Annotated in this window: 52 protein-coding genes and 1 riboswitch; of the genes, 25 read left to right on the plus strand and 27 right to left on the minus strand. The window is 70.8% G+C overall.

The features are described 5' to 3' along the window. Positions 1-38 precede the first annotated feature (38 nt). Both NZH93_RS32495 and gcvH read right to left on the minus strand, forming a co-directional pair. Positions 39-1,412, minus strand: coding sequence for an L-serine ammonia-lyase (locus NZH93_RS32495; RefSeq protein WP_259627087.1), 1,374 nt, complete (start codon positions 1,410-1,412; stop codon positions 39-41). Further along, on the minus strand, positions 1,412-1,792 hold the full coding sequence (gcvH, locus tag NZH93_RS32500; RefSeq protein ID WP_259627088.1) for a glycine cleavage system protein GcvH: 381 nt from the start codon (positions 1,790-1,792) through the stop codon (positions 1,412-1,414). Before gcvH ends, NZH93_RS32495 begins: the two co-directional genes overlap by 1 nt. Positions 1,793-1,945: 153 nt before the next feature. After that, positions 1,946-2,038: riboswitch (glycine riboswitch) on the minus strand. 231 nt (positions 2,039-2,269) lie between these two features. Here gcvH and ald point away from each other — a divergent pair. After that, positions 2,270-3,382, plus strand: coding sequence for an alanine dehydrogenase (gene ald, locus NZH93_RS32505; protein ID WP_259627089.1), 1,113 nt, complete (start codon positions 2,270-2,272; stop codon positions 3,380-3,382). Between the two features lie 23 nt (positions 3,383-3,405). Here the strand turns inward: ald and NZH93_RS32510 are convergent, their stop codons facing one another. Beyond that, complete coding sequence (locus NZH93_RS32510; RefSeq protein WP_259627090.1) at positions 3,406-4,122, minus strand: TetR/AcrR family transcriptional regulator; 717 nt, start codon at positions 4,120-4,122, stop codon at positions 3,406-3,408. 10 nt (positions 4,123-4,132) lie between these two features. Further along, on the minus strand, positions 4,133-5,605 hold the full coding sequence (locus NZH93_RS32515; RefSeq protein ID WP_259627091.1) for an MFS transporter: 1,473 nt from the start codon (positions 5,603-5,605) through the stop codon (positions 4,133-4,135). Between the two features lie 393 nt (positions 5,606-5,998). Here NZH93_RS32515 and NZH93_RS32520 point away from each other — a divergent pair, with 393 nt between their 5' ends. The 7 genes from NZH93_RS32520 to NZH93_RS32550 all read left to right on the plus strand — a co-directional run bounded on the left by NZH93_RS32520 (position 5,999) and on the right by NZH93_RS32550 (position 17,531). Then, complete coding sequence (locus NZH93_RS32520; RefSeq protein WP_259627092.1) at positions 5,999-6,199, plus strand: hypothetical protein; 201 nt, start codon at positions 5,999-6,001, stop codon at positions 6,197-6,199. A 6-nt stretch (positions 6,200-6,205) separates the two neighbouring features. Beyond that, complete coding sequence (locus tag NZH93_RS32525; RefSeq protein ID WP_259627093.1) at positions 6,206-6,694, plus strand: hypothetical protein; 489 nt, start codon at positions 6,206-6,208, stop codon at positions 6,692-6,694. Positions 6,695-6,776: 82 nt separating this feature from the next. Continuing rightward, entirely contained in the window at positions 6,777-7,964 is a 1,188-nt protein-coding gene (locus NZH93_RS32530; RefSeq protein WP_259627094.1) for an ABC transporter ATP-binding protein, read from the plus strand. Then, positions 7,964-8,839 (plus strand): ABC-2 transporter permease, encoded by an 876-nt coding sequence (locus NZH93_RS32535; protein ID WP_259627095.1) that lies wholly within the window; start codon positions 7,964-7,966, stop codon positions 8,837-8,839. The genes NZH93_RS32530 and NZH93_RS32535 overlap by 1 nt, the downstream gene beginning before the upstream one ends. A gap of 87 nt (positions 8,840-8,926) precedes the next feature. Beyond that, positions 8,927-12,670, plus strand: coding sequence for an ABC transporter ATP-binding protein (locus tag NZH93_RS32540; RefSeq protein ID WP_259627096.1), 3,744 nt, complete (start codon positions 8,927-8,929; stop codon positions 12,668-12,670). Between the two features lie 910 nt (positions 12,671-13,580). Next, complete coding sequence (locus NZH93_RS32545; RefSeq protein WP_259627097.1) at positions 13,581-17,282, plus strand: multifunctional oxoglutarate decarboxylase/oxoglutarate dehydrogenase thiamine pyrophosphate-binding subunit/dihydrolipoyllysine-residue succinyltransferase subunit; 3,702 nt, start codon at positions 13,581-13,583, stop codon at positions 17,280-17,282. Between the two features lie 72 nt (positions 17,283-17,354). After that, on the plus strand, positions 17,355-17,531 hold the full coding sequence (locus tag NZH93_RS32550; RefSeq protein WP_259627098.1) for a DUF6104 family protein: 177 nt from the start codon (positions 17,355-17,357) through the stop codon (positions 17,529-17,531). A gap of 31 nt (positions 17,532-17,562) precedes the next feature. Here NZH93_RS32550 and NZH93_RS32555 read toward each other — a convergent pair whose 3' ends face one another. Beyond that, positions 17,563-18,555: an aldo/keto reductase gene (locus NZH93_RS32555; protein ID WP_259627099.1), complete on the minus strand. Its 993-nt coding sequence runs from the start codon at positions 18,553-18,555 to the stop codon at positions 17,563-17,565. A 496-nt stretch (positions 18,556-19,051) separates the two neighbouring features. Here NZH93_RS32555 and NZH93_RS32560 point away from each other — a divergent pair, with 496 nt between their 5' ends. From NZH93_RS32560 to NZH93_RS32575, 4 genes are all read left to right on the plus strand, one after another. Further along, on the plus strand, positions 19,052-20,086 hold the full coding sequence (locus NZH93_RS32560) for a hypothetical protein (RefSeq protein ID WP_259627100.1): 1,035 nt from the start codon (positions 19,052-19,054) through the stop codon (positions 20,084-20,086). Positions 20,087-20,106: 20 nt separating this feature from the next. Next, positions 20,107-21,303, plus strand: a complete 1,197-nt coding sequence (locus NZH93_RS32565) for a cytochrome P450 (protein WP_259627101.1) — start codon at positions 20,107-20,109, stop codon at positions 21,301-21,303. After that, positions 21,249-22,535 carry an MFS transporter gene (locus NZH93_RS32570; RefSeq protein WP_308214259.1) on the plus strand — a complete coding sequence of 429 codons (1,287 nt, stop codon included), beginning with the start codon at positions 21,249-21,251 and terminating at the stop codon, positions 22,533-22,535. The genes NZH93_RS32565 and NZH93_RS32570 overlap by 55 nt, the downstream gene beginning before the upstream one ends. Positions 22,536-22,628: 93 nt before the next feature. After that, positions 22,629-24,143 carry a S8 family peptidase gene (locus tag NZH93_RS32575; protein WP_259627102.1) on the plus strand — a complete coding sequence of 505 codons (1,515 nt, stop codon included), beginning with the start codon at positions 22,629-22,631 and terminating at the stop codon, positions 24,141-24,143. Between the two features lie 21 nt (positions 24,144-24,164). On the opposite strand, the gene NZH93_RS32580 is transcribed toward NZH93_RS32575, so the two are convergent. Next, positions 24,165-25,055: a helix-turn-helix domain-containing protein gene (locus NZH93_RS32580; RefSeq protein ID WP_259627103.1), complete on the minus strand. Its 891-nt coding sequence runs from the start codon at positions 25,053-25,055 to the stop codon at positions 24,165-24,167. 111 nt (positions 25,056-25,166) lie between these two features. Here NZH93_RS32580 and NZH93_RS32585 point away from each other — a divergent pair, with 111 nt between their 5' ends. Continuing rightward, entirely contained in the window at positions 25,167-25,997 is an 831-nt protein-coding gene (locus NZH93_RS32585) for a hypothetical protein (RefSeq protein ID WP_259627104.1), read from the plus strand. Between the two features lie 16 nt (positions 25,998-26,013). Here the strand turns inward: NZH93_RS32585 and hutI are convergent, their stop codons facing one another. From hutI to NZH93_RS32630, 9 genes are all read right to left on the minus strand, one after another. After that, positions 26,014-27,150 carry an imidazolonepropionase gene (gene hutI, locus NZH93_RS32590; protein ID WP_259627105.1) on the minus strand — a complete coding sequence of 379 codons (1,137 nt, stop codon included), beginning with the start codon at positions 27,148-27,150 and terminating at the stop codon, positions 26,014-26,016. Then, positions 27,147-27,323: a DUF397 domain-containing protein gene (locus tag NZH93_RS32595; RefSeq protein ID WP_259627106.1), complete on the minus strand. Its 177-nt coding sequence runs from the start codon at positions 27,321-27,323 to the stop codon at positions 27,147-27,149. Before NZH93_RS32595 ends, hutI begins: the two co-directional genes overlap by 4 nt. Continuing rightward, entirely contained in the window at positions 27,320-28,213 is an 894-nt protein-coding gene (locus NZH93_RS32600) for a helix-turn-helix domain-containing protein (RefSeq protein WP_372506944.1), read from the minus strand. Before NZH93_RS32600 ends, NZH93_RS32595 begins: the two co-directional genes overlap by 4 nt. After that, complete coding sequence (locus tag NZH93_RS32605; protein WP_259627108.1) at positions 28,191-29,423, minus strand: formimidoylglutamate deiminase; 1,233 nt, start codon at positions 29,421-29,423, stop codon at positions 28,191-28,193. The genes NZH93_RS32600 and NZH93_RS32605 overlap by 23 nt, the downstream gene beginning before the upstream one ends. Beyond that, positions 29,420-30,598 (minus strand): allantoate amidohydrolase, encoded by a 1,179-nt coding sequence (locus tag NZH93_RS32610; protein ID WP_259627109.1) that lies wholly within the window; start codon positions 30,596-30,598, stop codon positions 29,420-29,422. Before NZH93_RS32610 ends, NZH93_RS32605 begins: the two co-directional genes overlap by 4 nt. Beyond that, positions 30,591-32,231, minus strand: coding sequence for a urocanate hydratase (gene hutU, locus NZH93_RS32615; RefSeq protein WP_372506947.1), 1,641 nt, complete (start codon positions 32,229-32,231; stop codon positions 30,591-30,593). The genes NZH93_RS32610 and hutU overlap by 8 nt, the downstream gene beginning before the upstream one ends. 5 nt (positions 32,232-32,236) lie before the next feature. After that, positions 32,237-33,745, minus strand: a complete 1,509-nt coding sequence (gene hutH, locus NZH93_RS32620) for a histidine ammonia-lyase (RefSeq protein WP_276024513.1) — start codon at positions 33,743-33,745, stop codon at positions 32,237-32,239. 84 nt (positions 33,746-33,829) lie between these two features. Then, positions 33,830-34,756 (minus strand): hypothetical protein, encoded by a 927-nt coding sequence (locus NZH93_RS32625; RefSeq protein ID WP_259627111.1) that lies wholly within the window; start codon positions 34,754-34,756, stop codon positions 33,830-33,832. Continuing rightward, the gene (locus tag NZH93_RS32630) at positions 34,753-35,250 is read right to left on the minus strand and encodes an RNA polymerase sigma factor (RefSeq protein ID WP_259627112.1); all 498 of its coding nucleotides are present in this window, start codon (positions 35,248-35,250) and stop codon (positions 34,753-34,755) included. Before NZH93_RS32630 ends, NZH93_RS32625 begins: the two co-directional genes overlap by 4 nt. A gap of 73 nt (positions 35,251-35,323) precedes the next feature. Here NZH93_RS32630 and NZH93_RS32635 point away from each other — a divergent pair, with 73 nt between their 5' ends. From NZH93_RS32635 to NZH93_RS32655, 5 genes are all read left to right on the plus strand, one after another. Continuing rightward, positions 35,324-35,716: a hypothetical protein gene (locus NZH93_RS32635; protein WP_259627113.1), complete on the plus strand. Its 393-nt coding sequence runs from the start codon at positions 35,324-35,326 to the stop codon at positions 35,714-35,716. Next, the gene (locus NZH93_RS32640) at positions 35,716-36,090 is read left to right on the plus strand and encodes a hypothetical protein (RefSeq protein ID WP_259627114.1); all 375 of its coding nucleotides are present in this window, start codon (positions 35,716-35,718) and stop codon (positions 36,088-36,090) included. Before NZH93_RS32635 ends, NZH93_RS32640 begins: the two co-directional genes overlap by 1 nt. 457 nt (positions 36,091-36,547) lie before the next feature. Next, positions 36,548-38,137: a DUF4132 domain-containing protein gene (locus tag NZH93_RS32645; protein WP_259627218.1), complete on the plus strand. Its 1,590-nt coding sequence runs from the start codon at positions 36,548-36,550 to the stop codon at positions 38,135-38,137. A 19-nt stretch (positions 38,138-38,156) separates the two neighbouring features. Then, complete coding sequence (locus NZH93_RS32650; RefSeq protein WP_259627115.1) at positions 38,157-39,071, plus strand: NAD-dependent epimerase/dehydratase family protein; 915 nt, start codon at positions 38,157-38,159, stop codon at positions 39,069-39,071. A gap of 62 nt (positions 39,072-39,133) precedes the next feature. Then, positions 39,134-39,916: an IclR family transcriptional regulator gene (locus NZH93_RS32655; RefSeq protein ID WP_259627116.1), complete on the plus strand. Its 783-nt coding sequence runs from the start codon at positions 39,134-39,136 to the stop codon at positions 39,914-39,916. 42 nt (positions 39,917-39,958) lie between these two features. Here the strand turns inward: NZH93_RS32655 and NZH93_RS32660 are convergent, their stop codons facing one another. The 4 genes from NZH93_RS32660 to NZH93_RS32675 are packed head-to-tail and all read right to left on the minus strand — an operon-like array spanning position 39,959 to position 43,342. Continuing rightward, complete coding sequence (locus NZH93_RS32660; RefSeq protein WP_259627117.1) at positions 39,959-40,846, minus strand: ABC transporter substrate-binding protein; 888 nt, start codon at positions 40,844-40,846, stop codon at positions 39,959-39,961. Beyond that, positions 40,843-41,589, minus strand: coding sequence for an ABC transporter permease (locus NZH93_RS32665; RefSeq protein WP_372506948.1), 747 nt, complete (start codon positions 41,587-41,589; stop codon positions 40,843-40,845). Before NZH93_RS32665 ends, NZH93_RS32660 begins: the two co-directional genes overlap by 4 nt. Further along, the gene (locus tag NZH93_RS32670; RefSeq protein WP_276024532.1) at positions 41,589-42,197 is read right to left on the minus strand and encodes an ABC transporter permease; all 609 of its coding nucleotides are present in this window, start codon (positions 42,195-42,197) and stop codon (positions 41,589-41,591) included. Before NZH93_RS32670 ends, NZH93_RS32665 begins: the two co-directional genes overlap by 1 nt. Positions 42,198-42,256: 59 nt before the next feature. Then, positions 42,257-43,342, minus strand: coding sequence for an ABC transporter ATP-binding protein (locus NZH93_RS32675; RefSeq protein ID WP_259627120.1), 1,086 nt, complete (start codon positions 43,340-43,342; stop codon positions 42,257-42,259). 174 nt (positions 43,343-43,516) lie between these two features. Between NZH93_RS32675 and NZH93_RS32680 the strand changes: the two genes are divergently transcribed. After that, positions 43,517-45,094 carry a bis-aminopropyl spermidine synthase family protein gene (locus tag NZH93_RS32680; RefSeq protein WP_259627121.1) on the plus strand — a complete coding sequence of 526 codons (1,578 nt, stop codon included), beginning with the start codon at positions 43,517-43,519 and terminating at the stop codon, positions 45,092-45,094. Here the strand turns inward: NZH93_RS32680 and NZH93_RS32685 are convergent. Continuing rightward, positions 45,091-48,270 carry an EAL domain-containing protein gene (locus NZH93_RS32685; RefSeq protein ID WP_259627122.1) on the minus strand — a complete coding sequence of 1,060 codons (3,180 nt, stop codon included), beginning with the start codon at positions 48,268-48,270 and terminating at the stop codon, positions 45,091-45,093. The two genes, NZH93_RS32680 and NZH93_RS32685, sit on opposite strands and share 4 nt — an antisense overlap. A 250-nt stretch (positions 48,271-48,520) precedes the next feature. Continuing rightward, a complete protein-coding gene (locus tag NZH93_RS32690; protein WP_259627123.1) occupies positions 48,521-49,705 on the minus strand; it encodes an NAD(P)-dependent malic enzyme in 1,185 nt (394 codons plus the stop codon). A gap of 285 nt (positions 49,706-49,990) precedes the next feature. On the opposite strand from NZH93_RS32690, the gene NZH93_RS32695 reads away from it, so the two are divergent. Continuing rightward, positions 49,991-50,593, plus strand: a complete 603-nt coding sequence (locus NZH93_RS32695; RefSeq protein WP_259627124.1) for a dTDP-4-dehydrorhamnose 3,5-epimerase family protein — start codon at positions 49,991-49,993, stop codon at positions 50,591-50,593. On the opposite strand, the gene NZH93_RS32700 is transcribed toward NZH93_RS32695, so the two are convergent. Then, positions 50,586-50,903 (minus strand): S26 family signal peptidase, encoded by a 318-nt coding sequence (locus NZH93_RS32700; RefSeq protein ID WP_259627125.1) that lies wholly within the window; start codon positions 50,901-50,903, stop codon positions 50,586-50,588. The genes NZH93_RS32695 and NZH93_RS32700 overlap by 8 nt on opposite strands. 78 nt (positions 50,904-50,981) lie before the next feature. Between NZH93_RS32700 and sodN the strand changes: the two genes are divergently transcribed. Beyond that, on the plus strand, positions 50,982-51,398 hold the full coding sequence (sodN, locus tag NZH93_RS32705) for a superoxide dismutase, Ni (RefSeq protein ID WP_259627126.1): 417 nt from the start codon (positions 50,982-50,984) through the stop codon (positions 51,396-51,398). An 81-nt stretch (positions 51,399-51,479) separates the two neighbouring features. Here the strand turns inward: sodN and NZH93_RS32710 are convergent, their stop codons facing one another. Then, complete coding sequence (locus tag NZH93_RS32710) at positions 51,480-52,265, minus strand: alpha/beta fold hydrolase (protein ID WP_259627127.1); 786 nt, start codon at positions 52,263-52,265, stop codon at positions 51,480-51,482. Positions 52,266-52,402: 137 nt separating this feature from the next. Between NZH93_RS32710 and NZH93_RS32715 the strand changes: the two genes are divergently transcribed. Continuing rightward, positions 52,403-53,179, plus strand: coding sequence for a TetR/AcrR family transcriptional regulator (locus tag NZH93_RS32715; protein WP_259627219.1), 777 nt, complete (start codon positions 52,403-52,405; stop codon positions 53,177-53,179). A 122-nt stretch (positions 53,180-53,301) separates the two neighbouring features. Here NZH93_RS32715 and NZH93_RS32720 read toward each other — a convergent pair whose 3' ends face one another. Beyond that, a complete protein-coding gene (locus NZH93_RS32720; RefSeq protein WP_259627128.1) occupies positions 53,302-53,457 on the minus strand; it encodes a DUF6131 family protein in 156 nt (51 codons plus the stop codon). Positions 53,458-53,581: 124 nt separating this feature from the next. Between NZH93_RS32720 and NZH93_RS32725 the strand changes: the two genes are divergently transcribed. From NZH93_RS32725 to NZH93_RS32735, 3 genes are all read left to right on the plus strand, one after another. After that, entirely contained in the window at positions 53,582-54,193 is a 612-nt protein-coding gene (locus NZH93_RS32725; RefSeq protein ID WP_259627129.1) for a histidine phosphatase family protein, read from the plus strand. Between the two features lie 38 nt (positions 54,194-54,231). Continuing rightward, positions 54,232-54,669 carry a GNAT family N-acetyltransferase gene (locus NZH93_RS32730; RefSeq protein ID WP_372506949.1) on the plus strand — a complete coding sequence of 146 codons (438 nt, stop codon included), beginning with the start codon at positions 54,232-54,234 and terminating at the stop codon, positions 54,667-54,669. Between the two features lie 158 nt (positions 54,670-54,827). Next, positions 54,828-55,214 carry a DUF5684 domain-containing protein gene (locus NZH93_RS32735; protein ID WP_259627130.1) on the plus strand — a complete coding sequence of 129 codons (387 nt, stop codon included), beginning with the start codon at positions 54,828-54,830 and terminating at the stop codon, positions 55,212-55,214. 55 nt (positions 55,215-55,269) lie between these two features. Here the strand turns inward: NZH93_RS32735 and NZH93_RS32740 are convergent, their stop codons facing one another. From NZH93_RS32740 to NZH93_RS32750, 3 genes are all read right to left on the minus strand, one after another. Then, the gene (locus NZH93_RS32740) at positions 55,270-55,791 is read right to left on the minus strand and encodes a DUF4328 domain-containing protein (protein WP_259627131.1); all 522 of its coding nucleotides are present in this window, start codon (positions 55,789-55,791) and stop codon (positions 55,270-55,272) included. Between the two features lie 81 nt (positions 55,792-55,872). Beyond that, the gene (locus tag NZH93_RS32745) at positions 55,873-56,673 is read right to left on the minus strand and encodes an SAM-dependent methyltransferase (protein WP_259627132.1); all 801 of its coding nucleotides are present in this window, start codon (positions 56,671-56,673) and stop codon (positions 55,873-55,875) included. 174 nt (positions 56,674-56,847) lie between these two features. Continuing rightward, a complete protein-coding gene (locus tag NZH93_RS32750; protein WP_259627133.1) occupies positions 56,848-57,591 on the minus strand; it encodes a S1 family peptidase in 744 nt (247 codons plus the stop codon). Positions 57,592-57,671: the final 80 nt, after the last annotated feature.

Raw genomic sequence — 57,671 nt, forward strand, 5'->3', positions numbered from 1 at the left:
CGCGCGTGGAGCCGTCACCCGGCTCCACGCGCGCCCGGTCAGCACTCGATGACGTTCACGGCGAGCCCGCCGCGAGCCGTTTCCTTGTACTTCACCGACATGTCCTTGCCGGTGTCGCGCATGGTCTTGATGACCTTGTCCAACGACACGAAGTGCGAGCCGTCGCCGCGCAGCGCCATGCGGGCCGCGGTGATCGCCTTGATGGCGGCCAGCGCGTTGCGCTCGATGCACGGGATCTGGACGAGCCCGCCGATCGGGTCGCAGGTGAGGCCCAGGTTGTGCTCCATGGCGATCTCGGCGGCGTTCTCCACCTGTTCCGGTGTGCCGCCGAGGACTTCGGCCAGGCCGCCCGCGGCCATCGAGCAGGCCGAGCCGACCTCGCCCTGGCAGCCGACCTCGGCGCCGGAGATGGACGCGTTCTCCTTGAACAGCACGCCGACCGCGCCCGCGGTGAGCAGGAAGCGGACCACGCCGTCGTCGGAGGCACCCGGCACGAAACGGGTGTAGTAGTGCAGGACGGCGGGCACGATGCCCGCCGCGCCATTGGTCGGCGCGGTGACCACGCGCCCACCCGCGGCGTTCTCCTCGTTGACGGCCAGCGCGAACAGCGTCACCCAGTCCATGACGCGCAGCGGATCGGTGGCGAAGTGCTCGCCCGCCAACGCCCTGCGCATCTCGGCGGCCCGGCGCCGCACCTTCAGCCCGCCGGGCAGGACGCCGGTCTCGGTGCAGCCGCGCTCGACGCACTCCTGCATGACGTGCCAGATGCGCAGGAGTCCGGAGCGGATCTCCTGCTCGCCGCGCCACGACTGCTCGTTCTCCAGCATCACCGAACTGATCGACAGCCCGGTTTCCCTGGTGCGGGCCAACAACTGGTCGCCGGTGAGGAACGGGTGCGCCAGCGGCGTGTCGTCGGCCTTGATCTTGTCCGCGCCGCTGGCGTGCTCGTCCACGACGAACCCGCCGCCGACCGAGTAGTACACGGCGTGGTCGAGGGACCCACCGTCGTCGGCGAACGCCTCGAAGCGCATCCCGTTGGGGTGCACGGGAAGCGACTTGCGGCGGTGCATGACGAGGTGCTTGTCGTGGACGAAGGCGATCTCGTGCCCGCCGCCCAGCCGCAGCCGCCCGGTCCGCTTGATCTCCTCGAACCGCTCGTCGGCCGCCGTCGGGTCGACCTCCTCCGGCCTGCACCCCTCCAGCCCCAGCAGCACCGCCTTCGGGCTGCCGTGGCCGTGGCCGGTCGCGCCGAGCGAACCGAACAGCTCGGCGTGCACGCGCGTCGCGCCGTCCAGCAGGCCGCGCGAGCGCAGCCGGTCGACGAACATCGACGCGGCGCGCATCGGGCCGACCGTGTGCGAGCTGGACGGTCCGATGCCGACGGAGAACAGGTCGAAGACGCTGATCGCCATTAGCTGCCCGTCAGTTCCGCGTACTTCGCGGCGGTGAGGAGGCCCTCGGCGTTCTCGACGCGCACCTTGAACAGCCAGCCCGCCGCGTACGGGTCCGAGTTGATCAGGGCCGGGTCGTCGACGACGCCCTTGTTGACCTCCACGACCTCGCCGCTGACCGGCGCGTACAGGTCGCTCACCGACTTCGTCGACTCCAGCTCGCCGCACACGTCGCCGGACTTGACGCGCTCACCGACCTCCGGGAGCTGCACGAAGACCAGGTCGCCGAGCGACTCGGCGGCGTAGGACGTGATGCCGACCGTGACCGGCTCCTGCGTTCCGGGCGTCCAGTCGACCCATTCGTGTTCTGGGGTGTAGAGCAGGTGTTCGGGGAACTCCACAGCGGCACTCCACGGGCTCACGGCAGGCGCGCGTCGACCACGCCGACCTCGGGGTCGGTCCGACTCCCCCTCTGTCATGGGACCTGAGAGCTTCACCACGCGAACGCGGCTTGCACCGTGGGTGCGCGCACGAAGCGCGCTTTCCAGAGTCGCCTCGCCCGAGCGGTTCTCGTTGCCTGAGAGTGTGCGGGGTACTTGCTCCTTCGGCGCCCCGGCGACTGCCGGGGACTCTCCCGCTCGGGTTGCGGCACCACGCGGGCGCCTCGGCCGTTCTTCAGTTGGCGATCGTGCTGAAAGCTATGTGGCCGCAGATCGGGTGTCAACGCGCGTACGGACCACTACGACGAGCCGCGTTGTGCCGTCGGGACAAACCAACCCCTACCCACTGGTGCCACGAGCACGATGACAGTCACGCGGGCGTGCCGGACCTTTGAACCAACAGTCCAGCTCCCGCTCGCCGATGTCGAAGGAGTCACCGTGCGGATCGCCGTCCCCCGCGAGATCAAGAACCACGAGTACCGCGTCGCCTTGACTCCCGCCGGTGCGCACGAGTTGACCCGTCGCGGTCACGACGTGTTCGTGGAGGCCGGTGCCGGGCTCGGGTCGGCGATCACCGACGCCGAGTACCAGGCGGCGGGGGCGAAGGTCCTCGCCACGGCCGACGAGGTGTGGGCCGAGGGTGAGCTGGTGCTCAAGGTCAAGGAGCCCGTCGCGGCGGAGTACCACCGCCTGCGCGCCGGGCAGGTGCTGTTCACCTACCTGCACCTGGCCGCTGACCTGCCGCTGACCGAGGCGCTGATCGCGTCCGGCACGACGGCCATCGCGTACGAGACGGTGCAGACCGCGAACGGCGCCCTGCCGCTGCTGGCCCCGATGTCCGAGGTCGCGGGCCGCCTGGCCCCGCAGGTCGGCGCGTTCGCGCTGATGAAGCCCTCCGGTGGCCGCGGTGTGCTGCCCGGCGGCGTGCCCGGTGTGGCCCCCGCGCGGGTCGTCGTCATCGGCGGCGGTGTCGCGGGCGTGAACGCCGCGACGATCGCCGTCGGCATGGGCGCCGACGTGGAGATCCTCGACACGAACGTGGACCGCCTGCGGCAGATCGACGCCCAGTTCGGCGGCAAGCTCCGCACGGTCGCGTCCAACAGCTACGCGGTCGAGCAGGCCGTGCTGGAGGCCGACATGGTGATCGGCGCGGTGCTCGTGCCCGGCGCCAAGGCCCCGAAGCTGGTCAGCAACGAACTGGTCGCGCGGATGAAGCCCGGCTCGGTGCTGGTCGACATCGCCATCGACCAGGGCGGCTGCTTCGCCGACTCGCGCCCCACCACGCACGCGGACCCGACGTTCCAGGTCCACGAGTCCGTCTTCTACTGCGTCGCGAACATGCCCGGCGCCGTGCCGCGCACGTCGACGTACGCGCTCACCAACGTGACGCTGCCCTACGCGGTCGCGCTGGCCGACAAGGGCTGGCAGCCCGCGCTGCGCGCCGACCAGTCCCTCGCGCTCGGCCTCAACGTGCACGCGGGCCAGCTCGTCAACCTCCCGGTGGCGGAGGCGCTCGACCTCCCGCACACCCCTCTCGACCAGGTCGTCTGACCACTGCGGGACGGACCGGGCAGCTACCTCCGTGGCTGCCCGGTTCGCGTTTCCACACCCGCGATCACGCAGTCGAGCCCGTAGTCGAACTGCGCGTCGGCCTCCCACAGCTCCGGCAGGTCGAACTGGGCCGTGAACAGCGGGAACCGCTCGCGGTACCGCTCGACCAGCGCGGCGGTCCACTCCTGGTCGGGCCTCCTCGGGGCGGTCGTCTCCTCGGCCCAGCGCACCTCGGACGCCGCGAAGCCGACCACGAAGCTGATCACCGTGCTGCTCGCCCGGCTCACCTCCACGACCGGGAGCCCGGTGCCGCTCAGCACGGTGATCATCGACTCGGCGAGCGCCACCGCGTTCGGTCCGATGTTGGGGTAGCTCCCCAGCACCTGCGGCAGCCAAGGGTGCCGCTGGAACAGCAGGCGCACCTGCCCCATCAGCTTCCGCACCTCGTCGGTCCACGCCCGGTCCAGGTCCGGCGCGCCGATCTCGCCGAACACCTCGTCCATCGCCAGTTCCAGCACCGCGTCCTTGGTGGGCACGTGCCAGTACAGCGACATCGGCGCCACGCCGAGCCTGGTCGCGAGCTTGCGCATCGACAGCGCGGCCAGCCCGTCCACGTCCAGCGCCTCGACGGCGGCGGTCACGATCGCCTCGCGGCTCAGCGGTGACGCCTGCGCCGACGACGGCTTGCGCTCGGCGAGCCACACGCTGTCGAACACCGGGTCCCGCGCCTTGTCCACCACGGAAAAGATCCTAGGCGGGCACCTTTTCGGAGCGGCGCAGCATCAACCCGGACAGGACGCCGCCGAGCAGGGCCGCGCACGCGCCCACGACGAGGCTGACCGACATCCCCGACACGAACGCCTCGCGCACCGCCAGCGTCAGCTCCTCCGAGCCCGCCGCGGCCTGGAGCGCCGACGACATCGACCGCTCCGCGCCCTCGGGGAGCGCGTCCGGCAGGTCGGCGGCGAACCGCGCGGCCAGCAGGCTGCCCAGCACGGCGATGCCGAACGAGTTGCCCAGCTCGGTGAGCGTGCCGTTCAGGCCGGACGCGATGCCCGCCCGTTCCGGCGGGATCGCGCTCATCAGGGCGTTCGCCGCGACCGGCATCGCGATGCCGACGCCGGAGCCGATCAGGACCAGCCCGGCCAGCGTCGCGGAGTAGCCGCCGTCGGCGGTGGAGAACGACAGCGCCAGCAGGCCCGCGGCGACCCCGGACATGCCGAGCACCATCGTGTTCCCGGCGCCGAACCGGGCGCCCAGCCCCGCGCAGAGGTTGCTGACCACCAGCACCGCCACGGCCATCGGCGCGACCCGCACGCCCGCTTCCAGCGGCGAGTAGCCGAGCACCGACTGGAGGTGCTGGGTGAGCAGGAACAGGGAGCCGCCCATGCCGAACGCGGCCAGCACGCCACCCGTGACGGCTCCGGAGAACCGGCGGTCGGCGAAGAAGGCCAGGTCCAGCATGGGTTCCGGGGTGTGCCGCTCCCACCAGCCGAACGCCAGCAGCGCCACCAGGCCGACCCCCAGCGCGGTGAGCACGCGCGCCGAGCCCCACCCGTGCTCCGGCTGCGAGATCACCGCCCAGACGAGCAAGGTCATGGCGATCGTGGACAGCGCCGAGCCCGGCAGGTCGGGCCTGCGGACCGCCGGGTCCTTCGGCTCGGGGACCAGCAGCACGACCGCGGCGACGGCGAACGCGGCCACCGGCACGTTGACCAGGAACACCGAGCCCCACCAGAAGTGGTCGATCAGGAAGCCGCCGATGACCGGGCCGCCTGCCAGGCCGATCGACGAGACCGCGGCCCAGATGGCGATGGCCCTCGGCCGCTCGCGCTCGTCGAAGAGCTGCACGAGCACGGCGAGCGTGCCGGGCATCAGGAACGCGGCGCCCAGCCCCATGAACGCCCGCGCGGCGATGAGCGCCTCCGGGGTGCCCGCGTAGGCGGCGACGGCGGACCCGACGCCGAACACCGCCAGCCCCAACACCAGGGCGCGCTTGCGGCCGAACCGGTCGGACAGCGCGCCCGACGTCAGCAGCAGGCCCGCGAGGACGAGCGAGTAGGCGTTGATCATCCACTGGATGTCCGAGGTGCCCGCCCCGAGTCCGGTCGAGATGGACGGGATGGCGACGTTGAGCACGGTGTTGTCCAGCACCACGACCATCACGGACAGGCAGAGCACCCCGAGCACCAGCCAGCGCTGCGGATGCGCGCGAGTTTCCACGTTCTCCCCCTTACGTCGTACGACTGCCGTACACCGTACGAGAACGCAGGGCGTGGACCAACGACTTAAGCCGACAGGGGAATCCGGGCATGAAAAAGCGACCCGCTCAACCAGCCTGGGGGTCACTGGGAGCGGGCCGCCAGGCACAAGCTTAGACAACAACCGGCCCCCGTGCCCAGTTGCCCCACCGATTCGTGACGGTGAACCTTCGGACCGCTGGACCACTGCCCGTGTCCGCTCCTCAAACAAACGAGTGAATTCCCCCATCAGCAGTACTCCCCGAGGCCCCCGCGACCGATGCACCTAGCAGTGGGCGGCATCGCCACGCAGCGGATTCACCCGCTCCCACCCCGTAACCCCCCGAAGCCCGAGCACACTCCGTTAGGAGCGCACATGGCTGAACCACAGGGCTGGATCGACTGCCACGACCCCTTCGGTAGAGACCGATCGATGACCGTGCTGGTCGAGAACGACCGAGTTCTGCTGGTAGCGCCGCCGGGGGAATCGGCTGTGATGTCCGCCACCCAGACCCGGAGGCTGCACCAACTGCTCGACCGGGCCGCGGCCAGTTCCACAGCTCCCGAGCAGAGGTGACCCGCGGTGGAAGAGGCTCTGCGCAAAGCCGTTCTGCAACGGCTGGCGCTGCTCGACAAGGTGGCTGAACAGGGCGAAGCGGAATCGCTCGTCCCGTTGGCCCGCTCCGAGATCCACCGGCTCGCGGACGGGTGGCGCCTGCTGCTGACCGTGCACCAACCCGACGAGGACAGCCGGTGCCGCGCGTGTCCCGGCTGGCTGCGCCGCCGCAGGTGGCCGTGCCAGATCTGGACGATGGCGCACCAGCACCTCATCGGCGAAGGGGTCGCGCACCGCGACCGGCGCAAGCCGCTGCGGAATCCGTTCACCCGATCGGGGACGGGTGAGGGGGTCGCCGTCGAGCACGGGTTCCCCACGACCGAGCCCGACGTGGACTACGACGAGGTGCCGCCCGAGTCGTGGTCGGAGCGCACCACCGAACTCCCGGTCGTGCCCGCCGCCGGTGTCCACCGGGCCCCCGTGGTGAGCAAGCCGCGCCACGCCCTGCCGGATTGACCGGATCGCCCGAAGCCCGCGTTCCCACTAGGGCAGGATGACCCCGAGCGGGGCCACGACACCCGCACATCGGGAGGGACGCGTGCACGACGGCAGTGGGCGCATCGTGGTGCAAGGCCTGACCAAGCAGTTCGGTCCGGTCACCGCGGTGCAGAACCTGAGCTTCACGGTCGAACCGGGATCGGTGACCGGTTTCCTCGGCCCCAACGGTGCGGGCAAGACGACGACGCTGCGGATGCTGCTCGGCCTCGTCACCCCGACCGCGGGGTCGAGCTTCATCAACGGACGGCCGTTCCACCAGCTCGGCAACCCGGCACGGGTGGTTGGCGCGGTGCTGGAGGCGCAGGGGTTCCACCCCAAGCGCACCGCCCGCAACCACCTGCGGGTGTACGCGGCCGCCATCGGCGTGCCCGACCAGGCCGCCGACCACGTGCTGGACCTCGTCGGCCTCGGCGCGGCGGCCGGGCGCAAGGCGGGCGGCTTCTCGCTGGGCATGAAGCAGCGCCTCGCACTGGCGACCGCGCTGCTCGGCGACCCGCAGGTGCTGGTGCTGGACGAACCCGCGAACGGCCTTGACCCCGAGGGCATCGCGTGGCTGCGGACGTTCCTCCAGAGCTACGCGCGCGCCGGCCGCACGGTGCTGATCTCCAGCCACCTGCTGGCCGAGATCGAGCAGACCGTCGACCAGGTGGTGATCGTCAGCCGCGGCCAGACCATGTACTACGGCAGCCTCGACCAGCTCCGCGGGTCGCAGCGCAGCCGGGTGCTGGTGCAGCCGTCGGACGCGGGCGCGCTCGTCGCGGCGCTCCAGGCCGAGGGCGTGACCGGGATCGAGCAGGTGCCGGACGGCAGGCTCGCGGTCAGCGGCATGGACGCCAAGCAGGTCGCGGACGCCGCGCTCAAGGCCGGGGTGTCGGTCTACGGCATCCAGGAGGAGCGGGTCGACCTGGAGCAGCTCTTCTTCCAGCTCACCAACGGCCAGTACACCGCCGCCGGGCCGAACCCGTTCGCCGGGCCGCAGGGGCAGATCCCGCAGGGTCCTCCGGGTCCGCAGCAGAGCGGTTACTACGCGGCGCCGACGCCGTCGGGGCAGTTCCCGCAGCAGGGCTACCCGCCCCAGCAGTACCAGCAGCCGCAGTTCCCGCCGCCGGACTACCAGCAGCAGCAGTACCAGCAGCAGTTCCAGCAGCCGCCGCAGGACAACCAACAGCAACAACCCCCGCCGGGCTACCAGCAGCCGGGTCAGGGTGGATACGGGGGCGGCAACTGATGTTGATGAACCTGGTCAAGGCCGAGTTCCGCAAGACCACCACGACCGGCCTGTGGTGGGGGATCATGATCCCCACGGTGCTCATCGCGCTGGGCTGGGCGCTGGGCACCGGCGCCATCGGCAAGTCCATCATGGACGTGGTCAACAGCTCCGACGCCGAGAACCTGACCGAACTGCTGGGCATCGACTCGTCGCAGTGGCAGGTGTCGGTGTTCGGGATGGCGCGCAGCATCAACATCGCGACCGTGTTCCCGATGATCTTCGGCGGGCTGGCCATCTCGAACGAGATCAGCCGCCGCACGATCACCACCACGTTCCTCACCGCGCCCAACCGGGTCGCCGCGCTGACCGCGAAGCTGCTCGTCTACGTGGCGTGGGGCGCGATCTTCGGCCTGGCCATCGTCGCGGCCGTCAGCATCGGCATCGTGTTCACCTCGGACTCCGCCGCGCTGCCGGACGCCGCCGGGTGGATCGCGATGGCGGGCGTCGGCATCCTGTCGTCGATCCTGATGACCATGTTCGGCGTCGGCGTCGGCGCGCTGATGACCAGCCCGATCGCCACGACCATCGTGCTGATCCTGTACATGCTGATCCTGGAGAACGGCATCCAGCTCGTGCTGGCCGCGCAGGGCGTCCCGTCGATCATCGGGTTCCTGCCGAACGGCGCGGTCAACGGCCTGACGGGATCGGTCGCGGCCAACCTGTTCCTGTCGACGGCGGGCGTGGTGCCGGACGAGCTGAACGAGGTGATCCGCGGCATCGCGGGCGCGCTCGGCGCGTTCGACTGGTGGCTCAGCGGCTTGATCTTCCTGGTGTGGACGGCCGTGTTCTTCCTCGGCGGCTGGGCTGCGACGCAACGCAAAGACATCACCTGATCCAGCTACACCTTTTGTCCTCTCCGGGCCCGTGACGAAGTCGTCGCGGGCCCGGTTCTGTCGGAGGGCGGTCCTAGTGTGGGGACCGTGACTACCTCCGTCCCCGACACATCGGGCTGGATCCGCAAACTGGCCCGCGCCTGCTGGCGGCACCGGTCGCTGGTGCTGCTGTCGCTCGTCGCCGCGGTGCTCGGCGTCGGGTTGCAGGCCGCCGGTCCGCTGCTGGTGAAGCTGGCCGTGGACGACGCGGTGATCGGCCGCACCGAGCGGCTCGCGCTGCTGGTGGCGGTGCTGGTCGGGATGGAGCTGCTGACGTTCGGCACGGCGTTCCTGCGGCGGTACCTGGGTGGGCGGCTGGCGCTGGACGTGCAGCACGACCTGCGGCAGGGCGTGTTCGGCGCGGTGCAGCGGCTCGACGGGGCCAAGCAGGACGTGCTGCGGACCGGGCAGGTGGTGTCGCGGTCGATCACCGACCTCCAGCTCGTGCAGAGCCTCCTGTCGATGGTGCCGCTGGCCGTCGGCACGGTGGTGTTCGCGGCGGCGGCGCTGGTGGCGATGATGTGGCTGTCGCCGCTGCTCACGCTGATCGCGCTGGTGATCGTGCCCGCGGTCGGGTGGATCGCGGCCCGCAGCAGGCTGGTGCTGTTCCCGGCGACCTGGTCGGCGCAGCAGCGCGCGGCCGACCTCGCGCAGCACGTGGAGGAGACGGTCACCGGCGTGCGCGTGGTGAAGGGCTTCGGGCAGGAGGCGCGGGAGGTCACCAGGCTGGAGGGGCAGGCGCGGTCGCTGTTCGCGGAGCGGATGCGCGCGGCCCGGCTGACCGCGCGGCCCGCGGCGACGCTGACGGCGCTGCCCGCCGTGGGGCAGGTGGCGGTGCTCGCGCTCGGCGGGTGGATGGCGTTGGACGGGCAGGTCAGCCTCGGCACGTTCCTCGCGTTCGCGACGTACGTGGCGAACCTGGTCGGGCCGACGCGGTTGATCTCCAGCCTGGTGGTGAACGCCCAGTTGGCGCGGGCCGGGGTCGAGCGGGTGTACGAGCTGATCGACTCCCAGCCGGACGTGGTGGACAAGCCCGGCGCGGTCGCCGTGCCCGCCGGGCCGGTCGGGATCTCGCTGTCGGGGGTGACGTTCGGGTACACGCGCAGCGAGCCGGTGCTGTCGGACGTGGCGCTGGAGGTGCGGCCGGGCGAGACGGTGGCGCTGGTCGGCACGGCCGGGTCGGGGAAGTCGACGGTGTCGCTGCTGCTCCCCCGGTTCTACGACGTGCACGAGGGGTCGATCGCGGTCGGCGGGGTCGACGTGCGGGACCTGCGGCTGTCGTCGTTGCGCGGGACGGTCGGGGTGGTGTTCGAGGAGGCGTTCCTGTTCTCGGACACGCTGCGGGCGAACATCGCGTACGGGCGGCCGGACGCGACGGACGAGCAGGTCGAGGCGGCGGCTCGGGCGGCGGAGGCGCACGAGTTCGTGCTGGCCCTGCCCGCGGGCTACGACACCGTGGTCGGCGAGCGCGGGCTCACGCTGTCCGGCGGGCAGCGGCAGCGCGTGGCGCTGGCGCGGGCGCTGCTGACCGACCCGCGCGTGCTGGTGCTGGACGACGCGACGTCCGCCGTGGACACCGCGACCGAGTCGGCGATCCACCACACGCTCGCGGCCGTGACGGCGGAGCGGACGACGCTGCTGATCGCGCACCGCCGGTCGTCGCTGGCGCTGGCGGACCGGATCGCGGTGCTCGACCGGGGCCGGGTCGTCGACGTGGGCACGCGGGCCGAGTTGGACGAGCGGTGCGCGCTGTTCCGCGAACTGCTGGCCGGGCCCTCGGACGCGATCGAGCAGGTCGCCCCGCGGGCGGACGCCGCGCTGGAACCCGGTCCGGACGGCACGACGCCGTCGCTGTGGCCGTCGGTCGACCCGACGGACCTCTCGCTGCTGGCGTCGGAGAACCGGACGGTCAAGCCCGTCACGCAGGCCGGCCGGGGCAGTTCGACCACGGCGCTGGCGGGCGGGATGCCCGCGACACCGGAGTTGTTGGCGCAGGTCGAGGCGTTGCCGCCCGCCGTGGAACAGCCCCGGCTGGCGGGCGAGGACCCGACGGCGCCCGATCCCGGCTTCCGACTGCGGAACCTGCTGCGGCCCGCGCGGTGGGCGATGACGGCGGTGGGGCTGCTGATCGTGGTGGACGCGGGCCTGGCCATCGGGCTGCCGACGCTGGTCAGGTACGGCATCGACCACGGCGTCCTCGAAGCGTCGACCACGGCGCTGTGGATCGCGTCGGGCCTCGGGCTGCTGCTGGTGGGGCTGAACTGGTTCAGCACCGCGTTGAACACCGTCCTGACCTCGCGCGTCGGTGAGCGGCTGCTGTACGTGCTGCGCGTCCGGAGCTACGCGCACCTCCAGCGGTTGGGGCTCGACTACTACGAGCGCGAGATGGCGGGTCGGATCATGACCCGGATGACGACGGACGTGGACGCGCTGTCCACGTTCCTCCAGACCGGGCTGACGACGGCGGTGATCAGCGTGCTGACCGTCGGCGGCATCGCCATCGCGCTCGCGCTGACCGACTGGGGGCTCGCGGTGGTCGCGCTGACCGTGCTGCCGGTGCTGGTCGTGGCGACGTACTTCTTCCAGCGGCTGTCGTCGGCCGCGTACACCGAGGCGCGCGAGCGGGTCAGCGTCGTCAACGCCGACCTCCAGGAGAACGTGTCCGGGCTGCGGGTGGCGCAGGCGTACACCCGTGAGGGCCGGTCGGCGGAGGCGTTCGCCGAGCGCAGCGACGCGTACCGGGTGTCCCGGCTGCGGGCGCAGCGGTACATCGCGACGTACTTCCCGTTCGTGTCGATGCTGTCCGGGGTGGCGCAGGCGGCGGTGCTGGCGGTCGGGGCGTACCGGGTGGCGGCCGGGACGTTGACGCCCGGTGTGCTGCTGGCGTTCCTGCTGTACCTCGGGCTGTTCTTCGCGCCGCTGATGCAGCTATCGGGCGTGTTCGACGGGTACCAGCAGGCCAGGGTGGGTCTTCGGCGGATAGGCGACCTGCTGGCCACGCCCAGTGCCGTGCCCCCTGCCGCTGATCCGGTGGCGGTGGTGTCGTTGCGGGGTGAGGTCGAACTGCGGGAGGTGTCGTTCCGGTACCAGGGGGTTGAGGAGCCCGCGCTGGACCGGGTGTCGCTGCGGGTGGCGGCCGGGGAGACGGTGGCGCTGGTCGGGGCGACCGGGGCCGGGAAGTCGACGCTGGTGAAGCTGATCGCGCGGTTCTACGACGTGACGTCCGGGGCGCTGCTGGTCGACGGGGTGGACGTGCGGTCGTACGACCTGTCCGCGTTCCGGCAGCGGTTGGGGGTGGTGCCGCAGGAGGCGCACCTGTTCGGCGGGGACGTGGCGGACAACGTCCGGTACGGGCGGGTTACCGCCTCGGACGCGGAGGTGGAGCAGGCGGTCCGGGCCGTGGGGGCGTTGTCGGTCGTGGCGTCGTTGCCGTCGGGGTTCCGGCAGCAGGTCGGGGAGCGCGGGCAGGGGTTGTCGGCCGGGCAGCGGCAGCTCGTGGCGTTGGCTCGGGCGGAGTTGGTGGCGCCTGATCTGTTGCTGCTGGATGAGGCGACCGCTGCGTTGGATCCGGCTACCGAGGCCGTGGTGTTGGCGGCTAGTGATCATTTGGCTGGGAAGAGGACGACGTTCGTGGTGGCTCATCGGTTGGCTACCGCGGCTCGGGCGGATCGGATCGTGGTGTTGGAGGGTGGGCGGATTGTGGAGGTGGGGACGCACGGTGAACTGATGGAGGTGGGTGGTACGTATGCCCGGTTGTGGAGGTTTGGGGAGGTTGGGGGGAGGGCGGCTTGATCCTTTGGGGGGCGGTGGGTGGGACCCCGGTGGCGCGAGTGTGTCGATGCCCGTTTCCGTTTGTCAAGGCGGGAAAGATGCCCTGACAAACGGAAACGGGCATGACTTGCGCTGGATACCGGGGTCGGCCTGGGGGGTGGGGTTGAAGGGCGGTGGGTGGGTGCGGGTCGTTGGGGGTCCGGTGGCGGCCGGGGGCCCGGTAGGTCCGGGGTCGTCGTAGGTCCGGATTGGTGTGGGTCTCGTTGCGGCCGGGGGCCCAGAGGGAAGGTCCAGTGCGCTGTGGGTCCCGTTGCGGCCGGGGGCCCCGGAAAGGTCCGGTGGGTTGTGGGCCCGGTTGCGGCCGGGGGCCCGGTAGGTCACGGAGGGCTGTGGTGCGGTTGCGGCCGGGGGCCCGAGGGAAGGTCCGGTGGGTTGTGGGTCTCGTTGCGGCCGGGGGCCCGGTAAGTCCGGGGACGTCGTGGTCCCGTTGCGGACTTGGCCCCCGCAGGTGTGGGAACCGGGTTTGGTGTGTGGTCGTCGTAGTTGTGTAGTGGTGCTCTGTCTGCCGTCTGGAGGCTTGTGCAGGTCCAGACCACGCAACTTGTGGGGCTGTCGAGTGGGTTTCCACTCCATCGGGTACACACGAAGTGGCGTCCGGTTCGTCCGGATGTGGTTCGGTCATCGTTGCCCCGGCGGTGGCCTGTGGATCGACAGGTGAGGAGGGCTCGGTTCGGGGTTGGTCCAGGTCGGCAGTGACTTCACCTCAAGGAATGCTCAAGTACCTGCAACACTGGCGGGGTCCTGATCGATCCTGTGACTGAGCACTCGTTGGCCGGTGCATCCTCCGTATGAAGTGGCTTACGCGGGGGACTAACCTGGCAGGGAGTTATGTCGACACCAAGAGCGAGATGGATAGAGGCGAGCGGCAGCCGTGTCCAGCAGTAGTCCTGCGTCACAGTTCGGCCCCAATGAGTGGCTTGTCGAGGAGATGTACGAGCAGTTCCTCGCCGACCCGTCGTCCGTAGACCCGGCGTGGCACGATTTCTTCGCCGACTACAAGCCGACGCAGCGGGCAGCCGGCAGCGGGGGCGTCGCGGCGTCCTCGTCCGGTACGACCACGACAACCACCACCACGCGTGCGGTCGAGAACGGGCAGGCGCAGGTGGTCAAGCCGGCTCCCGCTCCGAAGCAGGCGGCGCCTGCCGCCAAGGCGCCCGCCGCCGCTCCGAAGGCAGCGGCAGGCAAGCCCGCGCCGCAGCAGGCCGCGAAGGCCGCGCCGGTGAAGCCCGCCGAAGGCGAGGAGCAGAAGCAGCTCCGGGGCGCCTCGGCCGCCATCGCGAAGAACATGGAGCTGTCGCTCACCGTTCCGACCGCGACGAGCGTGCGGGCGGTGCCCGCGAAGCTGCTGGCCGACAACCGCATCGTCATCAACAACCACCTGAAGCGGACGCGGGGCGGGAAGGTCTCCTTCACGCACCTCATCGGCTACGCGGTCGTCCGGGCGCTCAAGGCGTACCCGAACATGAACCGGCACTACGCGTCGATCGACGCGAAGCCGTTCGTGGTGACGCCCGAGCACGTCAACTTCGGCCTGGCGATCGACCTGCCGGGCAAGGACGGCGCGCGCACCCTCGTGGTGGCCTCGATCAAGGGCTGCGAGGACATGACGTTCACGCAGTTCTGGCAGGCCTACGAGGACCTGATCCGCAAGGCCCGCACCGGCGGGCTCGGTTCCGAGGACTTCGCGGGCACGACGATCTCGTTGACCAACCCCGGCACGATCGGCACGAACCACTCGGTTCCGCGCCTCACCGCGGGCCAGGGCACGATCGTCGGCGTCGGCGCGATGGAGTACCCGGCGCACTTCCAGGGCACCAGCGAGCAGGCCCTGACGGACATGGGCGTCAGCAAGGTCATCACGCTGACCAGCACGTACGACCACCGGATCATCCAGGGCGCCGAGTCGGGCGAGTTCCTGCGGCGCATCCACCAGCTCCTGCTGGGCGAGGACGGCTTCTACGACGACGTGTTCACGTCGCTGCGGCTGCCGTACGAGCCGATCCGCTGGGTCGCGGACATCCCCGAGGGCTCGGTCGACAAGACCGCCCGCGTGATCGAGCTGATCGACGCGTTCCGCACCCGCGGCCACCTGATGGCGGACACGGACCCGCTGAACTACCGCCAGCGCAGCCACCAGGACCTCGACGTCCTGTCGCACGGCCTGACGCTGTGGGACCTGGAGCGCGAGTTCCCGGTCGGCGGGTTCGCGGGCAAGGAGCGGATGAAGCTCCGGGACATCCTGGGCGTGCTGCGCAACTCGTACTGCCGCACCGTCGGCGTCGAGTACATGCACATCCTGGAGCCCGAGGAGCGCAACTGGATCCAGGAGCGCGTCGAGGTCCCGCACGAGAAGCCCCCGGCGACCGTGCAGAAGTACATCCTCAGCAAGCTGAACGCGGCCGAGGCGTTCGAGACGTTCCTCCAGACCAAGTACGTCGGCCAGAAGCGGTTCTCGCTCGAAGGCGGCGAGACGGTCATCCCGCTGCTCGACGCGGTGCTGGACAAGGCCGCCGAGCACGAGCTGGACGAGGTCGTCATCGGCATGCCGCACCGCGGCCGCCTGAACGTGCTGGCGAACATCGTGGGCAAGCCGATCTCGCAGATCTTCCGCGAGTTCGAGGGCAACCTCGACCCCGGTCAGGCGCACGGCTCCGGCGACGTGAAGTACCACCTCGGCGCCGAGGGCAAGTACTTCCGGATGTTCGGCGACGGCGAGACGAAGGTGTCGCTGACGGCGAACCCGTCGCACCTCGAAGCGGTCGACCCGGTGCTCGAGGGCATCGTGCGGGCGAAGCAGGACATCCTCGACAAGGGCGGCGACGGTTTCTCCGTGCTCCCGGTCGCGATGCACGGCGACGCCGCGTTCGCGGGCCAGGGCGTGGTCGCGGAGACGCTGAACCTCGCGCTGGTGCGCGGCTACCGCACCGGCGGCACGGTCCACGTGGTGGTGAACAACCAGGTCGGCTTCACCACGGCACCGGAGAACTCGCGGTCGTCGAAGTACTCCACCGACGTGGCGAAGATGATCGGCGCTCCGGTCTTCCACGTGAACGGCGACGACCCCGAGGCGTGCTACTGGGTCGCGAAGCTGGCCGTGGACTACCGGCAGGCGTTCAACAAGGACGTCGTGATCGACATGGTCTGCTACCGGCGCCGCGGCCACAACGAGGGCGACGACCCCTCGATGACGCAGCCCGCCATGTACGACGTGATCGACACCAAGCGCTCGGTCCGCAAGACCTACACCGAGTCGCTGATCGGCCGCGGCGACATCTCCGTCGAAGAGGCGGAGAAGGCGTTGCAGGACTTCTCCAGCCAGTTGGAGCACGTCTTCAACGAGGTCCGCGAGCTGGAGAAGCACCCGGCCAAGGCCAGCCCGTCGGTCGAGTCCGAGCAGCAGGTGCCCGCGAAGCTCCCCACCGGGGTCAGCCTCGAGGTGCTGGAGAAGATCGCCGACGCGCACGTCAACCTCCCGGAGGGCTTCACGCCGCACGCGCGCGTCAAGCCGGTGCTGGAGCGGCGCGCGAAGATGGCCCGCGAGGGCGGCATCGACTGGGCGTTCGCCGAGCTGCTCGCGTTCGGCTCGCTGACGCTGGAGGGCCGCCTGGTCCGCCTGGCCGGTCAGGACTCGCGGCGCGGCACGTTCGTGCAGCGCCACGCGGTGCTGGTCGACCGCAAGACCGGCGCGGAGTACACGCCGTTGCAGAACCTGTCGGACGACCAGGGCAAGTTCATGGTCTACGACTCGGTGCTGTCGGAGTTCGCCGCGCTCGGCTTCGAGTACGGCTACTCGGTCGCGAACAGCGACGCGCTGGTGCTGTGGGAAGCGCAGTTCGGCGACTTCGTGAACGGCGCCCAGCCGGTCATCGACGAGTTCATCTCGTCGGGTGAGGCCAAGTGGGGCCAGCGTTCCGACGTCGTGCTGCTGCTGCCGCACGGCCACGAGGGCCAGGGTCCTGACCACACGTCCGGTCGCATCGAGCGGTTCCTCCAGCTCTGCGCCGAGGGTTCGATGACGATCGCCGTGCCGTCGACGCCCGCGAACTACTTCCACCTGCTGCGCCGCCACGCCCTCGACGGCGTGAACCGGCCGCTGGTGGTGTTCACGCCCAAGTCGATGCTCCGCCTGAAGGCCGCGACCAGCCCGGTCGAGGACTTCACCGAGGAGCGGTTCCAGTCGGTCATCCCGGACCCGACGAAGCCGGACCCGTCGAAGGTCATCAAGGTCGTGCTGTGCAGCGGCAAGATCTACTACGAGCTCGCCGCCGAGCAGGAGAAGCGCACGGCCAAGGACACCGCGGTGATCCGGGTCGAGCAGCTCTACCCGGTGCCCGCCCGCAAGCTGACCGAGGCGTTGGAGCAGTACCCGAACGCCACCGAGGTCCGCTGGACGCAGGAGGAGCCCGCGAACCAGGGCGCATGGCCGTTCTACGGCCTCGCGCTCCCGGAGCTGCTGCCGGAGCGCTTCCGCGTCGTCCGCGTGTCCCGCCGCCCGATGGCCGCCCCGTCGGCCGGGTCGAGCAAGGTGCACGAGGTCGAGCAGCGCGAGATCATCACGAAGGCGTTCGACTAGGACCTGATCCACACCGAGCCGCCGGAACCGAGCACGTGGGTTCCGGCGGCTCGGCCGTTCACGGAGGACCCGATGTACTTCACCGATCGCGGCATCGAAGAGCTGGAAACCCGTCGGGGCGAGGAGGAGGTCAGCTTCGCCTGGCTGGCCGACCGCCTCCGCGCGTTCGTCGACCTGAACCCCGACTTCGAGGTCCCGGTCGAACGCCTGGCGACGTTCCTGGCGCGCGACGACGAGGACGACGAGTGACGGGCGGGGGCCTGCTCGGGCCCCCTCCGCACTACCAGGCGTACGCCTCCGGAGCGGGCTTGGAGCCGTTCGGGCCGGGGGCCGGGAAGAGTTCGTCGAGCTTGGTGAGGACTTCCGCGTCGAGCTTCAGCTCCGCGGCCCTGAGCGAGCCGTCCAACTGCTCGGTGGTGCGCGGGCCGATGATCGGGGCGGTCACGCCCTCCTGGTGCAGGAGCCATGCGAGGCCAACGTTGGCCGGGTCCTCGCCGAGGTCGGCGCACAGCTTCTCGTAGGACTCGATGGCGTCCTGGTGCTTGGCGAGGCCTTCCTTGGCGCGGCCGGAGTTGCTGCGGGCGCCGCCGCCCTCGCGCTGCTTGCGCAGGGCGCCGCCGAGCAGGCCGCCGTTGAGCGGGGACCACGGGATGACGCCGAGGCCGTAGTGCTTGGCCGCGGGCAGCACCTCCAGCTCCACCCAGCGGTTCAGCAGGTTGTAGATGGACTGCTCGCTGACCAGGCCGAGGAAGTGCCTGGCGCGCGCGGCTTCCTGGGCCTGGGCGAGGTGCCAGCCCGCGAAGTTCGACGACCCGAAGTACAGCACCTTGCCCTGCTGGCGCAGGACGGAGAACGCCTCCCAGATCTCGTCCCACGGCGTCGCGCGGTCGACGTGGTGCATCTGGTAGAGGTCGATGTAGTCGGTCTGCATGCGGCGCAGCGAGTCGTCGCACGCGCGGCGGATGTTCAACGCCGACAACAGGTTGCCGTTCGGCCAGTCGCTCATGCTCCCGTAGAGCTTGGTGGCGATCACGGTCTTCTCGCGGCGGAGGCCACCGGTGGCGAACCACCGGCCGATGATGTTCTCGGTGACGCCCTCCCCCGTCTTCCAGCCGTAGACGTTGGCGGTGTCGAAGAAGTTGATGCCGTGCTCGTGGGCGCGGTCCATGATCGTGAAGCTGTCGGGTTCGGTCGTCTCCGGCCCGAAGTTCATCGTGCCGAGGCACAGGCGGGACACGGAGAGACCGGATCGACCGAGGTTCGTGTACTCCATGCCCCCAGCTAACCCCGTGCGGCACGATGCTGCCACGTGGAGCAACTCCAGGAAGTGGCCCGGACGATCAGCGGGCCAATTCTCGGGTACACCGCATTCCTCGACCAAGAATAACGGCCGAACTGGACGAAATCGGAAAAACCCACGCGGGACGGAATCGGCCGAACGGACCACGTGAACTACGACCGTTCACCACGAGAGGAGGCCGACCCAGGCGGCCGAGCCCCCAGGCCGACCCCTTGACCTGCACCTACTTCTTGCTGGGCTTCTTCACTCGAAATTCCGCTGTCGCGAGATGACGCATGATTACCCTCCAATTCCGCAGCAAAAAAACCCTTACCGAGAGGACGAGGCGGAATTTTAGACTCGGCTTCCGACGAGCGTCAACGCCGATTACCAAAATGAATGACCGGCGTTGACACCGACCAGGTCACCCGGAACGATGCCGAATGGATTGACGATCGCGATTGCGATCACCGGGCCGAGGAGCAGCCGAATGGCCGAACTCACCGTGGTGGAAAACCTTCTCGGTGTTCCGCCCGGCTACCCGCGCTGGCGGGTGGCGGACATGGCGAACCGGGCGGGCCTGCTGCCGACGTGGCTGTCGTCGGTGGTGGCCAGGGGCGGGTCGATCGGCGAGCAGGCCGCCGAGCACCTGTCGAGGGTCCGGCGCCGCGTCGACGCGCTGCACGCGACCGGCGAGCGGTTGGCGCGGGCCCACGGCGTCGAGGTGATCAAGGGTGCCCGCATCGCCGCGCGGATGCCCGCAGGGCTCCTGCGCGATTCCGGTGACACCGACGTGGTCGCGCCCGACGAGGAGTCGCTGTGGCGGTGCGTCCTGGACCTCCGCGAGCGCTTCGACGCCGTGCCGCAGGGCATCAACGTGCTCCAGACCCGCGAGGAGCTGCACGTCGTCGTGGCGATGAAGTGGCCCGCCGAGGAGCCCGAGCTGGACAAGCCGATGGGCGCGGACATCGCCACGTGCGCGTTCTGCGGCAACACGTCCGACGTCCCGGTGCGCGCCGGCCTGCCGGAGGACGACGACGTGCGCTCGCTGTTCGCGGTGGCGGAGGAGTGCTTCCAGCGCCGGTTCAAGCGCAAGGACGTGCTGGACCTGGTCGTGCTGGCCGAGGTGCTGGACGAGCGGTTCGGCGACCGGCTGCCCGACCTCGTCGCGGACACCGCCCGTGAGCTGAACCTGGCGCCGGAACTGCTGAAGCTGCACCGCAGGACCAGCCGGTGGGTGGACCTGCCGGACGGGTGGGCCGCCGTGCAGGCGGCGCTCGTCCCCGTGGCAGCGGACGAGAAGGCGCGGCGGCGGTCGGGCACCGCCGCGATCCCCCGGCTGCGCTTCGGCTTCCCGCTGGACGACAAGCCTTCGGCCGGGTCGCGGGTGGAGCTGCACGAGTTCGGCGACACGCACCTGATGACCACGCCGATCGGCACCTGCCTGCTGGTGGACGACCCGAACATCCCCGAGGACCTGCACCGGGCGGCCGTCGAACGGGTTCGGTTGGTGGCGGCGGGATGAGCGGGCCCCAGGAGGTGGCGGTGACCGGACGCGAACCGAGGACGTTCCCCTTCTCGGACCCCGTCGGGCTCGCGATCGACCCCGTCTTCGCCGAGCTGCGCGAGAACGAGCCGGTGTCCCGGATCCGGCTGCCCCACGGCGGTGACGCCTGGCTGCTCACCCGGTACGCCGACAACCGGGCGCTGCTCACCGACCGCCGGTTCAGCAGGGCCGCCGCGGCGGGCCCGGCCGTGCCCCGGTTGACGGTGGAGCCTGCGGGCGGGTCGGCACTGTCCATGATGGACGGAGCGGAGCACGCCAGGCTCCGCAGGTTGGTCGCGCCCGCGTTCTCGGCCCGCCGGATCGAGGGGCTCCGGCCGAGGATCGAGCAGCTCACCGACGACCTGCTGACCGCGATGCTGGAGGAGGGGCCGCCCGCCGAACTGCTGGAGGCGTTCGCACTGCCGCTGCCGATCACCGTGATCTGGGAGCTGCTCGGCGTGCCGACGGCGAACCGGGACCACTTCACCGGCCTGGCGAGCAGGCTCCTGTCGTCCACCGCCTACACGAGGGAACAGGTGCGGGACGCGGTCGACGAGCTGTCCGACTACCTGGCCGACGTCATCGCCGAACGCCGCGCCGACCCCGGCGACGACCTCCTCAGCGCGCTGGTGCACGCGCGGGACGTGGACGACCGGCTCAGCGAGCTGGAACTGGTGACGCTGTGCGGTTCGCTGCTCGGCGCGGGCTACGAGAACGTCGCCAACGCGGTCGCCAACTTCACGGTGCTGCTGACCGAGGACGAGACCCTGGCGCCCCGGCTGCGGGCCGAACCGGGGCTCGTCCCGACCGCGGTCGAGGAGATGCTCCGCTATGCGATGTCCGGTCTCGGCGTGAGCGCTCCCCGGATCGCGCTGGAGGACGTGGAGATCTCCGGCGTGCTGATCCGGCGCGGTGAAGCCGTGTTCGCCTCCCTGCCCTCGGCGAACCACGACCCCGACGTGTTCGCCGACCCCGGTCGCGTCGACCTCGACCGCAAGCCCGCGGGCCACCTGGCGTTCGGCCACGGCCCGCACCTGTGCCTCGGGGCGGTGCTGGCGCGGGTGGAGCTGCGGGCCGCGCTGACCGCGCTGGTGCTCAGGGTGCCCGGTCTGCGGCTGGCCGTGCCGGTCGACGAGGTGCCGTGGAAGCTGGGCCTGACGGTCCGCGGGCCGCGCGCGCTCCCCGTCACGTGGTGACGCTGCGGGGGCACGCCGACTTCCGGATGTTGTGGGCGGGCAACGCCGTCAGCCAGTTCGGCACCAGGATCGGCGGGGTCGCCGCGCCGCTGCTCGCGGTCGGGGTGCTCGCCGCGACGCCGTTCGAGGTCGGTCTGCTGAACGCGGCGCAGACGGTCGGGCTGCTGCTGATCGGGCTGCCCGCGGGCGCGTGGGTGGACCGGACGCGCAAGCGCGGGCTGATGGTCTCGATGGACCTGTGCCGGGCGGCGCTGCTGGTCACCATCGCGGTCGCGAGCTGGGCCGGAGTGCTGACGCTGGCGCAACTTCTGGTGGTGACGCTGGCCGTCGGGGTGGCGACGGTGTTCTTCGACGTCGCGCACCTGGCCTACCTGCCCGTGCTGGTCGGCCGGGACCAGTTGCTGGAGGGCAACGCGAAGCTCCAGACCAGCCAGTCCGTCGCCACGACCGCGGGCCCGGCCCTCGGCGGCTGGGCAGTCGGCGTGCTGGGCGCGGCGAACACGATGCTCGCCACCAGCGCCGGGTTCCTGGTGTCCGCCTTCCAGCTCAACCGCATCACGTCGGTCGAGCCCGCGCCGGACCGGCCCGCGACCCGTGACCTGGTCGGCGAGATCGGCGAGGGCCTCCGCCTGGTCTTCGGCGTGCCGACGTTGCGCGCCATCGCGTGCTGCACGGCGACCGCCAACCTCTTCCTGACGTTCCTGATCACGCTGAACGTGCTGTTCCTGAACCGGGAACTGGGGCTTTCGACGGCCACGACGGGCCTAGTGCTGGCGGCGTCCGGGGTGGGCGGCTTCCTCGGTGGGATCACGGGTCGGGCGCTGGTGTCCCGCGTCGGCCGCGCCCGGTCGTCGTGGCTGTCGCTGCTGCTCACCCAGCCGTTCGCGCTGCTGCTGCCGCTGACCGCTCCCGGTTGGCGGGTCGGCCTGTTCGTGGTGGGCTGGTTCGTCGTCGGCTTCGGTTCCACGGTCTACAACATCGCGCAGGTGACCTTCCGCCAGGCCGTGTGCCCGGACCGGCTCCTCGGCCGGATGAACGCGTCGAACCGGGTCGTCGTGTGGGGCACGATGCCGTTGGGCGGCATCACGGCGGGCGTGGTCGCGGAGGTCGCGGACGCGCGGACCGGCCTGTGGGTCGGGGCCTCGGGGCTCGCGCTGGCCGTGCTGTGGCTGCTGCTGTCCCCCCTGCGGACCCTGCGGGACGTTCCCGCCGAAGGCCTTCCACAAATTTGACAGTATTGACCTCGAATATTCGACACTGCCATTTCACCCGGTCGTGGAGTTAGTTTCATCTCGGTTCAACCCAATTCCCTGCGGAGGACCCAGATGAAAGAACAATTGCGTCGAGGTGCCGTGCTCACGGCGCTCGGCCTGACCGGGGCGGTCCTGTTCGCCCCGGTCGTCACGGCCGCACCACTGGAGGAGGCGGTGCTCACGGCGTCGGGCGCGGAGGCGGTGCCCGGCAGCTACCTGGTGGTCTACAAGAGCGGCGTGCAGGCCGACGCGACCGCGCTCGCCACCCGCTACCAGGGCCGACTCGGCCGCTCGTTCAGCTCCGTCATCCAGGGCTTCTCGGTGCGAGGGCTGTCCGAGCAGCAGGCGCGACGGCTCGCCGCCGACCCGGCGGTCGACTACGTGGAGCAGGACGCGGTCGTCCGGCTCCAGGACACGCAGACCGACCCGATCTGGAACCTGGACCGGATCGATCAGCGCGAACTGCCGCTCGACAAGAAGTACACCTACGACAACACGGCCTCGAACGTGACGGCCTACGTGATCGACACCGGAATTCGCAAGTCCCATTCGGAATTCGAGGGACGCGCGAGTTACGGGTACGACTTCGTCGACAACGACTCGGACGCGTCGGACTGCCAGGGCCACGGCACGCACGTGGCGGGCACCGTCGCGGGCAAGACGTACGGCGTCGCGAAGAAGGCCAAGATCGTCGCGCTGCGCGTGCTGGGCTGCGACGGCACCGGGTCGTTCGAGGGCATCATCTCGGCGATCGACTGGGTGACCGCGAACGGCGTCAAGCCCGCCGTGGTCAACATGAGCCTCGGTGGCAACGGCAGCAACACCACCATGGAGAACGCGGTCCGCAAGTCCATCACCGCGGGCTTCACCTACGCCCTCGCGGGCGGCAACAGCGGGCAGGACGCGTGCCAGTTCACGCCCGCGCGCACCCCGGAGGCCATCACGGTCGGCGCGGTCGACCAGGCGGGGAAGAGGTCGGTGTGGAACTCGTCGGCCAGCTCCAACTTCGGGACCTGCCTGGACATCTGGGCACCGGGCACGGCCATCCGCTCGGCGTCCTACTCCAGTGACACCGGCTCCACCGAGATGGGCGGCACGTCCATGGCGAGCCCCGGTGTGGCGGGCGCGGCAGCCCTCTACCTCGGCGCGAACCCGAGCGCCACGCCCAAGCAGGTCCGCGACGCCCTGGTCGCCAACGCCACCAAGAACCTGCTGACCGACATCAAGACCGGCTCGCCGAACCTGTTCCTGTACACCGGGTCCGGCGGCCAGAACCCGAACCCGCCGGACCCGCCCGCTGGCAAGCTGACCGCTGCGACCTCCCCTGTCTCGCAGACGATCGGCGCCGGCCAGTTCGGCAGCACCACGGTGGCCGTCCAGGGCGGCGCCGGGACCGTCAGGCTGTCCGCGACCGGCGGACCGCAGGGCGCGATGTACTTCTTCCAGCCGACGACGATCTCGGCGGCCGGTAGCTCGCAGTTGTCCGTGTTCACCGGGTTCGCCGCGGCGGGCACCTACCCGATCAAGATCACGGCGACCGACGGCGTGAACAGCGCCACGACGACGTTCACGCTGACCGTCAGGTAGCCGCGGACACCGGGCCCGGCATCACTCCCATTCCCAGCGGATGCCGATGATGCCGGGCCCGGTGTCGTGCACGACCAGGTGCGCGCTGTGCGTCGTGCCGAGCCACAGGTCACGCACGTCGGTCGGCGGGTCCTGCGACGTCCCCTGGCGGAACCGGTAGCAGCGCACCGGGACCGCGTCCGGGTGGAAGTTCACCTGGAGCACGTAGTCCCGCGCCCCGCGCAGGAACCGGCGGTCGGTGACGGAGCTGATCCCGCCGGGGTTGGACGCGATCCGGTAGTCGACCAGCGCCGTGTCCCCCGCTCGCAGCATCCGGTCGAACAGCACCTCGGCGATGAGGAACCCGTGCTCCTCCTCGGTGCGCACCCGGCCGACCCGGCACGCGCCCTGCGCGGAGATCGTGCCGACGCTCCGGTCCTCCTCGTCGGCCCGCTGGATCGCGAGGAACCGGTCGATGCCGTCCTCGTCGGCGCGCAGCACACCGCTCGACCGGAACTCCACCTCACGGCCGTCCGGCCCGACGGTCATCACGTCGCGCCAGGTCAGGTAGGTGACCGGCGTCGGCTCCAGGTGGTCGACCTTGAGCATCAGCTCGTTGAGCCCGTCGGCCTGGACGTCCCAGATGCCCTCCAGCGTCAACTCGCGCTCGGCGGTCTGCTCGGTCCACCGCCCGCGCGGGCGCTTCGGGCCGAGGCTGCCCAGCAGGTCGTCGACGGCGAGGACCTCCTCCAGCAGCTTCACCACGCGCAGCGACTCGGGGCGTTCCGGCCTGCTCCGCCCGCGCCGCCAGTAGCTCAACGTCGACACGCTGACCTGCGCGCCGCGCCGGGCCAGGTGGTGCTGGATCCGTTCCAGGCTCAGCCCGCTGGCCTCGATCGCACGCGTGAGCGCGTTCCCGAAGTCCTCCGCCACAAGGCCGAACCATACGTGATCAAACGCACGTGAGCCGGTCTTCGACGTGGCGGAGCGGGTCGTCCGTAGCGCTCGTGCGGCGACCGACGACTACCAGGGTGGGGAGGGAGCATGACCACCTGGGACGGCGTGCTGAAGGTGTTGCGCGACCCGCTCGTCGCGCTGGGGCTGAGCCTCGTGCTCGCGGTCCTGGCGAGCAGGGTCGGCGGCTGCGTGGTCCGGCTGGTGCTCGGGATCGGGTCCGCGGCGGCCTTCGTCTGGCTGCTGGTGCGCTTCGAGCCGTTCCAGGACTTCGTGGTCGCCGTGGTGAGCACGATCGGGACGATCTTCGTCGTCCTGCTCGTGCTGGTGGCGGTGGTCGCGCTGACCGCGTTCCTGACGATCAACGCGATGCACCGCAGGGCCGAGGCCGAACCGGTCGACCGGGTGGGCGGCACGCTCGCCCCGGTGCCGCGGCGTCACGGGGAACCGTCCCCGGTCGACGCGGCCGCCCGCCTCACGGTGTGGCTGAACGACTTCGCCCGGTTGGAGGCGCGGCTGCTGGCGATCGTGGAACCGGTACTGCGCCACCTGGAGAACGAGGACAGCGTCTCCAAGGTCGTCGGGGACATCACGAGGGCCTACTTCTCCGGCCTGTCCTCGTGGATGCCCGAGGTGCGGCGGATCGAGGAGGAGGGCACCGCCCTGCTGCACGGCATGGCCGACGAGCTGCCCCCGCTCTTCTCCGGGGTCAGCGGTCGGCGGCTGCACGCGTTGGCGTCGGCCAAGTCGTACCTCCCGGCCAAGGGCGACTGGGACGACCTGACCGACGGCGCGCCCTGGTACTCGTACTGGCTGGTGCGCGGCCTGTGCCTGCACCGGGACTGGCGAACGGCGGGCACGGCGCTCTGGAAGTGCCACTACGGCAGGAACCTGCTCACCGAGTGCCTGGAAATCCTGTGACCGCCGGGCCTTCCGATCAGCGGACGCGCGTTCCCGCCCGCCACACGGCGTGGGTCAGCGGGACACCCGGCCGGTAGGCAAGGTGGGTCGTGGACGGGGCGTCGAGCACGTGGACGTCCGCGCGGGCGCCGGGTCGGAGCACTCCGACGTCGTCGCGGCGCAGCGCCCGCGCACCGCCCACCGTGGCGGCCCGGACGGCCTCCTCGACGCTCATCCGCATTTGCAGGACGGCGGTGGTGACGCAGAAGGCCATCGAGGACGTGTACGACGAGCCGGGGTTGCAGTTGCTGGCCAACGCCACCGTCGCGCCCGCGTCGAGCAGGCCTCGGGCGTCCGGGAGCGGTTGGCGGGTCGACAGGTCGCACGCGGGCAGCAGCGTGGCGACCGTGTCCGAGGAGGCGAGCAGGTCGATGTCCTTGGCGGACAGGTAGGTGCAGTGGTCGACGCTGGCCGCGTCCACCTCCACGGCCAACCGGACACCGGGCCCTTCACCGAGCTGGTTGCCGTGCACGCGCAGGCCGAGTCCCTTGGCGGCGGCGGCCGTGAGGACCGCCCGCGACTGGTCCTCGTCGAACGCGCCGGTCTCGCAGAACACGTCGGCCCAGCGCACGTGCGGGGCGACGGCGTCGAGCATCTCGCCGCGCACCAGGTCCACGTAGTCGTCAGCGTTGGTCCCGGCGGGGACGAGGTGGGCACCGAGGAACGTCGCCTCGTCGGCGTGCTCGGCCGCGAGCTTGGCCGACCGGAGTTCGTCGGCGACGCTGAGGCCGTAGCCCGTCTTGGTCTCGACGTACGTGGTGCCCTGGCTGACGGCCTCGGCGACGTGCCGCTTGATCACGGCGGCCAGTTCGGCGTCGGACGCGGCACGGGTCGCGCCGACCGTGACGGCGATCCCACCCGCCGTGTACGGCTTCCCGGCCATCCGCGCCCCGAACTCGGCCGTCCGGTCGCCCGCGAACACCAGGTGCGTGTGGCTGTCCACCCAACCGGGCAGCACGGCACGGCCTTCGACGTCGACGCTCTCGTCGACCGGGGGCGCTTCCTTCGCGGAACCGACCCAGACGACCCGGTCCCCCTCCAGCACCAGGGCGGTGCCGGAGACCTCGGGGTCGTTGGTGGTGAGTTCGCCGATGTTGGTGATCAGAGTGCTCATCGACGCACGAACCGCTTCCAGGCCTGAGCGGGGAAAGCCAGTTGCGGACGGGGGTTCTTGGAATCGCGAACCGCGACCTCCGGCCCGGCGAAGGCGATCTCGACGCAGTTGCCGTTGTTGCCGTCACCGCTGTAGCTGCTCTTGCGCCACTCCACCACAAGCACCTCTTTCACTCGGCCAGTATCCGCTCGATCAGCGCCACCGAGTCCTCGGAACTCAACGCTCGGCCGAGCAAGTGGTCGTGCAGGAGTCTAGCCCGCGACACCTCTGCCTCTTCCTCGATGTGGATGGCCCCGGTGGCGTATTCGACGTAGAGCATCGGATTGTCCTCCGGATCGGAGAACTCCACGATGGTGAAGGCACCCGCTGCCTGGCCGGTGTGCGCGCCGGCGCTCCTCGGCAGCACTCGAAGCGAGACGGTCGGCAACTCCGCAGCCATCACGAGATACCCGAGTTGGTCTCGCACCACCTCCGCATCGCCTATGTTCGGCCGCAGCGCGATCTCATCGATCAGGGCAACCAGGCTCAGCGGCTTCTCCTCATCCACCAGCCGCCGCTGCCGGATCATCCTCACCTTCACCTGGTTGAGCAGTTCCGACTTCGTGCGGTTCAGCGAGCTGGCATCGAAGACCGCGCGCATGTAGTGCTCGGTCTGCAACAGACCCGGTAGTCGGACCAGCGCGAACTCCCGGACCACCGATGCTTCGGTCTCCACATCGACGTACCCCAACTCCTGCAACCCGAAGGTGGTCCACCAGCCGGGTTGCAGCGCGTACCGGACGTCTTCCAGCAGGGTCGGCGCATAGATGTCGTAGACGTCCATCATCGAGCGGGCGAGGTGGACGTCGACACGTGACTCGCCCGCTTCGATGCGGTACATCGAGGTGCGTTTCTTGTCCAGGACCAGAGCAGCCTCGTCGATGCTCATCCCGGCCTCCTCCCGCATCTGGCGCAGGCGGCGTCCCAGCTTTCGGCGGCGGAATGGTGGCCTCGTCATGGAAGCATGATGGCGATCGGGACTGACAGAACTGGGAATCCCATCACCCGTTCGAGAAATGCTCACCGTTTTGGGCGATAACCCTTCCAGCCACCACGACGGTAGCCACGTCCGAAGCGGTAGCCGTCAAAACCACCTGCTCCGGCCGTGATCCGGCCGTGCGCACCGAGTCCAGTCGGATGGCGACGAGGTCGGCCGGTGCGCCGACGCCGATCCGGCCCGCTTCCGGCCAGCCGATCGACGCGTGGTTCGTCAGCGCCGCCATCAGCTCCCGCGGCGAGAACCGGCCGCGTCGACCGGTTCGCAGGCGTTCGCCGTGTTCCAACGCCCGCGATTCCAACAGCGGGTCGATGACGGCGTGCTGGTCGCTGCCCAGCGACAGCGGGCTGCCCGCGTCGACCAGTTCACGGGCCGGGCCGATGCCGTCGGCCAGGTCCGCCTCCGTGGTGGGGCAGAAGCAGGCACCGGTGCCGGTGGAGCCGAGCAGGTCGATGTCCTTTGTGGACAGGTGTGTCGCGTGGACCGCCGTGGTGCGCGGGGACAGCGCGCCCGCCTCGTGCAGCAGTTCCGTCGGGGTCATGCCGTACGCCGCCAGGCAGGCCTCGTTCTCGGCGGGCTGCTCGGACAGGTGGACGTGCAGCGGGGTGTCCGGGAAGGCGGCGGCGACCTCGGCCAGTTCCGCGCGCGGCACGGCGCGGACGGAGTGGATCGCCGCGCCGAGCCGGGTCATCGGGTCCGGGCGCAGCTCGGAAACCCTGGCGGCCCAAGCGGAGGCGGTGCCGTCGGTGAACCGCTCCTGGACGCCCTGGACCGGCACGTCGATGCCACCCGCCAGGTAGCAGGTGTCCAGGAGGGTGAGCCTGATGCCCGCGTTCGCCGCGGCCTGCCGGAGTGCTTCGCCCATCTCGTTCGACCGGTCGTGCAGGTAGTGGAACTCCCCCACCGCCGTGATCCCGGTGACGGCCATCTCGCGGTACACCGACGTCGCCAGCGAGAGGTAACTCTCGGGGGTCAGCGAGGCGGCGACGGTGTACATGGCCTCGCGCCACGTCCAGAACGTGCCGCCGTCGTCGTGCGTCCTGCCCCGCAACGCCCGGTGGAACGCGTGCGAGTGGGCGTTCGCGAAGCCCGGCAGCACCACGCCGGAGAGGCGGACGGCGTCGCCGGGCGTGTCCGAAGTGGACAGCCGGACGACCACGCCCTCCACCACGTCGACCACCACGCCGGGGACGACGCCCTCTGGCAGCCAAGCCTGTTCGCACCAGTAGCTCGTCACGTCGCCAAGTGCTCCAGGGTCGTCGCCAGCGCCACGACGCCCGCCGCGCAGTCGTCCGCCGAGGCGAACTCCTCCGGCGCGTGGCTGATGCCGGTGGGGTTGCGGACGAACAGCATCGCGGTCCGGGTGTGCGCGGCGAGGATGCCCGCGTCGTGGCCCGCGCCGGTCGGGAGCGCCGGGACGCCGCCCAGCACGGCCGCGAGGGAGTCGCGCAGGTCGGGGTCGAAGCGCACGGTGTCGCCGTACGACTCCTCGGTGACCTTGAGCGAGCACCCCTCGTCCTGGGCGGCCTGCTCGGCCGCCTCGGTGATCTCGGCGACGACCTCGCGCGTCCGGGAGTCCTCCTCGGCGCGCGCGTCCAGCCAGACGTCGACGGAGGACGCGATCACGTTGGTGCCACCGGGGTTCGGGATCAACCGGCCCACGGTGGCCCGTGCGCCACCGGTCGCGGCACGACGGGCCGCGACGACCATCTGCGACGCCGGGAGCATCGGGTCGCGGCGGTCCTCGATCAGCGTCGCGCCCGCGTGGTTGCCCTCGCCGGTGAAGCTGAACCGCCACCGGCCGTGCGCCAGGATCGAGGACGCCACGCCGACCGGGACGTCCAACCCCCTGCCCTGCTCGACGTGCAGCTCGACGAAGTCGCCGATCATCGACAGCGACCGCTCGTCGCGCCCCATCCGCAACGGGTCGAAGCCCGCCCTGTGCGCGGCCTCGCCGAACGTGACGCCGTCCGGGTCGGTCAGCGAGGCCGCGGCCTGCGCCGAGATCGCGCCCGTCATCAGCCGCGAACCCAGGCAGGCCACGCCGAACCGGCCGCCCTCCTCCTCCACGAACACGACGATCGCGAACGGCCGCGAGGGGATGAAGCCCTTGGCGCGCAGCACGTCCACCGCCTGCAACGCCGACACGACGCCCAGCGGCCCGTCGAACGCGCCGCCGCCGGGCACGGAGTCCAGGTGGCTGCCGGTGACGACCGCGTTCCGGCCCGGCTTGCCCCACCACGCCCACAGGTTGCCGTTGCGGTCCACCTGCACGTCCAGGCCGCGCGCGGTCGCTTCGGCGGTGAACCACTGCCGCAGCTCCAGTTCCGCGGGCGCGAAGGCGTGGCGGGAGTACCCGCCGCGCTTGGCGTCCCGGCCGACATCCGCGATGTCGGCGAGCAGGTCACTCACCGGCGGACATGGGGATGCGCACGCCCCGCTCGTCGGCGACCTCGGAGGCCCGGTCGTACCCCGCGTCGACGTGCCGCAGCACGCCCATGCCGGGGTCGTTGGTCAGCACGCGCTCGATCTTCAACGCCGCCAACGGGGTTCCGTCGGCGACGGTGACCTGGCCCGCGTGGATGGAGCGGCCGATGCCGACCCCGCCGCCGTGGTGGATGGACACCCAGGTCGCGCCGGACGCGGTGTTCACCATGGCGTTGAGCAGCGGCCAGTCGGCGATGGCGTCGGAGCCGTCGGCCATCGCCTCGGTCTCGCGGTACGGGGAAGCCACCGATCCGCAGTCGAGGTGGTCACGGCCGATGACGATCGGCGCGGACAGCTCGCCGCTGGCGACCATCTCGTTGAACTTCAGGCCCGCGAGGTGGCGTTCGCCGTAGCCGAGCCAGCAGATCCGGGCGGGCAGGCCCTGGAACTCGACGCGCTCACCGGCCATCTTGATCCACCGGGCGAGCTTCTCGTTCTCCGGGAACAGCTCCAGGATCGCCTTGTCGGTCTTGGCGATGTCGGCCGGGTCACCGGACAGCGCGGCCCAGCGGAACGGGCCCTTGCCCTCGCAGAACAGCGGGCGGATGTAGGCGGGGACGAAACCGGGGAAGTCGAACGCCCGCTCGAACCCGCCCGCCTTGGCCTCGCCGCGGATCGAGTTGCCGTAGTCGAACACCTCGGCGCCGCGGTCCAGGAACCCGACCATGGCCTCGACGTGCGCGGCCATGGACGCGCGGGCGCGCTCGGTGAACTCCTCCGGTTTGGTGGCCGCGTAGTCCTGCCAGTCGTCCAGGGCGACACCGACCGGCAGGTACGCCAGCGGGTCGTGCGCGGAGGTCTGGTCGGTGACGATGTCCACGGCCACGTCGCGGCGCAGCAGTTCCGGCAGCACCTCGGCCGCGTTGCCGACGACGCCGACGGACAGCGGGGTGCCGGAGGCCTTGGCCGCGAGCACGCGGGCGATGGCGTCGTCCAGGTCGTCGGCGACCTCGTCCAGGTACCGGGTCTCCAACCGGCGCTGGACGCGGTGCGGGTCGACGTCGACGCAGAGGGCCACGCCCTCGTTCATCGTGACGGCCAACGGCTGCGCGCCGCCCATGCCACCGAGGCCCGCGGTCACGGTGAGGGTGCCGCGCAGGGTGCCGTCGAAGCGCTTGTCCGCCACGGCGCCGAACGTCTCATAGGTGCCCTGGAGGATGCCCTGGGTGCCGATGTAGATCCACGACCCGGCGGTCATCTGGCCGTACATGGTCAGCCCGGCGGCTTCGAGCCTGCGGAACTCGGGCCAGTTCGCCCAGTCCGGCACCAGGTTGGAGTTCGCGATCAACACGCGCGGCGCCCACTCGTGGGTGCGCATGACACCGACCGGGCGGCCGGACTGCACCAGCAGCGTCTCGTCGTCGGCCAGGTTCTCCAGCTCGCGGCTGATGGCGTGGAAGCTCGGCCAGTCGCGGGCGGCCTTGCCGGTGCCGCCGTAGACCACGAGGTCCTCGGGGCGCTCGGCGACGTCGGGGTCGAGGTTGTTGTGGAACATCCGCAGCGCGGCCTCGGTGGACCAGCTACGAGCGGTCAGGTCGAGGCCACGGGCGGCCCGGATCTCGGTCAACGGAGGGCTCCACTTCGGATCAGGGCCTCGGCGGCCGCGATTTCGGGGGCGAGGTGCCGGTCCGGGCCGGGGCCCTGGACGGTCTCGCGGAGCTTCGCCACGGCCGCCGCGGTGGCGGGCGCCGGCTTGAGCGGCGCGCGCAGGTCGAGCGCGCGGGCGGCGGTGAGGAGTTCGACGGCCAGCACGGTGGTGAGCCCGTCCACGGCCTTGCGCAGCTTGCGGGCGGCGGCCCAGCCCATGGACACGTGGTCCTCCTGCATCGCCGAGCTCGGGATCGAGTCGACGGACGCGGGCACGGCCAGCCGCTTCAGCTCGGACACGATCGCGGCCTGCGTGTACTGGGCGATCATGTGGCCGGAGTCGACACCGGGGTCGTCGGCGAGGAACGGCGGCAGCCCGTGCGACCGGTTCACGTCCAGCATCCGGTCGGTGCGGCGCTCGGCGATGCTGGCGACGTCCGCGACCGGGATGGCCAGGAAGTCCAGCACGTAGGCGACCGGGGCGCCGTGGAAGTTGCCGTTCGACTCCACCCGGCCGTCGGCGAGCACGACGGGGTTGTCGATCACCGACGCCAGTTCGCGGTCCGCGACGACCTCGGCGTAGGCCACGGTGTCGCGGGCGGCGCCGTGCACCTGCGGCGAGCAGCGCAGCGAGTACGCGTCCTGCACGCGGGTGCAGTCCGGGCCGCGGTGGCTCTCCATGATCTCCGAGCCGTCGAGCAGCGCGGCGATCCGGGCGGCGGACGCGGACTGGCCGGGGTGCGGGCGCAGGGCGTGCAGGTCGGCGGCGAACACCCGGTCGGTGCCCAGCAGCGCCTCGACGCTCATCGCGGCCGTCAGGTCGGCCAGGTCCAGCAGGGCGTGCAGGTCGCTGATGGCGAGCACCAGCATGCCGAGCATGCCGTCGGTGCCGTTGATCAGCGCCAGGCCCTCCTTCTCGGCCAGCACGACGGGCTCGATCCCGGCCCTGCGCAGCGCCGTGCCCGCCTCGACCAGGTCGCCGGACGCGTCGCGCACCAGACCCTCGCCCATCAGCGCGAGAGCGGCGGCGGACAGCGGGGCCAGGTCGCCGGAGCAGCCGAGCGAGCCGTACTCGTGCACGACCGGGGTGATGCCCGCGTTCAGCATCGCGGCCATCGCGTCGACCGTCGTGGGCCGCACGCCCGTGTGACCGGTCGACAGGGTGCGCAGCCGCAGGAGTTGGAGCGCGCGGACGACCTCCCGCTCCACCTCGGGCCCCGCGCCCGCCGCGTGCGACCGGATCAGCGACCGCTGCAACGCCGTCCGCCGGTCCGGCGGGATGTGCCGGACGGCGAGCGCCCCGAACCCCGTGGACACGCCGTAGGTCGGCTGCTCCGCGGTGGCGAGCCGCTCGATGTGCGCCCTGGCCGACGCCACCAGCTCCCTGGTGGCCTCCGGGATCTCCACCGGCACGTCGTGTCGGGCGACGGCCTGCACGTCCTCGCGGGTCAGCGGCTTCGGACCCAGTTGCACGGGTTGCACCATGTGCACATCACAACCCCCCGAGGCCGTTTCCACGACCCCGGACGACGGGACACCGTCTGGTATCCCAGATGACACCCCTGCGGATCAGCGCTTGCCCAGCCAGGACAAGTCCGGGTGCGGGTCGACGCGAGCGATGTTCGCGATGGCGACCAGCCGGTCCTCGGGGATCATCCCGAGCATCCCCGGCACGGGCTGGACGCTGAGCCACCGGTCGGGCGCCACCTCGACGGCCACGCCATGCTCGCCGACGATTCCCCACACCCCGCGCACCACCACGGGCTTCCCTCCGATGAACGGCTGCCGCGTCGTCAAGGCCGCAGTGAACAGCGCGTCCTCCCACCGGGCGTCGGACACCTCGACCCGCCAGTCGTCCGGCGTGCCGCGCACGGCGTGCGGACCGGAGCCCACCAGCAGCGGGACCGACGTGGTGGCCGAGTCCGGCCGCGTCGACCGGACCACCTGTTCGAGCACGGCCCGACCGTCCGGCACCTGTTCCACGACCGCGGACACCACGGTGCCGACCGCGGGGTCGGGCAGCCAGGTGAACGTGGTCGTCCCGCTCTTCGCGATGGCGGAGAGGCTGCCGGTGACTCCGCCGAACTCGTCGTCCAGCACGAGGTCCTCCCGGTACGGCCCGGTGCTCATCCCCAGCCACGGATCGGCCACGGGCCCCGACTGCTGCTTCGGGAACAGGGGCTCCCGCCCCCAGATCCGGCTGACGGTGCCGTCCGGGGAGTAGGTGCGGCCCTGCTCGGCGAAGCCGTCGGGAAGCCACCCCGGCGAGTACCCGACGGGGAGCGGCGGCGCCGCGGGCGGCGGGGGGTCGGCCAGGTTCTGCCGGAGGGCGACGACGCCCGCGGCGACCACCAGCACCCCGACGACGGCCGCGACCGCCATGGCGAGCGTCCGCCCGCGCCGCGGCCGGTGCAGGGCCGCCAGCACCGGGCCGGGAGCGGGGGCGCGGTCGGCCTGCCGCCGCAGGCTTTCGCGGACCAGGTCTTCGGTGTTCATCGGGCCTCCTCCAGGCGTTCGGCGGCGCGCAGCGTCGTGAGCGCGCGGGAGATGTGGCTGCGGACCGTGCCGTGCCCGCAGCCCAGGACTTCGGCGATCTCGGCGTCGTCGAACCCGTCGTAGTAGCGGAGCACCACGGCGGCGCGCTGCTTGCGCGGTAGCAGCGCGATGCGGCGCAGCATGGCGTCGCGCTCGTCGTAGCGGCCCACGTCGTCGACGGCGGCGCCCCCGACGACGTCGAGCGCGGCGTGCGACATGGCGACGTCCTTCGCCGCCCGGCGCCGCCGCCACGACAGGTACTCGTTGGTGATCATGCGTTTCACGTAGGCCGAAGGCGCGTCGAGGCCGCCGATGCGCGCCCACTTCTGCTGTGCCCGCAGCAGGCACTCCTGGACCACGTCCTGCGCCATTTGCGCGTCGCAGGTCAGGACCGTCGCGTAGCGCAACATCGGGGTGACCTCGGCCGCCGCGAAGTCCTCGAAACTTCGGCTCATGCCCCTCCAATGCGCCTGCGGCCCGATTTGTTGAGCCCCGGTTTTTGTCGGACCCCGTCCCTACCCTGTCGGCATGGCGAGGGTGACGGTCGTCGACGAGACGACATCAGGGGCGAAGACCGAGCAGTGGATGCTCGACGTGGTGGAGGAGCGGCTGCCGCTGCGGGAGGTCGTGCGGCGGCGGGTGTTCCAGGAGGTGGCCGAGTTCAACGCGCGCGCGGACACGGTGTTCCGGGGGCTGGTGCGGCCGACGGACGCCGAGGTGGAGCTGAACGGGTTCCGGCTGCGGGAGCACCGGCGGATCGACCCGGAGAAGCAGACCGCGCTGGCCCTGGAGGCGTTCGGGCGCAACGGTTTCGTGGTGCTGGTCGGCGACCGGCAGGTCGAGGACCTGGACGACGTGGTCGAACTGCCGCTCGGCGTCGAGGTCACGTTCCTGAAGCTCGTCGCGCTGGTGGGTGGCTGATGTCCGCGCTGAGGAAGGCCGTCGAGTCCGGCGACGTGCTCGCCCTGCTCGACCAGGCGCTGCGGCAGCTCGCGCACAACCGCGGGCAGTGGGCCGCGGCGGCGAACAACTCCCTGTCCACGACCCTGGCCGAGCTGCCGGAGGCGCTGCGGGAGCGGCTCGCGGCGGTCCTCCCGGCCCGGTTCGAGCTCGCCAAAGGGCGACCAGCGGGAGGACGTGCTGCTGGTCTGCGCGGCCGTCTCCGACGGGCGCGCGATCGACCTGCTGGTGGCCGAGCGGCAGGCGGTGCTGGAGGAGTGGGCCGCGCACGGCAACTTCTGGCAGGGCCTGGGGACGACCACGCTGGTCCGGGCGGAACTGGCGGCAGGCCGTGAGGTGAGCCCGGCGGTGGTGGCCATGCTCCGCCGGGCGGCCGCCGAGTCGTACCGGTACGACGACGCCGTCGAGGTGTCGAAGCTGCTCGTCGAACCGGTGCTGAACGTCGGCGAGCAGTGGTCGGAGCGGGTGCTGTCGGACCTGCCCTCGCTCGACGAGCCGTGGCGGCGGCTGGTCGCTCTGGCAACCACGGCGACGTCGGCGAAGCCGAACGCCAGGTGGGAGGCGGCGGGCCGGGCGCTGATCGCGGAGATCGGCGAGGAGGCCGTGCGCGCCACCGCGCAACCGTGGCTCGCGCTGGTCGGCAGGCCGAGGACGACGGTGCTGGAGCGCACCCAGTACGGCCCGGACCTGAACGAGACCTTCGACCCGTACAACGCGAACGCCGTGCGCGGGCTGGTGTGGCTGCTGTCCTTCCTGCCGCCGCACCCGAGCACGGCCCGGCTGCTGGGGGCCATGGTCGAGACGTCGCTGCGCAAGGTCGCCGGGATCGGGCCGCGCAACCCGAAGGTCGCGAACGCGTGCGTGGCGGCGTTGGCCAGGGTCGAGGGCGAGGCGGTGCTCGCCGAACTGGCCCGGCTCGCGACGCGCGTGACGTTCAAGGGGACGCTCAAGATCCTCGACGCGGCGCTGGAGGAGAAGGCCGTGGCGCTCGGGCTGAGCCGGGAGGAGATCGAGGAGCTGGCCGTTCCCGCGTACGGCCTCTCGGAGGTCGGGCGCGCGGTGGTCGAACTCGGCGAGGCGACCGCGGTGCTGGCCGTGGTGGGCCCGAAGGCCGTGCTGTCGTGGCGGTCGGCGGCGGGCAAGCCCGTCAAGAGCGTCCCGGCGGCGGTGAAGCGCGACCACGCCGAGGAGCTGAAGGAGCTGAAGGCGTCGGTCAAGGACCTGGACAAGATGCTGACCGCGCAGGCGGAACGGCTCGACCGGCAGTTCCTCGCGCAGCGCGAGTGGGCGTTCGAGACGTGGCGCGAGCGGTACCTGGACCACCCGATGGTCGGGACGATCGCCCGCCGTCTGCTGTGGACGGTCGACGGCGTCGCGTGCGGCTACGCCGACGGCGCTCTGCGCGACCTGGCAGGCGATCCGGTGCCGCTCGGCGGTGTGGTCGAGCTGTGGCACCCCATCGGGAAGGGGACCGCCGAGGTCGTCGCGTGGCGCGACTGGCTGGAGCGGCACGAGATCACGCAGCCGTTCAAGCAGGCGCACCGCGAGGTGTACCTGCTGACCGACGCGGAGCGGACCACCCGCGTCTACTCGAACCGGTTCGCGGCGCACGTCCTGCGGCAGCACCAGTTCCACTCCCTCGCCGCGGTCCGGGGCTGGCGCAACAGGCTCCGCCTGATGGTGGACGACTCGTACCCGCCCGCCACGCGGGACCTGCCGGGGTGGGGGCTGCGGGCCGAGTACTGGGTCGAGGGCGACGGCGAGGACTACGGCAGCGACACGACCGAGTCCGGCAGCTACCTCCGCCTGCGCACCGACCAGGTGCGCTTCTACCCGATCGGCGCGCCGCAGAGCGACGCCCACGCGTGCGGCGGCGGGTACACCACGCCGCAGGACGTCGAGCCGGTCCCGCTGGCGGACGTGCCCGCGCTGGTGCTCAGCGAGGTGCTGCGCGACGTCGACCTGTTCGTCGGCGTCGCGAGCGTCGGCAACGACCCGACGTGGCAGGACGGCGGTCCGGAGGGCCGGTTCCGCGAGTACTGGACGTCCTACGGCTTCGGCGAGCTCGGCGAGACCGCGCAGACCCGCCGGGTGCTGCTGACGACGCTGCTGCCCCGGTTGGCGATCGGCGGCCAGTGCGCGGTCGAGGACCGGTTCCTGCACGTCAAGGGCACGCGGCACACGTACAAGATCCACCTGGGCTCCGGCAACATCATGATCGAGCCGGACAACCGGTACCTGTGCATCGTGCCGAAGTCGGAGAAGGCCGACACCTACCTGCCGTTCGAGGGCGACCGCACGCTGGCCGTCATCCTGAGCAAGGCCATGCTGCTGGCCAAGGACACGGAGATCACCGACCCGACCATCCTCAGCCAGCTCTGAAGCAGGCATGATCGTTCCCATGAGGGTTCTGGTGGTGGGTGCGAGCGGCTTGGTGGGGCAGCACGTCGTCGAGCGGCTGCGGGACCGGCGGCACGAGGTGACCGCCGTCGCCCGCACCGCGCGTCCGGGCATCGACCGGGCGTTCGACGCGACCGCGGTCACCGAGGCGGACCTGGCCGGGCTGCTCGCGGGCCACGACGGCGTCGTGTTCGCGGCGGGCAGGGACGACCGGCAGATCCCGCGCAAGCCGTCGTACCCCGCCTTCCACCAGGGCAACGTGGAGCCGGTGGTGAAGCTGCTGGCGGCGGCCAGGAAGGCGGGCGCCACCAGCGCGGTCGTGCTCGGCTCGTACTACACGCACTTCGACCGCCTGCACCCCGAGTGGGAGCTGGCCGTCACGCACCCGTACGTCCGCAGCCGGGTCGAGCAGGCGCGGGCGGGCAGGGAGGCGGCGGGCCCGAACCTGCCCGTCGCCGTGCTGGAGCTGCCGTTCGTCTTCGGCCGCGCGGACGGCCGTCTGCCGAACTGGTCGGGCGGCCTGGACAGGTGGGTCCGCTCCCGCTCGCCGCTGTTCGCCCCGCCCGGCGGCAGCGCCGCCACGACCGCCACCAGCGTCGCCGACGCCGCCGTGCTGGCGCTGGAGGAGAGGTCGGGCGAGGACGTTCCGCTGGTGGACGAGAACCTGACCTGGAAGGACCTGATCAGCCGCGTCGCCACGGCGGCGGGCCACGCCCGCGAGGTCCACGACCTCCCCGCGGGCGTGCTGCGCGCCGCCATGCACCTCACCGGGCTGGCGCAGACCCTGACGGGCAAGCAGTCCGGCATGAACCCGGCCGGACTGGGTGACCTCATGCTGCGGGACCTGTTCGTCCGGCACGAGACGCCGAGGGCGATCGACCACGCGATCCGGGAGACGTTCCCCGCGCGGGCGTGACCCGTTCCGGGCACCGTCATTTCCCCCACCCGGAACGGAAGTGACCAACTAGCCTCGGGATCATGGGAATCAGCAGCGACGTGCCGGCACTGCGCCGCGGACTGGCCGTCCTGCAATTCCTCGCGGGCAGGCCAGGGCCGGTTTCCGCCACGGCCGTGGCCCGTGAGCTGGCGCTGCCGAGGTCCACGACCTACCACCTGCTGGCCGAGCTGACCGAGGCCGGTTTCGCCACGCACTTCCCCGAGGACCGGCTCTACGGCCTCGGGGTGGCGTCGTTCGAACTCGGCTCGGCGTACCTCCGCCACGACCCGCTGGAACGCCTGGCGAGGCCGGTGCTGCGGCGGCTCGTCGACCGGGTCGACCGCACGGCGCACCTGGGCGTCCTGCACGGCGCCGAAGCCCTCTACCTGGTGCGGGAGCAGCCGAGGCAGCCGCAGTCGATCGTCTCCGACGTCGGCGTCCGCCTCCCGGCGCACCTGACCGCGTCGGGCAGGGCGATGCTCGCGCGGCTGCCCGCCGCCCAGGTGCGGGCGCTGTTCCCGACCGCCGGGAGCTTCGTGGACCGCACCGGCCGCGGCCCGCGCACGTTGCCCGCGCTGCGCGCCCTGCTGGGCGTCGAACGCCGCCAGGGCTGGTCGGTCGAGGACGGTTACGTGACCGAGGGCTTCGCCTCCGTGGCGGCCCCCGTCTTCGACCACGGCGAACGACCGATCGCGGCCATCACCGTGACCTTCCGCCACGTGTGCGACGCCGGGTGCGACGAGACGTGGCCGGAACTCGCCGAGGACGCGCGGCTCGCCGCCGACGAGCTCACCACCCGCATCGGCGGCCGTCCTACGAAATGAGGGCCGCCCCGCGATCGGGACGGCCCTCCTTCCGCTACGGCGTCAGATCTTCTCCTTCGACAGGAAGTCGGCCGCGACGTTCGCGATCGTCTCCTTGTCGACGTCCACGCGCTTGACCAGTTCGGCCAGCTTCTCCGTGGTGAGCGCGGCGGACACCTTGTTCAGCGCCGCCTTGCCCTTGTCGTCCAGCGCGTCGGACCGGAACAGCGGCACGACGTTCTGCGCCGGGTACAGGTTCTTCGGGTCGGCCAGCTCGACGAAGCCGTTCGCCTTGATGTCGGCGGACGTCGTGTAGAGGTTGGCGACCTGAACGGTGCCGCCCTTCAGCGCGTCCACGGTGACCGGGCCACCGGCGTCGGTGGTCTTGATCTCCTTGAACTTCACGCCGTAGACCTCGTTGATCTTCGCTTCCCAGCGCTGCGCCCACTCGCCCGCCGCGCCGAGCACGAAGTCCGGCTTCGACGCGAGGTCCGCGACGGACTTCACACCCGCGTCCGCGGTCGCCTTCGTCACCACGAGCACGTCCTTGTCCTCCGCGGCGGACTTGTCCAGCACGGACAACCCGGACGGGGTCTTGGACTTGAGCGCCGTGTACACGTCCTCGGACGTGGTGGTGGCGTTCGTCTTGTCGAAGTAGTTGAGCAGGTTGCCGGTGTACTCGGGCACGACGCCCAAGGACTTGTCCTGCAACGCCTTCACGACCAGTTCGCGTGCACCGATACCGGACTTCACGGTCGTCTTCAGCCCAGCGGCCTTCAACGCGCCCGCGTAGACCTCCGCGAGGATCTTGTTCTCGGTGAAGTCGGCCGAACCGACCACCACCTCACCCGACGCGGCCTGCTGGTCGCTGCCGCTGAGGTTTTCCGCCGAACCACAGGCCGACACCAGCAGTGCGGCCGCCGCGACGACCACGGCCAAGGAGCGCTTCATGCCGTGCTTCCTCCTGAATCAGGCTGAGCGGCGGTTGCCACCAGCTTCTGCGAGCGTTTGCCCTTCTTCGGGCCGGTCGGTTGGCCTGTCAGCCGCAGTCCACGGGGGACGATGGCCTTCTGCCCGCCCGCAAGGAGCAGGTCGAGTGCGACGGCCACCAGTGCGATGAGCACGGCGCCTCCGACGAACTGGCCGTAGTCCAGCACCCGCAGGCCGTCCAGGAGCGGGCGGCCGAGGGTTTCGATGCCCACGTACGCGGCTACCGAGGCGGTCGCCACGACCTGGAGGGTCGCGTTGCGCAGGCCGCCGATGAGCAGCGGGAGGGCGTTGGGCAGTTCCACCCGCCACAGCACCTGACCGCTGGTCATCCCCATGCCGCGGGCCGCGTCCACGACGCCGCGGTCGACGTCCTGGATGCCCGCGTAGGTCCCCGCCAGGATCGGCGGGACGGCCAGCACGATCAACGCGATCAGCACCGGACCTGTTCCACCACCGGCGATCAGGTACAGGAACGTGACCAGGCCGAGCGTCGGCAGTGCCCGCAGTGCGTTGCCGCCGCCGACGAGGAACGTCCCGCCGCGGCCGGTGTGGCCGACGAACAGGCCGAGCGGCACGGCGATGGCGCTCGCGCCGAGCACGGCGCCGAGGCAGTACAGGAGGTGCACGCCGATGCGCACGGGAATGCCCTTGGAGCCGCTCCAGTTGGCCGGGTCGACCAGCCACGCGAAGGCGTCGGCGAAGATCACGGCTTCACCCCCTGGAGGTTGTTCCACGGCGTGAGCCACTGGCGCAGCGCGACGAGCAGGCCGTCCACCAGCAGCGCGAGCAGCAGCGTCAGCACGATGCCGACGATGATCGGCGCGAGGTAGCGGCTGCGGAAGCCGTCGGTGAACAGGACGCCCAGCCCGCCGGTGCCGATCAGGGCGCCGACGCTGACCAGGCTGATGTTGCTGACGGACCCGACCCGCAGCCCGGCGAACAGCACCGGCACGGCGAGCGGCAGCTCCACCGTCAGGAACCGGCGCAGCGGCCGGAAGCCCATCGCGGTCGCGGCGGCGGTGATGTGCGCGGGCACGGCGTCGAGCGCGTCGCTGACCGGGCGGGTGAGCAGCGCGGTGGTGTAGACCGTCAACGCGATGACCACGTTGTTGATGTCCAGCACCTGCGTGCCGATCACCGCCGGGATGATCGCGAACAGCGCCAGCGACGGCACCGTGTAGACGATGTTCGCGGTGCCGAGCAGCGCGCCGCGGAACCAGCCGTAGCGGTGGCACACCCAGCCGAGCACGACGGCCAGGAACACGGAGATCACCAGCGGCAGCAGCGACAGGTAGACGTGCTCCAGCAGCATCCGCCAGATCGCCCCCCGCGTGCCCGCGTCGCTGAGGTACTTGCCGAGGTCGCCCACGGTCAGCCCCTGCTCTCGCGCTGGCCCTCGATCACGGCGAGCACCTGGGTCGCCGTGACCACGCCGACGACGGCACCCTCGGGGTCCACCGCCACGCCGAGGCCGGACGGGGACGACAGGGCGGCGTCCATCGCGCCGCGGATCGACTGCCCCACCTCGAACAGCGAGCCGCCGGGCTTCAGCACGGACTCGGCCAGCGGTCCGTCCACAGTGGTCCCCGGCGGGAGCCAGCCGCGCGGGTGCTTCCGCTCGTCAACGGCCAGGCGCCACCCGTCGCCCGCGGTGACGGCCTCGCCGACGACGACCGTCGGCACCGCGCCGACCTCCACACCGGACGCGTCCACAAAGGACAGGCTGCGGTAGCCCCTGTCCTTGCCGACGAAGTGCGCCACGAAGTCGTCCGCGGGCCGGGCGAGGAGTTCCGACGGCTTGTCGTACTGGGCGAGGACGCCGCCCTCGCGGAACACCGCGACCTTCTCGCCGATCCGCACGGCCTCGTCGATGTCGTGGGTCACGAACACGATGGTCTTGTCCAGTTCGGCCTGGAGGCGGAGCAGCTCGTCCTGGAGCCCTTCCCGGACCACCGGGTCGACCGCGCTGAACGGCTCGTCCATCAGCAGCACCGGCGGGTCCGCGGCGAGCGCCCGCGCCACGCCGACGCGCTGCTGCTGGCCGCCCGAGAGCTGCGCGGGGTAGCGCTTCCCCATCTCGGCGGGCAGTCCGACGAGTTCCAGCAGCTCCGCGGCCCGCGACCGCGCCTTCGCCTTGGACCACCCCAGCAGCAGCGGCACGGTGGCGACGTTGTCCAGCACCGTCCGGTGCGGGAACAGCCCGGCCTGCTGGATGACGTACCCGATCCCCCGCCGCAGTTCGGGCGGGTCGACGGACAGCACGTCCTTCCCGTCCACCAAGATCGTGCCGGACGTCGGGTCGATCATGCGGTTGACCATGCGCAACGACGTCGTCTTGCCGCAACCGGACGGTCCGACGAAGACGGTGATCGTGCCCGCCTCGACCGTCAGGTCCAGGCTGTTCACGGCGATCGTCCCGTCGTCGAACCGCTTGGTCACGGCTCGGAACTCGATCACACGAGACCCCTCCGGTAGGGACGGCCGCCGGTCGGCCGCTCTCACAGAAAGCGATGTTCAGGAGAATCGACCCTAGCCCGAACGGCTGACATCGGCAGGCCGTTCCAAGGCGTGGAAGGCCAGACGTCTCCTCCTCGTAACCTTCCGGAGCGCACTCACTACTCTGCTCCGTTTGTGGGTACCAACGAGCCGATCGACCGAGTACGAGCCCTCCTGGCCGAACGGGGGGTGCACGCGCGCAAGCTGCGACCGGTGCTGACGCTGCTCGGGCGGGACTGGCACACCCTCGCCGAACTGGTGCGGCTTCCCGCAGTGCCGCGGCGCACGGTGCAGGAGCTGCTGGCCGCCGCCGAGGAGGACCTGGAGACGCAGGGCGAGCGGTACCGGCTCGCGCCGTACCGGGCTGCGGCGTACGCCGAGGCGTTCGGGGTGGACGAGGGCCTCGCGGACCCGGTGAACACGTTGGTGTCGCGGCACACCGACACGCTGCGGTCGATCCTGGCGGACATCGCGAACGTGCCCCCGCCCCTGGCGGCGCTCGACCACGTGCAGGCCACGGCCGACACGGCGTTGAAGCGGGCGCTGTGGCTGGACTCGACGTACGACCTGAGCGGTCGCAGGCTGCTGTGCCTCGGCGACCACGACCTCACGTCGCTCGCGGTCTGCGCGGTGAACCCGGACGTCGAGGTCACCGTGGTGGACGTGGACGACCGGCTGCTGGAGTTCGTCGACGCGCTGGCGTCCGAGCGGGGCTGGAACGTCCGCTGCCTGCACGCGGACTTCCGGTTCGGGCTGCCGCCGTCGGTGCTGGAGTCGGCCGACCTCGTGTTCAGCGACCCGCCGTACACGCCGGAGGGCATGGGCCTGTTCGCGGGCCGCGCGATCGACTGCCTCGCCGACCCGGCGCGCGGCCGGGTGCTGCTGGCGTACGGGTTCAGCGACCGCACGCCCGCGCTGGGGCTGAAGGTGCAGCAGGAGTTGCAGCGGCTCGGCCTGGTGTTCGAGGCGATCCTGCCCGCGTTCCACCGCTTCGACGGCGCACAGGCGATCGGCAGCGCCGCCGACCTGTACGTCTGCCGCCCGACGTCCCGCAAGGGCGCGAGTTCGCACGGCAAGACCGGCATCTACACCCACGGCCCGCAGTCGTTGGAGGGCACGGGGCCCAGCAGGACCGCGCTGGAGGTGCTGTCCGACCTCGCGCCGCGCCCGGAGTCCTCGCCTCCGCCGAAGCCCCGCAAGCCCGGCTGGTACGAGCCGATCGGCAAGGGCGCGGCGTCGCTGGCCGTCGACCTCACCGGCGACCCCGGCCCGTGGCTGCTGCGCACGCTCCTCGCCAGCGTTCCCGCGCGCCTGGCGGCGCTGGTGCCGAACAACCACCCCAACGTGTCGAGCGAGAAGGGGCAGCACGAGCTGACGTCGTTGGTGGACAGCCGTTTCCACCTCCGGTTCCTGCGCGGGACGCCGGACAACAAGCACACGGTCGTGGTCGCGGAGCAGGTGCTGGCGGGTGAGCTGCCGCCGGGCAAGCTGGTCGTCCGCGAGGTGCTTCTGCGCGCCCACGGCAAGCTCGGCAACGTGTGGCGCGAAGCGCTGATCACCGTGTCGCGCGGCGAGCTGACCAAGCGGGAGGCGCGGGAACGCATCGACGCCGCCGTCGGCGAGCACCCGGACCTGGAGCTGCGGCTGGTCGACCTGCCGCGGCACCGGATCGCCGCGCTGCTGCCGCTGGTCGAGGCGTCGGTGGCGGACTAGCCCGCGCGCGGGATGTGGAGCGGGCCGAGCGCGAGGACGGCCCGGAACTCCTTGGCGGGCACCGGGCGGGAGAACAGCCAGCCCTGGTAGGCGTCGACGCCGACGCCGCGCAGCACGTGGAACTGGGTCGCGGTCTCGACGCCCTCGGCGACGCACTTGCGGCCCATCGCCCGCGCCATGTCCACGACGGCCCGCGCGACGGCGAAGTCCGACGAGTCGTTGCCGACGCCGGACACGAACCGGCGGTCGACCTTGATGATCTGCGCGGGCAGGTCCTTGAGGCGGGCCAGCGACGAGTAGCCGGTGCCGAAGTCGTCCACGGCGAACTGCACGCCGCGCTGCACCAGCTCGTCCATCGACTGGCGCACCCGTGACGGCAGGTCGACCAGCGCGGTCTCGACCAGCTCCAGCACGACCCTGTTCCACGGGATCCCGGCCTCGGCGATGGTGTCCGCGACGATGTCGACGAACTCCGCGTCGCCGGGCACGAGCCCGGACAGGTTGACCGCGACCGACACCGACCGGCCGTTGTGCGTCGGCCACGTCGACGCCTCGCGCAGCGCGGTCCGCAGCACCCACCGGTCCAGGTCGCGCATGAGGTCGCCCTGCTCGGCGACCGGCAGGAACACGTCCGGCGGCAGCAGCCCTCGATCCGGGTGCGGCCAGCGCACCAGCGCCTCCGCCGTGATGACCGTGCCGTCGACGCCGACGACGGGCTGGTAGTGGAGCTGGAGCTCGTCGTTGGCCAGCGCGTCGCGCAACTGGCCCTCCAGGTGCACCTGCCGGTCGGCCGACGCGATCAGCGCGGCGCTGGCCAGCGACACCCGGCCCGCACCCCGCCTCTTGGCCTCGAACATCGCCGCGTCCGCGAACCGCAGCAGGTCCGCGCCGGTCGTGCGGGCCCCGTTCGGCACCGACGCGCCGATCGACGCGGACACCCGGACGAGCTGGCCGTGCACCGGGACCGCGGTCCGCAGCAGGCCAGCCACCTTGGTGGCCAGCACGTCCACGCCGCCCGCCTGTTCGAGGTCGGCGCAGATGATCACGTACTCGTCGCCGGACAGACGAGCGGCCGTGCAGCCCTCTGGCAGCCCGTCCTCCAGTCTTCGGGCCAGCGCGACCAGCAGCTCGTCGCCCGCGTCGTGACCGAGGGAGTCGTTGACCCGCTTGAAGTTGTCGATGTCGCAGAACAGCACCGCGACCTTGGAGCGGTCCGGCCCGTCCAGCAGCTCGCCCAGGATCTCCTTGACCAGCGCCCGGTTCGGCAGCCCGGTCAGCTCGTCGTGCGTCGCCTGGTGGCGCAGCGCCTCGGCGGTGCGGCGGCGTTCGGTGATGTCCTGGAACACGATCAGCCAGAACCGGCGGCCGTCGTCCTGCACGGACAGCGCGATGTGCAGCTCGCAGTACACCCGCTCGCCGTCCGGGCGGATCAGGATGCGCTGCGGGATCTTGTGCGTCCGGTCCGCGCCCAGCGCCGTCATCCGCCCGACCGACTGGAGCCGCGACTGGTTGTCGTCCGGGTGGGTCATCTGCTCCGCGGTGACGCCGCGCAGCTCCTCCAGCTCCATGCCGAGCAGGTCGCACAGCGCGTCATTCGCGTCGACCAGCCGTTCCGCCTCGTCGAACAGGCCGATGCCGACCGGCGTGAGCGACACGAGGTCCGCGAACCGCTGGCTGGACCTCTTCATCCGCGTCTCGGCGGCCCGCTGCTCGGTGATGTCCTGCGCCGTGCCGACCGCGCGAGACCGTTCGCCCGGCCCGCTCTCGACGACGACGCCGTAGGAGCGGAACACCCGCACCTTGCCGTCGCGGCGGACGATCCGGTGCTCGCACTGCACCGGCGAGCCGTCGGCGACGAGCTGCCGCCACAGCTCGTCCACCCAGGCCCGGTCGTCGGGGTGCACGAGGTCGAGGAAGGTCTGGTAGCTCGTCCTCTCGTCCCGCGGCACGGCGAACAGGTCCGCGAGCATGTCCGACCACACCACGTCGTCGGACTGGAGGTCCCACTCCCAGACGCCGAGCCGGGCGGCCTTCTGCGCGTCGACGAGCCTGCGCCGGTCCTCGTGGAGCTGCCGCTCCAGCAGCCTCGCCTCGGTGACGTCCTGGACGGTGCCGTGCAGGCGTTCGATCTTCCCGTCGTGCCCGAACTCCGGGCGCGCGCGGCAGATGAACACCTTGTCGTTGTACTTGCTGCGGACCTCGACCTCGATGGGCGACTCGTCGACGGCGGCGAGCAGCTTGTCCCGCAGCTCGTCCAGCTTGACCATGTCGTCCGGGTGGACGCCCTCCACGAGCTGCGCGCCCGGCTCGTACTCGATCTCGCCGTACATCTCGACGAGGACCTCGCTGCGGTGCATCGCGCGGGTCCCGACGTCGAACGCCCAGCTACCGATCCGGGCGATCCGCTGCGCGTCGAGGAGCCTGCCCCGCTCGATCGCGAGGTCCTGGTCCGCCCGCCACTGCGCGGTCATGTCCATGATGTAGCCGGTGATGAGCTGCGCGCTGCCGTCCGCGGCCATCTTCGCCTCGGCGACGCCGCGGATGCGCCGCAGCTCGCCGTCCGGGCGGACGATCCGGTACTCGATGTCTATGGCGTCGCCGGACAGCTCGCGGTTCGTCCAGTAGCTGGCGACCATCTCGTGGTCGTCCGGGTGCACGACGTCCAGCACGGCCTGCGCGCCCGGCACGACGGTGCCCGGCTCGAAGCCGAGCAGCTCGTAGTGGGAGTCCGACCACACGGTCACGCCCGTGGCAGGGTCGTACTCCCAGGAGCCGATCCCCGCGACCCGCTGCACGGTGCGCAGCCTGCGCTGCTCGTCGCGCAGGGCGTCGGCGGCGGACGCGAGGTCCGAGACGTCCACCAGGAGCACGGCCTGGAGGCCGGTGCCGGGGACGGGGTTGCGCACGACGCGCACCGGGAGCGGGGCGCCGGTCGACCGGTTCAGCCGGAGGTCCGACTGGTCGCCGAGCAGCAGTTCGCTGAGCCGCCTGCCGACCAGGACGTCCGATGACTCCGCCCGCGCGAGCTCCACGGCGGCGGGGTTCGCCTGCATGACGACGCCCTTGGAATCGCACAGCAGGGAGGGGGCGTCGGGGAGCGTCACGCCGTCCAGTGTGACGGCCGTTCGCTGGGCAGGCTCAAGCGCCACCGAAGCGATACCGGTCCGCTTGGGCACGGCCCCACCCTTCCCGCGTCGACGCCTGTCGCGGCGCAGGGGCGGTCAGCCGGCGGACCTGGCTGCACCCGAATGCGGCAGAACGCGTCCCTCTCCTCGGACATTCACCCGAGGAGAGGGACGGTAGCGCTTCGGAGCGTCATCGCCCACCCCCTTCACGGGGTAACGAGCTACCACGAACGTGGATGCGCTTTCCCGTGATGTGACGGACGAGTGAACCAGGACCGAGTTTCGCCCTACTCCTGCAAGATCAGGCTACGCCGTCAACCCTCGCCGCGGCAGCGACAGCGGCCGCGACTTCCGGGCCGACCCGCGGGTCGAGGGCGCTCGGCACGATGCGGTCCGCGGCCAGGTCGTCCGAGGCCACGGCCGCGATGGCGTCCGCGGCGGCGAGCTTCATGCCCTCGGTGATCCGCCGCGCGCCCGCGTCCAGCGCGCCGCGGAAGATGCCGGGGAACGCGAGCACGTTGTTGATCTGGTTCGGGAAGTCGCTTCGGCCCGTCGCGACGACGGCGGCGTGCCGGTTCGCCACGTCCGGGTGAACCTCGGGGTGCGGGTTCGACAGCGCGAAGACGATCGAGTTCGACGCCATGCTCGCGATCAGGTCCTCACCCACCTGCGACGACGAGACGCCGAGGAAGATGTCCGCGCCCCGCAGCGCTTCGGCGATGCCACCGCGCAGGCCGCTGCCGTTCGTGACGGCGGCCAACTGCTCCTTGACGGGGTTCAGGCCGTCGCGGCCCGCGTGGATGATCCCGCGCGAGTCGACCAGCGTGACCTCGCCGATGCCCGCGGCCAGCAGGATCTTCGCGCACGCGATGCCCGCGGCACCCGCGCCGGAGACGACGACCCGTTGGTTCGCGATGTCCTTGCCCAGCACCGTGTTCGCGCCGCGCAGCGCGGCCAGCGCCACGACCGCCGTGCCGTGTTGGTCGTCGTGCATGACCGGGCAGTCCAGGGCCTCGATGACCTTGGCCTCCAGTTCGAAGCAGCGCGGGGCGGAGATGTCCTCCAGGTTCACCGCGCCGAACGACGGCCGCAGCCGGACCAGCGTCTCGACGATCTCGTCCACGTCCGTCGTGTTCAGGACCAGCGGGATGGAGTCGAGGCCGCCGAACGTCTTGAACAGCGCCGACTTGCCCTCCATGACCGGCAGCGAGGCCGCCGCGCCGATGTCGCCGAGCCCGAGCACGGCGGTGCCGTCGCTGACCACGGCGACCAGCCGGTGCGCCCACGTGTACTTCGCGGCCAGCGAGGGGTCCTGGGCGATGGCGCTGCTGACCTTCGCCACGCCGGGCGTGTAGGCGATGGACAGCGCGCGGGGGTCCGCCAGTGACGCCGTCACGCCGAGGCTGAGCTTCCCGCCGACGTGCGCGTCGAAGATCTCGTCGTCCGTCGGCTGGGTGGTCACTGGGTTCTCGTTCAACGCGGTCACGGCTGATCCTCCTGCGGTGCGTGCCTGGCGGCGCACCGCGACCAGCGTTGTCACGCTCGATCCACGGGGCCTTAATGGGTGTGACCGAACGCGCTTTGCGGTCCGGTCGGGTGCTGCGGTCAGGTCAGCATGACAGCGATCAAGATTTGTGTCTGCGGCGCGCGTCACACTTCCGTCGCAGGTCAGAGGGGGTTTACCAAGACGTCCGTTCGGTTTATTAGAACGGGCGGTCCGTTTCCGCAGGCAGAATCGGTCAAGATCAGCTCGCGCTTTACCATAGGAGACATGCGAGCAAGCGAGACGAAAATCCCGGGGAGTTGGGAATTCACCCCAAAGGCGTTCGCCGACGGCCGGGGGGTGTTCGCCGCGCCGTTCCAGGAGGCCGCGTTCATCGAGGCGGTCGGCCACCCGCTGCGGCTGGCGCAGACGAACCACAGCGTCTCGAAGCGCGGCACCATCCGCGGCGTCCACTTCGCCGACGTGCCCCCCGGCCAGGCCAAGTACGTCTACTGCCCGCGCGGCTCGCTGCTCGACGTGGTCGTCGACCTCCGCGTCGGCTCCCCGACGTTCGGGCAGCACGACATCGTCCGGCTGGACTCGACCGCGCTGAACGCCGTCTACCTCTCCGAGGGCCTCGGCCACGCGATCATCGCGCTGGAGGACGACACGACGATGGCGTACCTCTGCTCGGAGGGCTACAACCCCGCGGGCGAACGCGGCCTCGACCCGCTGTGCCCCGAACTCGCCATCCCGTGGCCCTCCGACCTGACCCCGATCCTCTCCGAGAAGGACACCGCCGCCCCCAGCCTCACGCAGGCGCTCACCGACGGCCTCCTCCCGGACTACGACGAGTGCCAGGCCTGGTACGCCAAGCTCCGCACTACCTGAGCCGCCGCGGCCGCGGCCACAACCGCCACCGCACCACCCCCACCACCTCCGCGGGCCCCAACGCCCGCGAGTCCGTGGACCCGAACGCGTTGTCGCCAAGTACTTGCCACAAGCCATCTTCTCGCCGCTCGTGGGCGCGCTTGATCGACAACTGACCGGGCCGCGCACCCCACCTCACCAGCACCAGGTCCCCCACCGAGGGGGCGACCCCGTACCGCACCACCACGACGTCGCCGTCCCGGACCGTCGGGACCATCGACGGCCCACGCACCCGGAGCAGCGGCAACGGGTTCTCACCATGCGGTGCCAACGATCACCTCCGCCTGCCGCACCGTTCCGCCCGGAGTAGGGTCCTCCACGTCGGAGCATTCACTGTCAGGGAGGCAAGATGCGACTGCTGTCGCGCATCCGCCAACTCCGCCGCCCACTGCTGGAGGCCACCGCGCACTGCGACCTCCCGTGCGGTGTCTACGACCCGGCTCAGGCCAGGATCGAAGCGGAGTCGGTCAAGGCGGTCCAGGAGAAGTACCAGGCGAACGAGGACCCGGAGTTCCGGGAGCGCGCGATTCTGATCAAGGAGCAGCGCAGCGAGCTCGTCAAGCACCACCTGTGGGTGCTGTGGACGGACTACTTCAAGCCGCCGCACTTCGAGAAGTACCCGGAACTGCACGACCTGTTCAACCGCGCCACCAAGGCAGCCGGTGCCAGCGGCACCAAGGGCTCCATGGACCCGGCCAAGGGACAGGAACTGCTGGACCTGATCGCCCAGATCGACAAGATCTTCTGGGAGACCAAGGCAGCCTGATTCCAGGAAGCCAAAAAAGCCGCCGACCAGCGACACATCCGCTGGTCGGCGGCTTTTTGCATTCCACCACACCCACACCCATCACATGCCCCGCCGAACCCTCCCCAACCACTCTCCAACCAGCGCAGCACACAGATCAGCCTGCTCGAAAAGAATGTTGTGCCCAGCCGCGTCCAACACCACGAACGACGCACGCGGGTAGTGCTCAACCCGATTCCACGCATCAACATGACCAACAACGTGGTCCTGCCGCCCAGTGATGTGCAACGTCGGCTGCAAGAACGGCTCGGGATGCAACTCCTCGGGCTCACGATCAAGCGAGTAGCGCCCGGAAATCACCTCCAAAGCACCTTGATCAGCACCTTCGAGCCCCGGCAGGACATACCGCAAGAACGCACGCGCGTCATCCACCGACTCCACCACAGCATCATCCCGATAAGACCCCAACGCCGCCCCCAACAGCGGCACAACCTCGGGCTCCTCCCGCAGGACAACCCGAGACGGCACAACCCGCTCACCATGCGAGGCAACAAAAACACCAGCCACAGTCGCAAGCCCAAGCACCTGCGACCGAAGCTCATGCGCAACAAACCGAGCAATCATCCCACCAAACGAACCACCCAGAACAGCGAACGGCTCGACACCAACACGCGCCAAAACCTCTTCAACAACCGCGTCAGCAACCCCCTGCGACCCACCAATCGCCCCCACCGGCGACCCAGTAGCACCAGGAAGATCAAGATAAATCCGCCGCCACCCCTCAGACTGCTCGAACACAGCCTCCAACGACAATAAACTCCGATGATCCAACCCAAACCCATGCAGAAGCACCACCGGCGTACCAGAACCCACCTCATGCGCAAACACCAGCAAAACTATAGGGCCCTGCCCCAAACAAAGGGGCTCGCACCATCTCGTCGACCTGGCTCGCCCCAACCACACGTGTCAAGGGGGCTCATACCTCCCCACGCGCATCACACGCTGGAACCGCCCCCTTGACGCGTGTGGTTGCCCTCGTGGAGGTCGACGAGATGGTGCGCGCCCCGACCCCGCTGGAACGCGACCACACGACGCCGCCCACCATCTCCGAGACCAGCCCGCCCGGCGAGGGCATCCCTGAACCCTCTCCCCACCTTCCCGCCACCAGCCTTCCCGTCTTCCCCTACGGCATGATGAATCCCGTGCATCCCGCCAAGAGCAACGAGGGCTACCTCAAGGGCCGGTTGCGCCGAGAGGACATCCTCACCACAGCGATCACCGTCTACGCCGAAACCGGCTACCACGGCTCATCCCTCCGCGAGATCGCCAGACGAGTGGGCATGACCCACGCGGGCCTCCTCTACTACTTCCCCAGCAAGGAAGCCCTCCTGGCCGCGGTCCTGGAACGACGCGACACAGACGACAGCCCCCGCCTCTCCGGCCCCCCAGGCCTGGACGCCTTGCGCAAACTCATCGCCCTAGCCGCCCACAACGCCAACCACCCTGGCATCGTCGACCTCTACTCCCGCCTGGCCGCCGAAGCCACCTCCCCCGACCACCCGGCCCACGACTACTTCGAGCACCACTACCGAATGGCCCGCCGCTTCGCCACCGCCTCCTTCCGCGTCCTGGCCGAACACGGCCACCTGCACCAAGACGTGGACCCGGAAACAGCAGCGCTGAACTTCATCGCCCTCATGGACGGCCTTCAAATCCAATGGCTGTCCAACAGCACCCACGTAGACCTGGTCGCCTCCCTCCGCGCCTACCTACGCAGCCTGCTCACCATCCCCCTGGACTGACCATCCCCCTGGATCGACCCCGAAAACGCCACCAGGGACGCCCCCCTCTCGGGAGACGCCCCTGGCAACGCGCGAACGCAGAGACCCGCGTGACGCGGATCGCGGGTCTGGAAGGCGCGCGTCTAGAAGTAGTGGGCCCTGCCACCGATCGGACGGCCGACGGCCCCGAGGACGGCGAGGATGGCGCCGATCACCAGCAGGATGGTGCCGACGGTCGTCAGGATCGAAATCCCGGCCAACCAGCCGACGACCAGCAGGATCAAACCAAGAACGATCATCACAACCTCCATGTGTCTTGGGAGGTGGATACCCATCGCCCCACAGCCCAAACACGAACGAGTGACATCACAGTGGTTTTTGCCATAAGGCGCTGGTCATGCCAGCCGCACTAGGATTCGCACGGTGAGCACAACTGGGCGCTACTCCGTCTACCTCCTGCGCCACGGCCAGACCACGTGGTCCGAATCAGGGCAGCACACCGGTCGCACCGACATCCCGCTGACCGCGAAGGGCGAGCAGCAGGCCCGCCGGTCGGGCGCGGTGCTCGCGCGGCTGCGGGGCACGTCGGTGCCGCCCGCGCTGGTGCTGACGAGTCCGCGGCAGCGCGCTCTGCGCACCGCCGAACTGGCGGGTCTGTCGGTCGACGACATCACCGAGGACCTCGCCGAGTGGGACTACGGCGACTACGAGGGCAAGACGACCCCGGAGATCCGGAAGACCACCGAGGGCTGGACCGTCTGGACGCACCCGATCCCCAACGGCGAGTCGGCGGACGAGGTGGGCGAGCGCGCCGCGGCGGTCGTGGCGCGGGTGCGGACGGCGCTGCTCGGCGGTGACGTGGTGCTGGTCGGCCACGGCCACTTCAGCCGCGTGCTGATCGCGACCTGGCTCGGCCTGGGCCCGCGCGACGGTGTCCACTTCGGACTCGACCCGGCGGGCACGACGGTGCTCGGCGACGAGCGCGGCGACGCGCAGGTGCGCCACCTCAACGTGCCGCCGTGGGACTGGGACTAGTGCCGATCCGCAGAGCACGTCCGGAGGACGTGCCCGTGATGGTCGGACTCGCCGAGGAGCTGGCCGAGTACGAACGGGCCCGCGCCGACTGCCACCTCACGGTCGACCAGCTCCACGACGCGCTGTTCCGCCCGACGCCCGCGCTGTTCGGCCACGTGGCCGAAGTGGACGGTGCCGTGGTCGGGATGGCGTTGTGGTTCCTCAACTTCTCGACGTGGCGCGGCACGCACGGCATCTACCTCGAGGACCTGTACGTGCGGCCGTCGGAGCGCGGTTCGGGGCTGGGCAGGGCGCTGCTGACCGAACTGGCGCGCGAGTGCGTGGCGAACGGCTACGCGCGGCTGGAGTGGGCCGTGCTCGACTGGAACGCGTCCGCGATCGGCTTCTACCGGTCGCTCGGCGCCGCGCCGATGGACGAGTGGACGGTGTTCCGCCTGACCGACAAGGCGCTGCACGACCTGGGATCATCCGACTAGGACGGTCCGAAAGTCTCGAAACGCTCACGAAAGGTCCAATCCGCTCCGGCCCCTGTTCGGGTTCTGGAAGCGTCCGGCGCCGTGCCCGGCAGTGGGACCCCGAATCGCGGCGACAGGCGCCTGCGAACTCGCTGCACGGGTTTCGGAGGGAAGTTCCTGTGAACTACGAAACCACCACCGCCGTGGACAGTTCCGCGCTCGTGGTGCCCGCGATCATCGGTGGTCTGTTCGGTCTGCTGACCATCGTCGCGATGTGGAAGGTCTTCACCAAGGCGGGCAAGCCCGGCTGGGCGGCGATCATCCCGATCTACAACCTGTACGTGCTGCTGAAGATCGCCGGCCGTCCGGGCTGGTGGCTGGTCCTGTTCATCATCCCGCTGGTGAACATCGTCGTCGCCTTCATCGTGTTCGTCGACGTGGCGAAGTCCTTCGGCAAGGGTGCCGCGTTCGGCATCTTCCTGCTCGGGTTCTTCAGCATCATCGGGTACGCGATCCTCGGGTTCGGCGGCGCGACCTACCAGGGTCCGGCCGCCGCGCGCGCCTGACGTGCCAACGGTTTCCCCGCACGTGGGGGCAACACGTGCGGGGAAACCCGGCAGGTCACATCCCGCTGATCAACCTCTCGTCCGCCGGGTGCATCGCGGTCAGCTTCCGCACGACGGCGATCAGCAGCACGCAGGCGAGTGCGGAGAACACCGCCCCGACCCACGCCGGTAGCAGGCGGGAGCCCGTGGCGGCCAGGCCGACGAGCCACGCCAGCCACCACGCGAGGACCTGCCGGGTCACCTCGGCGCGCTGGGACTCCGGCGCCCCGGCGGCGGCGACGTCGGCGACCGCCTGGTAGGGCGCCCACAGGTTGAGGACGGGCACGAACCACACGCCGACCACCCAGCGCGGGCTCCAGCGGTGGACGCGGCCGGGCACCTCGGCGTTGCGCCGGACCCGGTGTAGCCACACCAGCAGCACCGGCGCGGTGCACGCGAACAGCAGCGCCGCGAAGTAGCGCAGCAGCGGAACGGCGGCGGAAAGCGGTTGCACGACCGCCTGGGCGGCCAGCAGGGCGTACAGGAGACCGGCCGGTGTCGAGACGACGTGCGGCCTGAGGGTGATCGTCGAGTCCACGCCACCCCCGCTCCGACTGCGCTGACCTGCCTCGATTCTAGATCCACTCGACGTTCGGGCAACTCCACCGATCAGTTCGAGTCAGGGCTGCTTGACGCCGACGGCCCCGTAGGAGAGGCAGGAGGCGGAACTCGCGTCCTCGCCGTCCTCGTGCCACCGGCCCGTCGGGACGAGGCCCGGTTCGAGCAGGTCGAACCCCGTGAACAGCTCGACCACCTCGGCCGCGCGGCGGGGTGTGAGGGTGACACCGCTGACCGTCGCGAGGTCGGCGACCTTGACCATCAGGTCGGGTTCGAGGTCGGCGGTCAGGTGCGAGATGACGAGGTGGCTGCCCGGCGCCATCGCCTCGCGGTACTTCGCCACCACGTCGACGGGCCGGTCGTGGTCGGACAGGTACGGGAGGATGCCGACCATCACGACGGCGACGGGCTCGTCGAGGTCGAGCAGCGCGGCGGTCTCGGGGGCGTTCAGCACGGCGTCCGGGTCGCGGACGTCGGCGTGCACGACCGCGGCGGTGGCGCTGCCGCGAAGCATCGCCCGGCCGTGCGCGACGGTCGCCGCCTCGTTGTCCACGTAGACGACCCGGCAGGACGGGTCGACCCGCTCGGCGACCTCGTGGACGTTGCCCGCGGTCGGGATGCCGGAGCCGAGGTCCAGGAACTGGCGGATGCCCGACGCGGCGCACAGGCGGACGGCTCGGCGCAGGAACGACCGGGACGTGCGGGCCACCTCGTCGACGGCGAAGAGCTTGATGGAGCGTTCGGCGAACTCGCGGTCGACCGCGAAGTTGTGCGCTCCACCGAGGTAGTAGTCGAAGAGCCGCGCCACGTTCGGGCGCTCGGCATCGCCGTCGGACGACACCCGCTTCGGGCCCTCTTGCACCGCACACCTCACCCTGGAACGTCCCGGAGCAGCGCGAACTCTTCGTCGCACGGTATCCGGCTACTCCGTTCGTGTCCATCCGCCAAAAGTGAACACGTAGGGTGATTATTACTGGTGGAAGCTACCCGCGCCACACCCGGCCGAGGGAGTGACCCCTCGACCGGGTGAACCGGGTTACACGCCTGCCAGTGACTGGATCCACGGGCGGTAGCGGGTGATGTTGGTGTAGTTCGAGACGTTCGCGCGGTCGCTCGTCGAGGCGACGCCGACCTGGTAGCGGCGGCCGTCCACCGGGCTCGTGGCGAACATCGGGCCGCCGGAGTCCCCACCGGCCGCGATGCCGTTGACGCGGCGCACCGACACGGCGATGCCGCCGCGGTAGTCACGGCCGTTGACGTTGGTCACGGTGGTGTCCGCGACCTTGAGGTAGCGCGACTGGCAGTTGATCTCGGGCTGGTTGGTGCAGGTCGCGCCCCAGCCGTAGAGCTGCACGGTCTGGCCGTTGCGCACGGCCGTGGTCGTGCCGAGCGGCGCGTACGTGGTCGAGACCGAACGGTCGATCTTGACCAGCGCGAGGTCGACCGACGGGTGCTGGGTGATGCTGACCGCGTTGACCAGCGTGCCGCCGGTCGTCTGGTCGAGGCTGCCGACGCGGAACGTGTACGTCGCCGAGCTGGCCACGCAGTGCTGCGCGGTCAGGATCCAGGTCGGGGCGATGATCGACGCCGAGCAGTTCTCGCGGCCGTTGGCGAAGAGCCGGGCCGCCCAGGGGGCGTTGCTCGCGGTGCCGCCCCCGATGATGAACGGGGTCACGTCGCCGGGCACCGGTTGGGCCGAGGCGACGGGCGCCAGGGAGGTGAAGGCCGCGAGTGCCGCGGCTCCACCGATCAGCGCGGACAGGGTGCGCTTGAATCGCATGTGATGTCACCTAACGAACGCAGGGAGTGGTGAATTCACCTCCCTCAGCGTCACGCTTCCGGGTGACATGGGACACCCTC

The sequence above is a fragment of the Umezawaea endophytica genome (assembly GCF_025061645.1).
GTDB lineage: Bacteria > Actinomycetota > Actinomycetes > Mycobacteriales > Pseudonocardiaceae > Umezawaea > Umezawaea endophytica.

Bases quoted from the DNA above. Each gene is read 5' to 3' on its own strand.
- NZH93_RS32495 (WP_259627087.1), bottom strand. From the start codon at position 1,412: ATGGCGATCAGCGTCTTCGACCTGTTCTCCGTCGGCATCGGACCGTCC.
- NZH93_RS32520 (WP_259627092.1), top strand. From the start codon at position 5,999: ATGGCTGAACCACAGGGCTGGATCGACTGCCACGACCCCTTCGGTAGA.
- NZH93_RS32535 (WP_259627095.1), top strand. From the start codon at position 7,964: ATGTTGATGAACCTGGTCAAGGCCGAGTTCCGCAAGACCACCACGACC.
- NZH93_RS32550 (WP_259627098.1), top strand. From the start codon at position 17,355: ATGTACTTCACCGATCGCGGCATCGAAGAGCTGGAAACCCGTCGGGGC.
- NZH93_RS32555 (WP_259627099.1), bottom strand. From the start codon at position 18,555: ATGGAGTACACGAACCTCGGTCGATCCGGTCTCTCCGTGTCCCGCCTG.
- NZH93_RS32560 (WP_259627100.1), top strand. From the start codon at position 19,052: ATGGCCGAACTCACCGTGGTGGAAAACCTTCTCGGTGTTCCGCCCGGC.
- NZH93_RS32575 (WP_259627102.1), top strand. From the start codon at position 22,629: ATGAAAGAACAATTGCGTCGAGGTGCCGTGCTCACGGCGCTCGGCCTG.
- NZH93_RS32585 (WP_259627104.1), top strand. From the start codon at position 25,167: ATGACCACCTGGGACGGCGTGCTGAAGGTGTTGCGCGACCCGCTCGTC.
- hutI (WP_259627105.1), bottom strand. From the start codon at position 27,150: ATGAGCACTCTGATCACCAACATCGGCGAACTCACCACCAACGACCCC.
- hutH (WP_276024513.1), bottom strand. From the start codon at position 33,745: ATGGTGCAACCCGTGCAACTGGGTCCGAAGCCGCTGACCCGCGAGGAC.
- NZH93_RS32625 (WP_259627111.1), bottom strand. From the start codon at position 34,756: ATGAACACCGAAGACCTGGTCCGCGAAAGCCTGCGGCGGCAGGCCGAC.
- NZH93_RS32630 (WP_259627112.1), bottom strand. From the start codon at position 35,250: ATGAGCCGAAGTTTCGAGGACTTCGCGGCGGCCGAGGTCACCCCGATG.
- NZH93_RS32635 (WP_259627113.1), top strand. From the start codon at position 35,324: ATGGCGAGGGTGACGGTCGTCGACGAGACGACATCAGGGGCGAAGACC.
- NZH93_RS32640 (WP_259627114.1), top strand. From the start codon at position 35,716: ATGTCCGCGCTGAGGAAGGCCGTCGAGTCCGGCGACGTGCTCGCCCTG.
- NZH93_RS32645 (WP_259627218.1), top strand. From the start codon at position 36,548: ATGGTCGAGACGTCGCTGCGCAAGGTCGCCGGGATCGGGCCGCGCAAC.
- NZH93_RS32650 (WP_259627115.1), top strand. From the start codon at position 38,157: ATGAGGGTTCTGGTGGTGGGTGCGAGCGGCTTGGTGGGGCAGCACGTC.
- NZH93_RS32655 (WP_259627116.1), top strand. From the start codon at position 39,134: ATGGGAATCAGCAGCGACGTGCCGGCACTGCGCCGCGGACTGGCCGTC.
- NZH93_RS32660 (WP_259627117.1), bottom strand. From the start codon at position 40,846: ATGAAGCGCTCCTTGGCCGTGGTCGTCGCGGCGGCCGCACTGCTGGTG.
- NZH93_RS32670 (WP_276024532.1), bottom strand. From the start codon at position 42,197: ATGCTGCTGGAGCACGTCTACCTGTCGCTGCTGCCGCTGGTGATCTCC.
- NZH93_RS32695 (WP_259627124.1), top strand. From the start codon at position 49,991: ATGCGAGCAAGCGAGACGAAAATCCCGGGGAGTTGGGAATTCACCCCA.
- sodN (WP_259627126.1), top strand. From the start codon at position 50,982: ATGCGACTGCTGTCGCGCATCCGCCAACTCCGCCGCCCACTGCTGGAG.
- NZH93_RS32720 (WP_259627128.1), bottom strand. From the start codon at position 53,457: ATGATCGTTCTTGGTTTGATCCTGCTGGTCGTCGGCTGGTTGGCCGGG.
- NZH93_RS32730 (WP_372506949.1), top strand. From the start codon at position 54,232: ATGGTCGGACTCGCCGAGGAGCTGGCCGAGTACGAACGGGCCCGCGCC.
- NZH93_RS32750 (WP_259627133.1), bottom strand. From the start codon at position 57,591: ATGCGATTCAAGCGCACCCTGTCCGCGCTGATCGGTGGAGCCGCGGCA.